56 protein-coding genes and 2 pseudogenes (2 of these 58 only partly in view) are annotated in these 57,086 nt (G+C 59.1%); 30 read left to right on the forward strand and 28 right to left on the reverse strand.

What is annotated here, in order from left to right:
• The 6 genes from EO087_RS05255 to prmB all read right to left on the reverse strand — a co-directional run.
• Positions 1-808 carry the start of a FimV/HubP family polar landmark protein gene (locus EO087_RS05255; RefSeq protein WP_128897952.1) on the reverse strand. It extends 1,481 nt beyond the left edge of the window, so the window shows 808 of its 2,289 coding nt (coding positions 1-808); the start codon lies at positions 806-808; its stop codon lies off the left edge, out of view.
• A gap of 168 nt (positions 809-976) precedes the next feature.
• Positions 977-1,240 (reverse strand): hypothetical protein, encoded by a 264-nt coding sequence (locus tag EO087_RS05260; protein WP_128897953.1) that lies wholly within the window; start codon positions 1,238-1,240, stop codon positions 977-979.
• Positions 1,240-2,268 carry an aspartate-semialdehyde dehydrogenase gene (locus EO087_RS05265; RefSeq protein ID WP_128897954.1) on the reverse strand — a complete coding sequence of 343 codons (1,029 nt, stop codon included), beginning with the start codon at positions 2,266-2,268 and terminating at the stop codon, positions 1,240-1,242. The genes EO087_RS05260 and EO087_RS05265 overlap by 1 nt, the downstream gene beginning before the upstream one ends.
• A gap of 131 nt (positions 2,269-2,399) precedes the next feature.
• Positions 2,400-3,488 (reverse strand): chorismate synthase, encoded by a 1,089-nt coding sequence (gene aroC, locus EO087_RS05270; RefSeq protein WP_128897955.1) that lies wholly within the window; start codon positions 3,486-3,488, stop codon positions 2,400-2,402.
• 93 nt (positions 3,489-3,581) lie between these two features.
• Positions 3,582-4,130: a GNAT family protein gene (locus EO087_RS05275; protein WP_128897956.1), complete on the reverse strand. Its 549-nt coding sequence runs from the start codon at positions 4,128-4,130 to the stop codon at positions 3,582-3,584.
• A 27-nt stretch (positions 4,131-4,157) separates the two neighbouring features.
• Complete coding sequence (gene prmB / locus EO087_RS05280; protein WP_128897957.1) at positions 4,158-5,078, reverse strand: 50S ribosomal protein L3 N(5)-glutamine methyltransferase; 921 nt, start codon at positions 5,076-5,078, stop codon at positions 4,158-4,160.
• Positions 5,079-5,249: 171 nt separating this feature from the next.
• Here prmB and asd point away from each other — a divergent pair, with 171 nt between their 5' ends.
• Complete coding sequence (gene asd, locus EO087_RS05285; RefSeq protein ID WP_128897958.1) at positions 5,250-6,095, forward strand: archaetidylserine decarboxylase; 846 nt, start codon at positions 5,250-5,252, stop codon at positions 6,093-6,095.
• A 79-nt stretch (positions 6,096-6,174) separates the two neighbouring features.
• On the opposite strand, the gene EO087_RS05290 is transcribed toward asd, so the two are convergent.
• Entirely contained in the window at positions 6,175-7,674 is a 1,500-nt protein-coding gene (locus EO087_RS05290) for a transglycosylase SLT domain-containing protein (protein ID WP_128897959.1), read from the reverse strand.
• 182 nt (positions 7,675-7,856) lie between these two features.
• Here EO087_RS05290 and greB point away from each other — a divergent pair, with 182 nt between their 5' ends.
• Positions 7,857-8,360: a transcription elongation factor GreB gene (gene greB / locus EO087_RS05295; RefSeq protein WP_128897960.1), complete on the forward strand. Its 504-nt coding sequence runs from the start codon at positions 7,857-7,859 to the stop codon at positions 8,358-8,360.
• 110 nt (positions 8,361-8,470) lie between these two features.
• On the opposite strand, the gene EO087_RS05300 is transcribed toward greB, so the two are convergent.
• Entirely contained in the window at positions 8,471-9,280 is an 810-nt protein-coding gene (locus EO087_RS05300) for a DUF3025 domain-containing protein (RefSeq protein ID WP_128897961.1), read from the reverse strand.
• A 13-nt stretch (positions 9,281-9,293) separates the two neighbouring features.
• The gene (gene rimO / locus EO087_RS05305; RefSeq protein ID WP_128897962.1) at positions 9,294-10,610 is read right to left on the reverse strand and encodes a 30S ribosomal protein S12 methylthiotransferase RimO; all 1,317 of its coding nucleotides are present in this window, start codon (positions 10,608-10,610) and stop codon (positions 9,294-9,296) included.
• A gap of 268 nt (positions 10,611-10,878) precedes the next feature.
• Here rimO and EO087_RS16665 point away from each other — a divergent pair, with 268 nt between their 5' ends.
• On the forward strand, positions 10,879-12,213 hold the full coding sequence (locus EO087_RS16665) for a recombinase family protein (RefSeq protein ID WP_240669133.1): 1,335 nt from the start codon (positions 10,879-10,881) through the stop codon (positions 12,211-12,213).
• A 28-nt stretch (positions 12,214-12,241) separates the two neighbouring features.
• Here the strand turns inward: EO087_RS16665 and EO087_RS05320 are convergent, their stop codons facing one another.
• Positions 12,242-12,796, reverse strand: coding sequence for a baseplate J/gp47 family protein (locus EO087_RS05320; protein ID WP_343133206.1), 555 nt, complete (start codon positions 12,794-12,796; stop codon positions 12,242-12,244).
• On the opposite strand from EO087_RS05320, the pseudogene EO087_RS05325 reads away from it, so the two are divergent.
• Positions 12,702-13,296: pseudogene (locus EO087_RS05325) on the forward strand (transposase); the annotation flags it as partial. The gene EO087_RS05320 and the pseudogene EO087_RS05325 overlap by 95 nt on opposite strands.
• A gap of 417 nt (positions 13,297-13,713) precedes the next feature.
• Here the strand turns inward: EO087_RS05325 and EO087_RS05335 are convergent.
• Complete coding sequence (locus tag EO087_RS05335) at positions 13,714-14,088, reverse strand: cupin domain-containing protein (protein ID WP_164931774.1); 375 nt, start codon at positions 14,086-14,088, stop codon at positions 13,714-13,716.
• Positions 14,089-14,341: 253 nt separating this feature from the next.
• On the opposite strand from EO087_RS05335, the gene EO087_RS05340 reads away from it, so the two are divergent.
• The 3 genes and pseudogenes from EO087_RS05340 (at position 14,342) to EO087_RS05350 (ending at position 16,924) form a co-directional block, all read left to right on the forward strand.
• Positions 14,342-15,040, forward strand: coding sequence for an ISAs1 family transposase (locus EO087_RS05340; protein WP_164931775.1), 699 nt, complete (start codon positions 14,342-14,344; stop codon positions 15,038-15,040).
• A 377-nt stretch (positions 15,041-15,417) separates the two neighbouring features.
• A pseudogene (locus EO087_RS05345) lies at positions 15,418-16,383 on the forward strand (IS1595 family transposase).
• Positions 16,384-16,723: 340 nt separating this feature from the next.
• A complete protein-coding gene (locus tag EO087_RS05350) occupies positions 16,724-16,924 on the forward strand; it encodes a hypothetical protein (RefSeq protein WP_128897966.1) in 201 nt (66 codons plus the stop codon).
• A gap of 31 nt (positions 16,925-16,955) precedes the next feature.
• Here the strand turns inward: EO087_RS05350 and EO087_RS05355 are convergent, their stop codons facing one another.
• From EO087_RS05355 to EO087_RS05380, 6 genes are all read right to left on the reverse strand, one after another.
• Entirely contained in the window at positions 16,956-17,450 is a 495-nt protein-coding gene (locus EO087_RS05355; protein WP_128897967.1) for a hypothetical protein, read from the reverse strand.
• Between the two features lie 117 nt (positions 17,451-17,567).
• A complete protein-coding gene (gene tnpA, locus EO087_RS05360; RefSeq protein WP_128897488.1) occupies positions 17,568-17,999 on the reverse strand; it encodes an IS200/IS605 family transposase in 432 nt (143 codons plus the stop codon).
• Between the two features lie 254 nt (positions 18,000-18,253).
• A complete protein-coding gene (locus EO087_RS05365; RefSeq protein WP_128897968.1) occupies positions 18,254-18,742 on the reverse strand; it encodes a CesT family type III secretion system chaperone in 489 nt (162 codons plus the stop codon).
• A 223-nt stretch (positions 18,743-18,965) separates the two neighbouring features.
• A complete protein-coding gene (locus EO087_RS05370; RefSeq protein ID WP_205744442.1) occupies positions 18,966-20,039 on the reverse strand; it encodes a DNA circularization N-terminal domain-containing protein in 1,074 nt (357 codons plus the stop codon).
• Positions 20,036-20,479 (reverse strand): hypothetical protein, encoded by a 444-nt coding sequence (locus EO087_RS05375; RefSeq protein WP_128897970.1) that lies wholly within the window; start codon positions 20,477-20,479, stop codon positions 20,036-20,038. Before EO087_RS05375 ends, EO087_RS05370 begins: the two co-directional genes overlap by 4 nt.
• Before the next feature lie 271 nt (positions 20,480-20,750).
• Complete coding sequence (locus EO087_RS05380) at positions 20,751-21,428, reverse strand: group II intron maturase-specific domain-containing protein (RefSeq protein WP_205744443.1); 678 nt, start codon at positions 21,426-21,428, stop codon at positions 20,751-20,753.
• Positions 21,429-21,780: 352 nt separating this feature from the next.
• Between EO087_RS05380 and EO087_RS05385 the strand changes: the two genes are divergently transcribed.
• Positions 21,781-22,539 (forward strand): recombinase family protein, encoded by a 759-nt coding sequence (locus EO087_RS05385; RefSeq protein WP_205744444.1) that lies wholly within the window; start codon positions 21,781-21,783, stop codon positions 22,537-22,539.
• A 467-nt stretch (positions 22,540-23,006) separates the two neighbouring features.
• Here the strand turns inward: EO087_RS05385 and EO087_RS05395 are convergent, their stop codons facing one another.
• Positions 23,007-23,636 (reverse strand): reverse transcriptase domain-containing protein, encoded by a 630-nt coding sequence (locus EO087_RS05395; protein ID WP_240669134.1) that lies wholly within the window; start codon positions 23,634-23,636, stop codon positions 23,007-23,009.
• Positions 23,637-24,608: 972 nt separating this feature from the next.
• Between EO087_RS05395 and EO087_RS05405 the strand changes: the two genes are divergently transcribed.
• The 6 genes from EO087_RS05405 (at position 24,609) to EO087_RS05430 (ending at position 28,753) form a co-directional block, all read left to right on the forward strand.
• Positions 24,609-25,088: a hypothetical protein gene (locus EO087_RS05405; protein ID WP_128897974.1), complete on the forward strand. Its 480-nt coding sequence runs from the start codon at positions 24,609-24,611 to the stop codon at positions 25,086-25,088.
• A gap of 152 nt (positions 25,089-25,240) precedes the next feature.
• Positions 25,241-26,080 carry an alpha/beta fold hydrolase gene (locus EO087_RS05410; protein ID WP_128897975.1) on the forward strand — a complete coding sequence of 280 codons (840 nt, stop codon included), beginning with the start codon at positions 25,241-25,243 and terminating at the stop codon, positions 26,078-26,080.
• 7 nt (positions 26,081-26,087) lie between these two features.
• On the forward strand, positions 26,088-26,447 hold the full coding sequence (locus tag EO087_RS05415) for an EamA family transporter (RefSeq protein WP_205744445.1): 360 nt from the start codon (positions 26,088-26,090) through the stop codon (positions 26,445-26,447).
• Positions 26,444-26,893 (forward strand): EamA family transporter, encoded by a 450-nt coding sequence (locus tag EO087_RS05420; protein ID WP_128897977.1) that lies wholly within the window; start codon positions 26,444-26,446, stop codon positions 26,891-26,893. Before EO087_RS05415 ends, EO087_RS05420 begins: the two co-directional genes overlap by 4 nt.
• Positions 26,894-27,114: 221 nt before the next feature.
• Positions 27,115-27,366, forward strand: coding sequence for a phosphopantetheine-binding protein (locus EO087_RS05425; protein ID WP_128897978.1), 252 nt, complete (start codon positions 27,115-27,117; stop codon positions 27,364-27,366).
• A 169-nt stretch (positions 27,367-27,535) separates the two neighbouring features.
• Positions 27,536-28,753 (forward strand): beta-ketoacyl-[acyl-carrier-protein] synthase family protein, encoded by a 1,218-nt coding sequence (locus EO087_RS05430; protein ID WP_128897979.1) that lies wholly within the window; start codon positions 27,536-27,538, stop codon positions 28,751-28,753.
• Between the two features lie 36 nt (positions 28,754-28,789).
• Here EO087_RS05430 and EO087_RS05435 read toward each other — a convergent pair whose 3' ends face one another.
• Positions 28,790-29,278, reverse strand: coding sequence for an 8-oxo-dGTP diphosphatase (locus tag EO087_RS05435; RefSeq protein ID WP_128897980.1), 489 nt, complete (start codon positions 29,276-29,278; stop codon positions 28,790-28,792).
• A 194-nt stretch (positions 29,279-29,472) separates the two neighbouring features.
• Between EO087_RS05435 and EO087_RS05440 the strand changes: the two genes are divergently transcribed.
• The gene (locus EO087_RS05440) at positions 29,473-30,174 is read left to right on the forward strand and encodes a phosphodiester glycosidase family protein (protein ID WP_240669178.1); all 702 of its coding nucleotides are present in this window, start codon (positions 29,473-29,475) and stop codon (positions 30,172-30,174) included.
• Positions 30,171-32,579 (forward strand): penicillin acylase family protein, encoded by a 2,409-nt coding sequence (locus EO087_RS05445; protein ID WP_128897982.1) that lies wholly within the window; start codon positions 30,171-30,173, stop codon positions 32,577-32,579. Before EO087_RS05440 ends, EO087_RS05445 begins: the two co-directional genes overlap by 4 nt.
• Positions 32,580-32,619: 40 nt before the next feature.
• On the opposite strand, the gene dapE is transcribed toward EO087_RS05445, so the two are convergent.
• From dapE to map, 8 genes are all read right to left on the reverse strand, one after another.
• Complete coding sequence (gene dapE / locus EO087_RS05450) at positions 32,620-33,771, reverse strand: succinyl-diaminopimelate desuccinylase (RefSeq protein WP_128897983.1); 1,152 nt, start codon at positions 33,769-33,771, stop codon at positions 32,620-32,622.
• A gap of 5 nt (positions 33,772-33,776) precedes the next feature.
• Positions 33,777-34,136, reverse strand: coding sequence for a Spx/MgsR family RNA polymerase-binding regulatory protein (locus tag EO087_RS05455; protein WP_128897984.1), 360 nt, complete (start codon positions 34,134-34,136; stop codon positions 33,777-33,779).
• Between the two features lie 58 nt (positions 34,137-34,194).
• Entirely contained in the window at positions 34,195-35,022 is an 828-nt protein-coding gene (gene dapD / locus EO087_RS05460; protein WP_128897985.1) for a 2,3,4,5-tetrahydropyridine-2,6-dicarboxylate N-succinyltransferase, read from the reverse strand.
• A gap of 35 nt (positions 35,023-35,057) precedes the next feature.
• Entirely contained in the window at positions 35,058-35,543 is a 486-nt protein-coding gene (locus tag EO087_RS05465; protein ID WP_128897986.1) for a PepSY domain-containing protein, read from the reverse strand.
• A gap of 171 nt (positions 35,544-35,714) precedes the next feature.
• Positions 35,715-36,341, reverse strand: coding sequence for a hypothetical protein (locus tag EO087_RS05470; RefSeq protein WP_128897987.1), 627 nt, complete (start codon positions 36,339-36,341; stop codon positions 35,715-35,717).
• 11 nt (positions 36,342-36,352) lie between these two features.
• The gene (locus tag EO087_RS05475) at positions 36,353-38,422 is read right to left on the reverse strand and encodes a hypothetical protein (RefSeq protein WP_128897988.1); all 2,070 of its coding nucleotides are present in this window, start codon (positions 38,420-38,422) and stop codon (positions 36,353-36,355) included.
• 103 nt (positions 38,423-38,525) lie between these two features.
• Positions 38,526-41,174, reverse strand: coding sequence for a [protein-PII] uridylyltransferase (gene glnD, locus EO087_RS05480; RefSeq protein WP_128897989.1), 2,649 nt, complete (start codon positions 41,172-41,174; stop codon positions 38,526-38,528).
• Between the two features lie 54 nt (positions 41,175-41,228).
• Positions 41,229-41,993, reverse strand: coding sequence for a type I methionyl aminopeptidase (map, locus tag EO087_RS05485; protein WP_128897990.1), 765 nt, complete (start codon positions 41,991-41,993; stop codon positions 41,229-41,231).
• Between the two features lie 301 nt (positions 41,994-42,294).
• Here map and rpsB point away from each other — a divergent pair, with 301 nt between their 5' ends.
• Both rpsB and tsf read left to right on the forward strand, forming a co-directional pair.
• Positions 42,295-43,179, forward strand: coding sequence for a 30S ribosomal protein S2 (gene rpsB / locus EO087_RS05490; protein ID WP_128897991.1), 885 nt, complete (start codon positions 42,295-42,297; stop codon positions 43,177-43,179).
• A 64-nt stretch (positions 43,180-43,243) separates the two neighbouring features.
• Positions 43,244-44,122, forward strand: coding sequence for a translation elongation factor Ts (gene tsf / locus EO087_RS05495; RefSeq protein ID WP_128897992.1), 879 nt, complete (start codon positions 43,244-43,246; stop codon positions 44,120-44,122).
• Between the two features lie 89 nt (positions 44,123-44,211).
• Here the strand turns inward: tsf and EO087_RS05500 are convergent, their stop codons facing one another.
• Positions 44,212-44,604, reverse strand: coding sequence for a VOC family protein (locus tag EO087_RS05500; protein ID WP_128897993.1), 393 nt, complete (start codon positions 44,602-44,604; stop codon positions 44,212-44,214).
• A gap of 153 nt (positions 44,605-44,757) precedes the next feature.
• Here EO087_RS05500 and pyrH point away from each other — a divergent pair, with 153 nt between their 5' ends.
• The 12 genes from pyrH to dnaE form a co-directional block, all read left to right on the forward strand.
• Positions 44,758-45,477, forward strand: a complete 720-nt coding sequence (pyrH, locus tag EO087_RS05505) for a UMP kinase (RefSeq protein ID WP_128897994.1) — start codon at positions 44,758-44,760, stop codon at positions 45,475-45,477.
• A gap of 145 nt (positions 45,478-45,622) precedes the next feature.
• Positions 45,623-46,180 carry a ribosome recycling factor gene (gene frr, locus EO087_RS05510; protein WP_128897995.1) on the forward strand — a complete coding sequence of 186 codons (558 nt, stop codon included), beginning with the start codon at positions 45,623-45,625 and terminating at the stop codon, positions 46,178-46,180.
• 292 nt (positions 46,181-46,472) lie between these two features.
• A complete protein-coding gene (uppS, locus tag EO087_RS05515) occupies positions 46,473-47,210 on the forward strand; it encodes a polyprenyl diphosphate synthase (protein ID WP_128897996.1) in 738 nt (245 codons plus the stop codon).
• A gap of 16 nt (positions 47,211-47,226) precedes the next feature.
• Positions 47,227-48,048, forward strand: a complete 822-nt coding sequence (locus EO087_RS05520) for a phosphatidate cytidylyltransferase (RefSeq protein ID WP_128897997.1) — start codon at positions 47,227-47,229, stop codon at positions 48,046-48,048.
• A gap of 243 nt (positions 48,049-48,291) precedes the next feature.
• Entirely contained in the window at positions 48,292-49,641 is a 1,350-nt protein-coding gene (gene rseP, locus EO087_RS05525; RefSeq protein WP_128897998.1) for an RIP metalloprotease RseP, read from the forward strand.
• A 221-nt stretch (positions 49,642-49,862) separates the two neighbouring features.
• Positions 49,863-52,298, forward strand: coding sequence for an outer membrane protein assembly factor BamA (gene bamA / locus EO087_RS05530; RefSeq protein ID WP_128897999.1), 2,436 nt, complete (start codon positions 49,863-49,865; stop codon positions 52,296-52,298).
• 138 nt (positions 52,299-52,436) lie between these two features.
• Positions 52,437-53,465: a UDP-3-O-(3-hydroxymyristoyl)glucosamine N-acyltransferase gene (gene lpxD, locus EO087_RS05535; RefSeq protein ID WP_128898000.1), complete on the forward strand. Its 1,029-nt coding sequence runs from the start codon at positions 52,437-52,439 to the stop codon at positions 53,463-53,465.
• Positions 53,466-53,612: 147 nt separating this feature from the next.
• Positions 53,613-54,095 carry a 3-hydroxyacyl-ACP dehydratase FabZ gene (gene fabZ / locus EO087_RS05540; protein WP_128898001.1) on the forward strand — a complete coding sequence of 161 codons (483 nt, stop codon included), beginning with the start codon at positions 53,613-53,615 and terminating at the stop codon, positions 54,093-54,095.
• Positions 54,092-54,865, forward strand: a complete 774-nt coding sequence (lpxA, locus tag EO087_RS05545; RefSeq protein WP_128898002.1) for an acyl-ACP--UDP-N-acetylglucosamine O-acyltransferase — start codon at positions 54,092-54,094, stop codon at positions 54,863-54,865. The genes fabZ and lpxA overlap by 4 nt, the downstream gene beginning before the upstream one ends.
• A 54-nt stretch (positions 54,866-54,919) precedes the next feature.
• Complete coding sequence (gene lpxB / locus EO087_RS05550) at positions 54,920-56,116, forward strand: lipid-A-disaccharide synthase (protein ID WP_128898003.1); 1,197 nt, start codon at positions 54,920-54,922, stop codon at positions 56,114-56,116.
• A gap of 90 nt (positions 56,117-56,206) precedes the next feature.
• Complete coding sequence (rnhB, locus tag EO087_RS05555; RefSeq protein WP_128898004.1) at positions 56,207-56,791, forward strand: ribonuclease HII; 585 nt, start codon at positions 56,207-56,209, stop codon at positions 56,789-56,791.
• A gap of 183 nt (positions 56,792-56,974) precedes the next feature.
• Positions 56,975-57,086, forward strand: the 5' end (the start) of a protein-coding gene (dnaE, locus tag EO087_RS05560; protein WP_128898005.1) for a DNA polymerase III subunit alpha. It continues 3,506 nt past the right edge of the window; 112 of the gene's 3,618 nt are visible here — the first part of the coding sequence; the start codon lies at positions 56,975-56,977; its stop codon lies beyond the right edge, outside the window.

Genomic DNA, 57,086 nt, shown 5'->3' on the forward strand with positions numbered 1-57,086 from the left:
CCACTGGCGAACTGCCGACCGTGCCATTGCGCCAGTCGCTGTTCTGCTGGCGCACGGCCGCGAGAGCGGCCTCTGCGGTCATCGCCTGGGCATCCTGGCGTGACGGCACGCGCAGGACTGCGCCTGCCTTCAGAGCGTTGATGTTGTCGCGATAGAAGGCATCCGGATTGGCCGTTTTCAGCGCCAGCATCATCTGGTTGGTATCCACACCCACCGAGGAGGCAACTTCCGCGGCGACATGGGAGAGCGTGACGCCCTTTTTGACCGGTCCATACTGGCTGCTCCTCACTTCAACTACGTGATGCGTGGACGCTGCTGCCGCAGTCTGGCGCGGAGTCGATGCTGAAGTTTCGCTAGCCGATGCCGAGGCGCCGCTGGCCGAGATACGACGAAGGGTAGGCGCGCTGCTGGCGGCAGCCTGCATGTTAGGTGGATCAAGCAGAATGGCAAATTCGTGCACGGTACTGCCAGCGGTACTGTTCACTTCCACCAACAGGTCAAGATAGGGATCACTCACCGAAGCACTGCTGGTCACGCGGATCACCTTGTGACCGCCCTCATCCGCCACACTGAACTGCAGCGGGATGGTCGGGCGCTCGCCGCCGGCTTTGACGAAGGCATCATTCGAGGCCAGTTGGGCACTGAGGCTTTGCAGTTCGACCTGAGAGGCCTGGGTGACCGGAATGTCTACCAGCAGTGGTTGACCCAGCGCCGATTTCACGTGCGCTTGACCCAGTTCCACGGCTGCCGCCTGAGTACTGCCCAGCGCAAGCGCCATCCATATCGACAGCTTCAATGAACGATTCATCGCTTGCTCCCCCGAGACAACCCGAACGTTTTACTTAAAAATCACCGCAGGTTGCGATGACTTTCTTTTGGAAGTCGTCACTTTAGTTAGATAAACGTCAATCAACAATACCAGAATGGATTTCACCCCCCTCTGCACGAGGGATTTTTTTGCCCGGCGTGACGGCCGTCAATGCCAGACCGCCTCTTGGGCGGCCTTGAGCTGTTGACGCAGTTCCGCAATGGTACGGTCTTGTTGTTGCAGCCGTTGCGCAGCCTGCTGGCTGGCCGACTCTTGCCGGCCGACATCCTTCTGTAGATGATCCACCTCGGCTTGGTGCTGGGCGATGCGCTGGTTCAGGCAGGCAGCCATTGGCGAGGCGGCAGACGGGTTTGCCCACGCAGCCGACCAGCTCCACGAACAACCCACCAGGAGCCATGCGATGCGATGCATTACAGGTAATCCCCGATCAACAACTCGGCGATCTGCACGGCATTGAGCGCCGCGCCCTTGCGAATGTTATCCGCCACGATCCACATATCCAGGCCGCGGTCGTGCGAGATGTCCTCGCGGATGCGGCCCACGAAGACCGGATCCTGACCGGCCGCATCACCCACCGGCGTGGGATAGCCGCCCGGCTTGCGCTCATCTTGCACGACCACGCCTTCGGCGTTTTCCAGTAGCTCGCGCGCCTGCTCGGCGGTGATCTTGTCGCGCGTTTCAATATGCACGACTTCGGCATGGCCGTAAAACACCGGCACGCGCACGGCGGTCGGGTTCACCTGGATTGACTCGTCTTCCAGGATCTTGCGCGTCTCCCACACCATTTTCATTTCTTCCTTGGTGTAGCCATTGGCCTGGAAGTCGTCGATGTGCGGGATGACGTTGAAGGCAATCTGCTTGGGGAACTTGGTCTTTTCTACGTCCTGGAAATTGAGCAGCGCGGCAGTCTGCTTGCCCAGTTCTTCCATGCCCGAACGGCCAGCGCCGGAGACAGACTGATAGGTGGCGACGTTGATGCGCTCGATGCCCACGGCGCGATGAATCGGCGCCAGCGCCACTAGCATCTGCATGGTAGAGCAGTTGGGGTTGGCGATGATGCCGCGCGTGGTGTATTGCGCGATGGCGTGAGGGTTTACTTCGCTGACCACCAGCGGGATATCGTCCCGGTAACGGAATTCGGAGGTGTTGTCGATCACCACCGCACCCGCCTCGGCCGCACGCGGGGCATGCACACGGCTCACTGAACCACCGGCCGAGAAGAAGGCGATGTCCACGCCGCTGAAGTCGTAGTCGGCAAGATTTTTCACGGTGACCTGTTTGCCGGCAAATTCCACTTTGCCACCCGCCGAACGCTCGCTGGCCAGCGGCACCAGTTCGCTGATCGGGAATTCGCGCTGGACCAGGATACTAAGCAGCGTCTCGCCCACGGCGCCAGTCGCGCCTACCATGGCTACCTTGTAACTACTCTTCTTGCTCATCTCGGGTCACTTTTCATGGAATTTGGAAGGTCGCCGCAGCGGCGCCGAAACCCCAAACGGGAAATCTAGCTCGCCCAACACGCAAACGACACGGCACAGCAATGAAGTTTGCCAATAGAAAAACAATTCGATCAGGGAATACGCGGTATTATCTCACCCACATCGCCACACTGCGCACGATGGCGCAAGGCGTGATCCATCAACACCAACGCCATCATCGCTTCGGCAATGGGTGTGGCACGAATGCCGACGCAAGGGTCATGACGCCCCTTGGTGACCACCTCAACCCGCTCACCGGCCAGATTCACGCTATGACCGGGGATCAAGATGCTCGACGTGGGTTTGAGCGCGATCGAGGCACACACCACCTGACCCGTACTGATGCCCCCCAGAATGCCCCCCGCATGATTGGACGTAAAGCCGTCCATCTGCATTTCATCGCGATGCTGGCTGCCACGCTGGGTTACGGTAGCGAAACCATCGCCGACCTCCACGCCCTTGACTGCATTGATGGACATCAGCGCGGCGGCCAAGTCGCCATCCAGCTTGCCGTAGATCGGCTCACCCCAGCCCGGCGGCACGCCTTGCGCTTGGACATTCACGCGCGCACCGACTGAATCACCTGACTTGCGCAGCGCATCCATGTATTTCTCCAGCGCCGGCACTTGCGCCTCGTGCGGCCAGAAGAACGGATTTTGTTCGACTTCATTCCAGTCGAAACCTTCCGGCACTACCTCGCCGAGCTGAGCCAGATAACCGCGAACACGCACACCGTAGCGCTCGGCCAGCCATTTTTTGGCGATCACCGCCGCCGCCACGCGCATGGTGGTTTCACGCGCGGAAGAGCGGCCACCGCCACGCGGATCGCGAATGCCGTACTTCTGCCAATAGGTGTAGTCGGCATGGCCGGGGCGAAACGTTTCAACGATGTCGCCGTAATCCTTGCTACGCTGGTCGGTATTGCGAACCAGCAGGGCGATCGGCGTACCGGTGGTGAGCCCCTGGTACACACCCGAAAGAATTTCCACCTCATCCGCTTCGCGGCGCTGCGAGGTATGACGACTGCGGCCCGTTGCGCGACGCTCGAGATCGGGGCGAAATTCCTCGGCATCGATCGGCAAGCCCGGCGGACAACCATCGATCACGCAGCCAATGGCTGGACCATGGCTTTCGCCAAACGTGGTGACAGTGAAGAGCTTGCCGGTGGAGTTGCTGGACACGAAAAGAACCAGAGTGATAGGGAGAGTGATAGGACAACGCGACACGGATACCCCATATTGCCATGTCTGACCGGCCGACGCCCTAGTTGTGAGTCAACCGCGTGCGTCAGCCGTGGGCCATTCCCGCGCCAGCAATGCAAAGATCGCGTCGTCCACCCATTCGCCACGCACGTTCAAGCTCTCGCAAAAATGCGCTTCCTGGCGCATGCCCAGCGAACGCAGTAAGGCGGCGCTGGCGACATTGCGCGGATCGATCGATGCATGCACGCGACGGGCACCCAGGGTGTGGAACAGGAAATCGAGCAGCGCCTGCGCCGCTTCGCGTGCGTAGCCCTTGCCTTGATAGGCCGGTGCGACGGTGATGCCGAATTCGTACGAGCCTTGTACATCCGGTGGCAGATGCAGGCCGAGATCGCCGATCAGGGTTCCATCGGGGAGGCGAATGGCCAATTGCAGCCAGCTATCGGGGATATCCAGCGAGATCTGCTGTTGCGAACGGATGAAGTCGAGGGCTTCGTCACGAGAGTTTGGGCACCAGCCTTGATAGCGCGCGACGGAGGGATCGGAGCGGTAGTGGAAGAGTGCGTCAGCGTCAGTTTCGCAAAGGACGTCAAGACGCAGGCGGGTTGTGGTGAATTGCATAATTTTCCAGAACAACGGATTGAAACGTCAGCGCCGCGCAGCCGCCACAGCACGAATCGCCGCTGCATGCTCCATCAGTTCGCGCCGCTCCAGCGCAAACACGCCCATCGGCCCGACCTTGAATTCGATCCACACAAAAGGCACTTCTGGCAGCAGCGCGTTGAGTGCGTGCTCGCTCTCGCCCACTTCGACGATCAACAAGCCTTCTTCGGCCAGGTGATCGGCAGCCTCGTCGAGAATGCGCAGGCAGATATCCAGACCATCCTCGCCGGAGGTCAAACCAAGCTTGGGTTCATGGTCGTATTCGTCGGGCAGCGCCGCGTATTCGTCTTCGGTAACATAGGGCGGGTTGGAGACGATCAGATCGTATTTGCGACCCTGGAGTCCGCCGAACACATCGGACTTGATGATCGCCACGCGATCGCCCATGTGCTGAAAAGCCACGTTCTCGCGCGCCAGCGACAGAGCGTCGTCGCTGATATCGACAATATCGACATGCCAATGCGGGTTGTACTCCGCCATGGCGATGCCAATGCAACCCGAACCGGTGCACAGGTCAAGGGCATGCTCCACGTGCCGGTCATCCAGCCACGGCGTGAAGCCCGATTCGATCAATTCGGCGATCGGCGAGCGCGGCACCAGGGCGCGGCGGTCGCTCTTGAACTTCAGTCCGGCGAACCAGGTTTCGCCCACCAGATAAGCCACCGGCAGGCGTTCGTTGATACGGCGCTCGATCAGGTTGAGCACGCGCAGGCGTTCTTCAGCGGTGAGCTTGCCGACACCGTAGGCCGGAGGGATATCCGGCGGCAGATGCAGGCTGGCCAGCACCAGATGGGTCGCCTCATCGATCGGATTGTCGTGGCTGTGGCCGAAGGTCAGCCCGGCCGCGGAAAAACGGCTGGCACCGTAGCGGATAAAGTCGATGATCGAGGCGAGTTCGGTAGTCACGTAGGCACGGTCCGGCTTGAAGGCCGTGAAGTATAGCGACTGTGCATCATTGGACCCATGCAAATGCGTGGAAGTACCCTGGCCAGGGGCATGCGCTGCTGCATGTCGCCTCCAAGAAAGCGAAGGTCAACCCTCTTCTGAGATTCGCCTTCTTTTCCTTATACTTGCAGGATGACTTTCAAGGTATTCCTGCAATACATCCTTCCTCATCGGGCACTTTCGCGCGTGGTCTACTGGGCTACGCGCTGGACCTTTGCGCCCTGGAAGAACTTCCTGATCAGCCAGATCGTGCATCGCTACCAGGTCGACATGACCGAAGCCGCACAACCCGATCCACTGGCCTACCCTCACTTCAATGCGTTCTTCACGCGCAAGTTGCGTCCCGATGCCCGCCGTGCCGATGCGGCCGCAGCCGCCTTGATATCGCCTGTCGACGGACGCATCAGCCAGGCGGGCCCTATTGTCGACGGACACATTTTCCAAGCCAAAGGCCAGGATTACACCGCCGCCGAATTACTTGGTGACGAAGCCGCCGTGGCCCCCTACCGCAACGGACGCTTTGTCACCATCTACCTCTCGCCACGCGACTATCACCGTGTGCACATGCCGCTGCGCGGCGAGCTGAAAGAGACAGTGCATATACCAGGCCGAATCTTCAGCGTGGCCCCGTTCGTCGTGGAAGCCATCCCACGACTGTTCGCACGCAACGAACGGCTGGTCTGTCACTTCGACGGTGAGTGCGGCCCGTTCGCCGTGGTGATGGTGGGTGCGATCCTGGTGTCGTCGGTCGCCACCATGTGGGATGGCATGGTGATTCCACCCTATGCGCCCTCGATTCGCCGCAAGTCGTTTGCCGGCCAGAACATCTCGCTGGATCGTTTCAGCGAAATGGCACGCTTCAACATGGGCTCCACAGTGATCCTGCTGTTGCCAGAAGGCACCACTGAACTGGATGCACTGACGTCACAGCAAGCCATCAAGGTTGGTCAGCGATTGGGTGAACTGCGTCATCCTTAAGGCCAATGCCACTAACTCGCCAAAGAAGCGTTTTCGCCTGGCCTATGGGTCACGCTCATTCAACCTACGCATCCATGCATCAGCGGCAGCTAGGCAACCTCAACACCTGCCCAACCTTCACATGGTTGAACTTGAGATTATTCAAGCGAGCCACTTCATTCTCGCCGGAGCATCCCCCGTGCTTGCGCACAATGCTGGCAAGCGTGTCGCCACGACGCACGGTGTAACGCACTACTGGATCAGCGGCGGCAACCGCTGGTGGCGGATCCGGCAGCACCGGCACCACGGCGTTGTGCAGATCGCTGGCAAGAATCGGCCACGGACCATCCGTGCATCTCGCCGCATACACCTGCTTCAGCATCTTGGGCACCTGCAGTTGCGATCCGATCGGCTGCTCCTGCTGCGGATCGAGGCGCGGATTGAGATTGCGCAAAGTGCGGAACCAGCCGTCGGGCATGTCATTGGCCGAACCCAGGCACACGGTGAGTTCGGAAATCGACGCGGCGCGCTTGAGGGTCATGCTGCTGGTTAAGCCATCCACTTTTGGAAAGCGCAGGTTGTAGCTGTCCGGATGCAGGAACAGCCACGCCGCCGCCAGCACGGAGGGCACATAGTCGCGCGTTTCCTGCGAAACCTGACCGTAAATGCGCGGATCGTAGAAGCTCACCGTGGTGTTATCACCAACCAGACGCCTCATTCGCCCTTCGCCGCCGTTGTAGGCGGCCAGCGTCAATTCGAGGTTGTCATTGAATACCTTCAACTGCTCGTCCATGTATTCGGCGTTTGCACGCGCCGACTCGCCCGGATCAAAACGGGTATCGAAACCGTCCTGATCGCTGAGCCCAAAACGCAGGCCCGTGGCGTACATGAATTGCAACGGCCCCGCCGCGCCGGAGCGCGATACGGCGTGTACCTTGCCGCCCGACTCCTTAGCCAGGATGCCGAACAGCAAGGCTTCGGGTAGGCCTTCCTGCTGATACTGCGGCCACATTTCCTGACGCAGGTACTGATAGTTTACGTAGGCGTCCATAAGATTGCCGCGCCACTGGGTGAGCCACATTTCCAGTGCAGCTTTCACCGGGCCGTTCATGGCAATCAGTTCGGAAAGCTGGTGACCACGCAACAAGGTGACGGCACGCTGCGCCTCCGGCAGGCTGCCGGCCGCGCCGGCCTGTCCGGGCCCAGGCACCGCCGTGGTGGCTTCACCCTTGTCCTCGCCTTCGCCTGGGGTTTCGTCGCCGATAAAGCTGCCGTCCTTCAGACGCAGCAGGTGATCGAAAACGGAGAAGAAACGCTGTGGATCGCAGCCCGGCGTAGCGCCACAGTGCGCAGAAGCCTCCTTGAGCTGATCGAGTGCGCCATCCAGAGTTTTCTGCGCAGCCTGCGCATCACCTGCACGTGTCTGCTGCAAGGCCGTTTCGTAACCCTGGCTGGCCTGATCGAGCTGGGTATATAGCGCATTGACGGATGCCGATGGCAGCTTGGCCGCTTTGCCACCCGAAGCACACGCTGCCAGTTGGGTGAGCCCCGCAACCAATAAAACCAGACGAAGGGAACGGGTAGCGGGACGGTTCGGCATGTTGGCAATACACCTGCAAAGATGGCGCAACCATAACGGTCTCAGCGCACAGACTCAAACAACTTCTTTCGATATGGCTAAAATGCCACATGCCAGACCGACCCTCGCTGGGCAGGCCGACAGGCTCACATCCCGCTGAATTCCACATTGCTTGCACTGCATACGGTAATCATCGTCCTGCCATGACTCGTTGGCGTCCTCCTGCCCCGCGTTCCACTGCGATCATCACACGCGAAGGTTTTGAAAAGCTCAAGAGCGAGCTCGATCACCTTTGGCATAGCCTTCGCCCCGAAGTGGTGAAAGCCCTAGCCGCCGCAGCAGCGGAAGGCGACCGCTCGGAAAATGCCGAATACACCTACCGCAAGAAACAGCTCAGCGAGATCGATCGCCGTGTGCGCTATCTCAGCAAGCGCATTCCGTCATTGAAGGTGGCTGAAGGTGCGCCGGCCGATCGGAAAACGGTGTTTTTCGGCGCCGTGATCGAGTTGGAAAACGTCGCCAATGGTGACACCTTGCGCTACCGCATCGTGGGTCCGGACGAAACAGACGCCAAGCGTGGCTGGATCAGCATCGACTCCCCGCTGGCCCGCGCCGTGATGAAAAAGAAGCTGGACGACGAGTTCGAGGCCGAGCTGCCAAGCGGGCTAACTCGTTTTGTGGTCGTTGCAGTCGACTATTCTGCATAAACGCCCCAGCCTGCTCTTCACGCGTCAACCAACCCGATTTCGGCACGTTAAAACTGCCCTAAAGACGATCGTGTCGAATTTTCAACCCAAATCGTGAGCCTTGCGCACCGTCAGGACATCCGCAACGGTGCCGGGTAATGCCGGCCTTCGCGCAAAGGCTGATAGCAAGCGGTAGTCAGATGAAAGGTTTCGACGTTATTGCCGGCAGGCCAGCCCGGAATGCCTGACAAAGGCAACGGGCGCAGTTCCTGTGGATCACGCAGCACGCGCCCTTCTGCAATCCATTCGGCGCAATGCGCGATCGCGTGCTCCGGATCAGCGACGTTATCTGACAGAACAAGCGCCTTGCCAACCAACAGTTTACCTGGCGTGAGGGCGTGCTCCAGCAAGGCATGACCGAAGACTTCCAGCGCAATCGAGCCATCTTGCCACGCGTGGCGGCAACGCCAGAACAGACCATGCCAGTCATGTGCATCCCACAGCGTTAACAAGGCAGGATCGCGCACCATTACCACCACGCCCGCCTCATCGAAATGCGTTTGCGCACATTGCGGGCGTGAACGCTCGCGCCGACCCAACTTGGCAACCCCTATCGCCTGCTGCTTATTGAGCGCGCGCTTCAGTGACGGATAGCGCAACCAGATCATCGCGTTGAACAGGTCGTGCCAGTTTTCCTCACGTGTGGCGATCAGGCCGCGCTGGGCGATGCGTTCTTCGTAATGCAGGCCATCCTGCAGCAGTTCATACGTTTGAGCCACGAAGCGCTCACTCGCATGTTGCGGCCAGCGTGCGTTGAGTTCGTCCATCAAAGGCCAGCGTGCATTGCACAGCCAGCCGTTGTACTCGCCCCAATCGTGCAGAGGCGCGAAACCGAAAACGGACGGATCGACCGCCTCCCGCGCTGGTGCAATGTAACGCACGGCTTAGGCCGAATCAGTTGACCAGGCTGGCGTGCAAGTCGTGTTCGTCCGCCGCCTCGACCACGACGTCGACAAACTGACCCGGCTTCAGCGACTGGCCGTTGGCAATGCGCACCACGCCGTCAATCTCCGGCGCATCCGCAGCCGAACGCGCCACTGCACCCTCCGCATGGGCTTCATCCACTAGCACCTTTATCGTGCGACCGATTTTGCGCTGCAGTTTGGCGGCAGAAATTTCCGCCTGCACCGCCATGAACTGCTCAAGGCGATCTTCCTTCAACTCCTCGGACACCGGGTCCGGCAATTCGTTGGCCTTGGCGCCATCTACTGGCGAGTAAGTAAACGCACCGACGCGATCCAGCTCGGCTTCGCGCAGGAAGTCGAGCAGCTCCTCGAACTCCGCATCCGTTTCGCCGGGGAAACCAACGATAAAGGTGCTGCGCAAAGTGAGTTCAGGCACCTGTTTTCGCCAGTTTTGGATGCGCTCCAGCGTCTTGTCGATATTGCCCGGACGTTTCATCAATTTGAGGATACGCGGGCTGGCGTGCTGGAATGGAATGTCCAGATACGGGAGGCTCTTGCCTTCCGCCATCAACGGCATGATTTCGTCAACGTGCGGATACGGGTAGACGTAATGCAGACGTGTCCAGACGCCAAGTTCCGCAAGACCTTCGCACAGTTCGGTCATGCGCGTGCGATAACGCTTCTCGCGCCACGTGCGCTCGGCGTACTTGATATCGACGCCATAGGCACTGGTGTCCTGCGAGATCACCAGCAGCTCCTTCACACCGCCCTTCACCAGTTTTTCCGCTTCGACCAGCACCTCGTCCACTGGACGCGATACCAGATCCCCGCGCATCGACGGGATGATGCAGAAGCTGCAACGATGATTGCAGCCTTCGGATATCTTCAGATACGCATAGTGTTTCGGCGTGAGCTTGATACCCGTATCCGGAATGATATCCAGCAGCGGATTGCGCTTCGGCGGCAACGCGACATGCACCGCGCTCATTACGCTGGAGTAATCCTGCGGCCCGGTAATGGCGAGCACGTCTGGATACGCCTCGCGAATCAGCTCCGAGCGCTTGCCCAAACACCCGGTCACAATCACTTTGCCGTTCTCGTGCAAGGCCTCGCCGATCGCATCCAGCGACTCCTGCACGGCAGCATCGATAAAGCCGCAAGTATTCACCACCACCGCGTCAGCCGCGTCATAGGTGGTCACGATCTCATACCCCTCGACCTTGAGCTGGGTAAGGATGCGCTCGGAATCGACCAGCGCCTTGGGGCAACCGAGGGATACCATACCTATACGATAAGATGAACTCATGGAGGGTCGTGCCGAATGGGTAAAAACGCCAAAGTATACAGCTATTTACGGTTCAGTGATGCCAGACAGTCGGCGGGAAGTAGCGCTGATCGGCAGGCGCAGTATGCGGAAAGGTGGGCAAGGAAATGCGGTTTGCTGCTTGATTGAGTCCCTATCACTCCGCGATGAGGGATTGAGCGCCTATCACTAGCGGCACGTCAAACAGGGGGCTCTGGGCACTTTTCTGCGCGCCATCGATGAGGATCGCATTGCGCCGGGCTCGGTACTGGTGGTGGAGGGCCTGGATCGGCTGAGCCGCGCGGAACCCATCCAGGCGCAGACCCAACTCGCCCAGATCGTCAATGCCGGCATCACCGTAGTCATCGCCAGCGACGGCCGGGAATACAATCGGGAGCGCCTCAAGGCCAACCCGATGGATCTGGTCTACAGCCTGCTGGTGATGATCCGCGCGCACGAAGAGAGCGACACCAAGAGCAAGCGCGTCAAGGCGGCCATCAGGCGCCAGTGCGAACAATGGCTCGCCGGCACCTACCACGGGATCATCAGGAACGGAAAAGACCCGAAATGGCTGGCTTGGGTCGATGGCGTTTGGCATCCGATCCCGGAGCGTGTCGAAGCAGTGCGCAGAGCGATCACGCTGTTCCGTGAGGGGCATGGTTCGCTGGCAATCGTGGATCGCCTGAATGCAGCCGGCTTGTCCGTCACCGATTACGCCAACACCGCATCCTATTTCTACAAGCTGTTCCGGCTACCTGCGCTGATTGGCGTCAAGACCCTGTCGGTCGACGATTCGCAATACCAGTGCCCTGGCTACTACCCGGCGATACTCAGCCAGGCCGAATACGACGAGCTACAGACGCTAGTCCAGCAGCGCAGCCGACGCAAGGGAAAGGGGGAAATCCCAGGCATCATAACCGGGCTGAGGCTCACCTATTGCGGATATTGCGGATCAGCGATGATCGCGCAGAATCTGATGACCAGGCGACGAGACAACACCGGACGTGTGCAAGATGGGCATCGCCGACTTGCTTGCTGCTCGGACCAGTCAAACCGCAAGTGCTCCGTTTCAGGCAGCACCAGCATCGCGCCAATTGAGCGCGCGCTACTGACCTACTGCTCTGACCAGATCAAGCTCAATAACCTGCTGGACAATAGCGACGCTGACCGACCGATCAAGCAAAGGCTCAGCGCAGCGCGCAGTCGTTGCGCGGAACTCGAAACGCAGATCGAAAAACTGACAAACGCCCTCCTTCAGGACGATGGCGCGGTGCCGTTGGTTATTTTGCGCAAGACACGCGAGCTTGAAACCGCCCTCGAACAAGCCAAGCGTGAAATGTCAAATGCGGAATCAGCGATGTGCTGTCGCTGCTGGACCATCGTCGGCGCCGGGCCCGTGCAGGGATCGGGCAACCCCAACGACGCCTGCCACTCCGGAATCATGTCGATCGCGGTGGCGGGAAACGCATCGGCGATGAGCTCCAGAGCGGCCGTTGCAGTGCGCTCAAAGGACAGTGCGAATGCAGCAAGGACCTGGTCTTGCACAGAACCCGGATCGCGGTTCCACGCCCTACCTCGGGGCATTAACGCCCATAGTGCGGACTGAAAGTCCGCACGGCTGAAGGTCGGCGCGCTCATGGGTGGTAGGTGATCGTGCCAAGCGTCGGCAGTTCACCGGTGACATTGACGATGTTGCCGGTCGGCACGTTGATAACGAAGCCCGCCGTACCGGAAATGCCGGCGATCGCTGTTTCGATGTCGGAGAGATCGACCGAGCTGCCGGCGATCGGTTCGCCCTGCGTCAGAAACTCATAGTGGATGGCCGCTTGGATGGCGAGCTGCACAACGGCGGAAGGCGTACCCATACCGCTGAAGGTGAAATCGATGGCGTTCGGGGATGGCCCACAGACATAGACCAGTGCAGTGACCGGCTGAACGGGAAAGATCTGGTTGGCGATAGTGAGCTGATCGCCAGTGGCTGCGATGCCGCGCAACGAGCCGTTCGGAAACGTGTCGTATTGCGAGATGCCGTGAGTGCCGACGGGGAAACCGTGGTGGCCGGCCAAAACCGAACCGAAGCCGGCCCCGGCGCCGCGCAAACGCGGTCGTCCGCGTAAAGATGAAGTGCGTGAACCCGCCCCGGAAAAACGCCTGAAACAGCAAGCCGCCGGCATGAGCCTGGAAGCCATGTTGGCGGATCTGCCCGCGTTCTGTGATGTCGGCACCAAGCGCAACAGCCAAGGATATAAAACCACCTGGATGGGCTACCAACTGCATTTGGACGTTGCCGACGGCATGGTGCCGATCTCGGCCATCGTGACCTCAGCCAGCATCCACGACTCGCAACTAGCCATTCCATTGGCAACGATGAGCGCACAACGCGTGACTCACCTGTATGACCTGATGGATGCCGGCTATTGCAGCTCAATCCTGCGCGAGCACAGTCGGAGCATGCGGCATGTGCCACTCATCGAGCATAACCCGCGTGGCGGCGAAAAGAAGCGGTTCGACCCCAGTAGAGGCCGAGCGCTACAAAGAGCGCACCACGGTAGAGCGCGCCAACACACAGCTGAAGGATGATTTTGGCCTTCATCGCATCCATGTGCGAGGTCATGCAAAGGTCACGACACACATCCTGTTTGCCGTGTTGGCGCTCACGGCCGATCAACGACTGCGATGGATCACTTAGCATCTATTCCTCGCCGTAATGAACCCAGTTCCACCGTGGCGGCACAAGTGATGTCCTGACCGTGAAAAAAAGCACCAGCCACATGGCCCTCGCCGTCGTATAACGGCCACTTGGTGGTCAGATAGGCTCGCCATTGGCCGTCGGCAAAGGGATCGATTCCAGGATTCGCAGTGCTTTCCTGCTCGCCATGACCTCCCTGTCTTGCTCGCGAAACGTGTCACGTTCGGCAGGGCATGTCGAAGTCTGTACGGCCTTCTACGTCCCTGTGATGTTTCACGCCGATAATGTTGCCGTACTCTTCACTGGCGTACAGGAATACGGAGTCCCTGTCTTTGCAACCCCAGAAACTGCGGATGTCTCCAAAGGCCCGGCGAAGTTTTTGCTCGAGGTTCTGGCGACCATCGCCATCCCATGACTTCATGCAAGTACCCGGTCGCTGCCTAGATGATCGGGGTGGCAGGAGAAGACCAGCACCAGGGATCCGGTCGAATCGTTTTCCAACTGATGTACCGTGCCCGCCGGAATGTTGAAGACGGAGCCGCGTCGGACCCGATGCGATGTTCTGGTTTGCTCGCCGGGTTTCCACATGTGGATCAAGCCACTACCTTGGAGGATCAGATACAGCTCCTCGCCATGGCGGTGGTAATGCGGATTGATCTTGGCGCCGGGCGGTAACTCGGTTGCGTAGTGACCGAGCTGATGACTATCCGCCAGTTTGGCAATGTTGATACCTGCCGCCTTGTCTGCTTCGGCTTTGCTACCAAGCGCATCGAATACGTTTGTGATGGACACGAAAGCCCTCCCTTCTCGTTGTTTCCGTCGCCTGACCGTGTTGGCGAAGCAGGTCACAAACGCTGCCAAAGCAGCTCATGCAAGGAAAGGCTTAATGACACCTGATTCCGTGACCCCTCCTCGGCACGATTCCATTTGGCCGTCCAAGGAAGCGATTGGTGTGATGATGCCACACCCGGTGATCCGATGCCAGGCAAAGAGAGCCCAAACGCAGGGCAATCGCGCTATCTCCCCAGGTAGGCGGTGGTGGAGTGTGGCGACAATCGGCGAAAGTATGGGGATGCTGCCAAATCCCATGCCCTTTTTCAGCAACCTGGCCGATCCACGTCGGCAGACCCGCAATAAGCTGCACAAGCTCAGCGACATACTGATGATTACCCTATGCGCAGTCGTGTGCGGGGTGGAAGACTGGGTGGGGATAGAGGATTTTGGCTGCGAGAACGAGGCTTGGCTGTGCCAGTTTCTGGAGTTGCCCCACGGCATTCCCTCTCACGACACATTGAGCGACGTGATCGGTCGCCTAGACCGGCGAGCCTTTGCTGTGGCGTTTGCCGAATGGGTCAGTGCCGGCCTGCCAGCGCTCGCCGGCAAACAGGTGGCCATTGATGGGAAGACGTTACGGGGGAGCCGAGACGGCGAGCGGCCGCCAACGCACTTGATGAGTGCGTTTGCCACTCAAGCCCGGCTCGTGTTGGCGGTGCAGGATGTGCCAGATAAAAGCAACGAAATCAAAGCGATTCCTGCTTTGCTGCAACAGATCGAGCTGACGGGTGCGGTGGTCAGCATGGATGCGATTCGATTCGATGCGGGCTGTTGTTTGGGGGCGCAACATAGCACGATCGCCCTGAGCCCAAACGGGGTCACCATTTCGCCGCCGAATGCCCGGAATCATCTATCCCGTTTAATTCGTTTAACATTTTGGCGCGGTTGTTTAGGCGGATCTCTAGACTAATCTCCTCATCTCCATTTTCTAGTAGCGCTAGCTCCTTCGCCGTCTCTTCTGCCTTCCTCAAGATACGCTCATTTTCTGTCTCCCATTCCTTGGATTGCTCCGAAATAATCCGCCCCGAAATAATCGGTTGTGTACCACGTCGCGGATGCACATCGCCGCCACTCTTTGATGACACCGCTTCCTCTTTCTTGTCCAGCCTCGAAATGTGCCCTTCATTAATCGCCGGCCGCCCCGAAATTGCCGCCTTGGGTGTTCGCCCCGAAATTTCCGATCCGAATAACTTCTCCTGATTCGTTCCGAAGTTCAGCTCGCATCGCAGCTGTTGCAACGCGAGCGAGCGATGCTGAAGGCCACCCGCGCATATGGAGGCCACGGTCATGGCGATGAACGCGATTCAAATGCAGCCAGGCATGTCGCTGGCGGCGTTTCTGGAACAATTCGGCACGGAAGTGCGTTGTGCGCGAGCGTTGCGTAGGGCACGTTGGCCGAAGGGCTTTGTCTGTCCGCGCTGCGCCGGGCGAGGTTACAGTCGATGCACGAACCGGTATGGTGAACGACTCTGGCAATGTAGGGCCTGTCGTCATCAAGCCAGTCTGATCTCGGACACGATCTTTGCCAGTAGCAAGTTGCCGTTGACGACCTGGTTTCTGGCGTTGTACCTGCTCACCCAGACCAAGAACAACATCTCGGCACTGGAGTTAATGCGCCATCTGGGCGTCGGTTACAGCGCAGCCTGGCGCATGAAGCACAAACTGATGCAAGCGATGGCCGATCGTGAGGCGCCGCGCCGTTTGGGCGGGCTCGTGCAGATCGATGATGCGTATCTGGGCGGCGAACGTAACGGCGGCAAAGCCGGGCGTGGGTCGGAGAACAAAGTGCCGTTTGTCATCGCGCTTCAAACCAGCGACGAAGGCCATCCGTTGTATGTCGTCATCGAACCCCTGCCAGGCTTCACCAAGGCCGCCTTGGCGGATTGGGCGCAACGGCATCTACATCCAGGGACCGATATTTACAGCGATGGCTTGGGGGCGTTTCGTGCCCTGGAGGAGCAAGGGCATGCCCATACCGTGATCCAAAGCGCCGGAGGACGTGCCGCGACCGAAGCCGGACAGATGGGATGACTCAATACCATCCTGGGTAACGTCAAGCGCTCGCTCGATGGTACTTACCACGCCTTTGATTTTCTCAAGTATGCGCATCGTTATCTCGCCGAAGCGGCTTGGCGATTCAACCGGCGTTTCGACCTCGCCGCGCTTGTGCCACGACTACGGGTGGCTGCAGCACGCTGCAAGCCTTGGCCTGATGCACGTTTGCGCTACGCACCGATCGATGCAGCCAGCTGAACTTTGGAACAAATCAGGAAAGTTTATTCATCTGTTAATTCTTTGTGATTGTACGATCAGTGTGAGTGGGGTTTAGGAAAAGGGGGCTTTATTCCTAGACCGCATAGTGCCCCTTCACAATAACTTTACTAAGGTGAAGATTAATACCGCGTTAGCCACCCTTGATAAAACTTCCCCAAAGGAAAAGAAGGTAACTATGGCCGATTGCGCAAATGGTCATATTTTTCGCTAAGCCATGTTGACGACTGATCAGAACCTGCCATTTGCGTCTCGGAAAGGCAGCTTGCTTCGAGTCGCTGAGTCCATGCGATCTGCGATTCGATAAAAGAACGACTAATTCATGAGTGGCCCCGAAATTTCCGCGGCACAAGCGTTCGTCCACCACGTCGTCGACGCACGCCGGGAACAATCGAACCCAGCGTTCGGCCACTTCTTCATCGGACCAGGCCATGGCTGCACGTGGATCCACGTGCAGTACCGCGTGCACGTGGTTACTCATGACCGCATAGGCGTACAGCCCTACCGCAAAGCATTCCGCTAACGTCAGCAATCGCTGTGATTCAGGGGCAAGATCAGAGACCCTTTTTGTGACCGAGCGCAAGCCATCGCTGATTCCCTTTTAGCTCGTTGTTCTGGAGGTCCACTCGGAATTGGGCGCGTGCGAGATCGCCAGGTTTGATCTTCTCGTATAGATGCCCATCCTCATAGTACTCATGCTCTTGATGTGTCGCTAAGAGCTCGACGTCCCTGTCCTGCTCTGGTAGTTGGTTTCTCGCCAGGTGGTCCCTCTCCACCCCATTGATAAGGCTGGCGAGAACAGATGCGTTTTTCGGTTGGTCGGATGGACGTACAAAGAAATCTCTTATTCCTGTTCCCAATTTGCCGAGATTGTCGTCGGTCCGCCCTGCGGTCCATTTCCCGGATACGTCTTTGGTTAGCTTATATTCCCTTCCCTTATAACTACATTTGAAGGAATCTCCAACTATATCACCGAGGTTGTGTTTGTCTTTCCACGTGACGCCGGCTAATTCAGGCGCTGCCTTTAATAACGCGAAATTGATATTCATAATATTCCTGTGCTACTGGTGAGGTGTTTAGTAAGTATCCCCCGGCAAAGCCGGGGGCTTTATTGGGTGAGCCCCTCAAAGGGGCGATAACAGCGTGAGCCGCCTGAAGGCGGCGGGCTACACGCCCAGCTTCATCTCGTCGTAACGTTCATCCTCTTGCTCTTGGTTTCGGATGTATGCCCTCACCATCGCTTCGTCCAAGCCCACCGTCGAGACGAAATAGCCTCGTGCCCAAAACGACTCCCCAGTGAAGTTTCGATTCCGTCCTCCGAACTTGCGCGCAATGGTGATGGCACTCTTACCCTTGAGGTAACCCACCACGTTCGACACTGCATACTTCGGCGGAATGCTGATGCACATGTGAATGTGGTCGCTCATCAGGTGGCCTTCCACAATCTGCGATTCCTTGTGCGAAGCCAACTCGTGGAAGACCTCGCCCAAGTGCTTGCGTAACTCTCCAAACACCTGCTTCTTTCTCCGCTTGGGAATGAACACCACGCGGTACTTACAGTCCCAACGGGCATGACTCAAGCTTTGATACTCTTTCATCGTGAACCTCGTCTCTTGGTCGAGATTTCAGGTTCACTACGACCGCCGTATAGGTCAAACCTTGGTGAGTCCCCCGGCAAAGCCGGGGGCTTACCTCATTCTGAGTTACTAGACCTTAGAAAAACCTATGATGCAAGGTATCCAGCTTCATTATGTGACATTACTAATGCTAGATTAGTAAAAGGATGATCTAAAGTTTCCAGTGGAATTTTAGGCCCCACTGATAAGGCCTTTTTCAAAGGGAAATAAGATAGTTATGCTTGATTGCGCAAATGGCCATATTTTTCGCTAAGCCATGTCGACGACTGATTAAGGCTTGGCGCTTGCGGCTCGGAAAGGCGGCTGGCTTCGAGTCGCTGAGCCCATACCATTTGCAAGTCGATAAATGAAAAGAAGGTATCCACCAATTGAGCGACATGAAGCTCAGCAAGCGGCAGACTTTGATGGATCAACACCTGGCCTGAGTCCAGGTCCGCGCCCATGCCTGGCTCACCGTTGCGAAGCGGCTTCAAGCCCATGGCAAGCATATCCGACCAAAGTGTTGCATCCGTGTGCGTGGGCAGTGTGTCGGCCACTTGACCAAGGAGCACAAGACAGCCGCGCGCATCATCGCGACGAAAAATGATGGGATGGTTATCATCCACCGTGAGATAGGCCATGCCGTCCTCATCAAACGACAATTCAGGCAGCCCAATCGTTGAACTAAATTCTGAGAGAAGTCGCTCAAAACTATCTTTATTCATAAGCTTTGTTACCACGATTTGCGTTAGTAAAGTGCGTGAGTAAAGGACCCGCCCTTTTGAAGAACGCCATCCATCGCTTCATAGTCAGTGACAAACCGAAGCGCCTTCGCTCCTTCGAGTTATTCAGAATTATCTTCTCGCCAAACAACGGTGACGATCGGGTATTTACCTGAGGTTGGTTGCATCCAAAGCATGGATTCAACCTCATCTTTTTAGGTTAATTCTATGATGCGAGCACTCGGAACTTCCTTGGCATAAATGCCGGATGTATCGGATCAGCCTCTGAGACAAGCTGATCGGCTCGTGACGCGTCCTGATAGAGACGCTGAGCCAGAACAAGCGCTGGCAAGGGAGCATGAAAGGTAACCGTCTGCAGCGGCGCCCGCGTGGCGCCGACGGCAGAAAGCGTACTGACCACACCCTGCCGTAGCGCTCTCAATGCGGCATAGCTTCCGTCGTCGCCTGCGTCACCTGCTACTAGAATTTCATTGTCGATGCACGCTGTCACAGCCGCCCGCACGTTTGCCGCATCGTCGTACGAGGTCGGGACATACACCGCCACGGCCCTCGCCAATGCGCCTATCGCTGCGCGTCGCAGCAATGCACCCGTGGCCGCTTCAGCGATCACCTGGGCTGATGGGGTCTGCCCGGTTCCGGCCACGATCGTGCTGGGCTGATAGGCACCCAGCAATTCAAAGAGTCGAACCGCATCCCCCGGATGGGACATGGCGCCAGAAAGCGCCACGGTGACAGCCTGCGCCGTAGACGGAAACGAGGCAACCGTTGCGGCGTCGAGGCGCGACGCCGCTTTGGCCATGGCGGCGCAAGCCGTTGCAACCCTTGCACGGTCCTCGGCACCCAGAGCCATGAGCGTCGCGATAGTCGGTGTCGAAGCGCTGGTATGAGCCATGCCCGCCTCGATGAACGTGAAGTTCAATTCGAAGTATCGACCCTCGTCCCAGCGCTCAATGATGCCCAGACCACCATCCGGAATGCTCACCGTGAGTGGCCCGAGCGATGGGTGGATCAGCGTGCCAGGGCCAGCCGTTTCTGCCGCAGCGATCATTTGCTCGCGCTGGGCGATCACGCTCCCGCCGCCGTAAACCAAGCTGTCTTCGATCAGAAAGCCGGCCAACATGATCCGTCGCGTTGACCGCCCAAGATCCTCGATATAGGGCACATCGCGGAACGGGTATGCGTGTGACACCACACGGCGGCCAAACCGACCTTCACCGCCAAGCACGCCGAATGGCACGCCGCGAAACGAGGCCTGCTGCAACTCATCCCACCAACTCACGCCATGGCTCCGACCTGGGAATATCCGATGCGCACCGATGCCGTCGTGTTGCCGGTGGTGGACGTTTTAGCCTTGGTTCCAGCAGGAGCATTCGGCATAGATATCTCGACGTGCACGCTTCCATCCGTAGGTTTCGAACCTCCGGTGCTGTAAGGGCCCGGTGGCGCGCCTAAGCCAGCCGCAACGGATGATCGCTCCATGTTATAGGCGTATGGATCGTATCCATTTTCATGTGCGGTGATTGCGCGAACCAAAGGCTCGACAACACTCACGTTATTGAGATCAAGAACCTGATAGGGCGCATAGCCGGTGCGTTGGCTTAAGTCCGCGATATAGGAGCCAACGTCATTATTCCTATCGCTCGCTGGGGCATATCGATGGACGATGCCTTCCAGAGTGTTTGTTCCGCGACTTCCATAGAGCTGAAGCTGGTGGGCCAACGCTGTAATGCCAGCCCAGGTAGGCCGTCTGCATCACCACGTACACCGCCGTCACGGCATACATCCACTGCTGTGGCCCCCACCCTGCCATGCCTGCCCAGATAACCGCCGCAGGCGGCGTCATTTTCGCCGCCGCCATCCCCATTTCGGAGGAAAGACTCATTCCATGGCCCCTGTGACGTGGGTGAATGGGTGGTGGGAATCGGGTAGGGAGCCGGGATACCCCGGCCCCCTCCCACACCACCGTACGTGCGGTTCCGCATACGGCGGTTCATGCCAGACGCTGGAGATAGCGAGCCGTGCTGGCCAAACTGACCAAGCCCAGCCTATCGAAGAAGGCTTTTGGAAAAGCGTGGTTCATATGACTGGCTCCGGCGTTCCACCACGGACCATGCCCGTTTCGGGCCGAGTGCCACGCCCGCTCTTCCGTCAAGCCTCCTTTGCGTAACAACTCCGTGCGTCGTCGGCGCGTCTTGGCTTGTCGCCAGATCAAACCACGCAACCGACGCCGTATCCAGCCGTCCAGCTCCTCCCACGCTTGCTTGCTCTCGCCGAGGCCGAAGTAGTTCGCCCAACCACGAAGCATCGGATTTAAGGTTTCGATGGTTCGCTTCAAACTTCGACCTCGTCCCTGACGCAACTGCTCACGCACACGGTTGCGCAGACGCGCTGCGCTTTCCTCGGCAAAGCGTAACCGTAACCGGCCTCCGCTGTGCGTCAGCGTGTAGCCAAGGAACTTACGTTCACTTGGCCGCGCGCACGCGCTTTTGGCGCTGTTAACCCGCCGTTTCAGCCGTTTCTCAAGAAACGATGTCATGCTGGCCAGTACGCGCTGTCCTGCCTTTTCGCTGCGGACATAAATATTGCCGTCGTCCGCGTAGCGGCAGAACGCGTGACCTCGCCGCTCTAGTTCGCGATCCCCATCCGTGAGCAGGATGTTCAATAACAAGGGCGACAGAACGCCACCAACAACAGAGCAAACTGTCGCTTAAAATGGGGCCTGCGCATTTCAAGGGGGTGTTTGGCGCCGTGGTCCAGAAGCTGCTCCAAGGTTGATGTGAACCTCGTCCTTGAGACGGTCACTCCCATTGACAGGAAGGTGCGGTGATGCGCCGAGGACGTAAACAATGGCGGGTACATCTGGCCTTCGAGCCGAACCGCCACGCCCAGGAACAGCTGCAAAAGGCGTACGAGCAAATCAATCCCATCGAAGCACGGTCCACGGCAAAGCCGTCCGCGAAGCCGTCTGCAGTGACCAGGCAAGCGACCACCAAGCGAGGTAGACGATGAGCAAAGATACGATGGTCGCGCTCTATGCGCGGGTATCCTCCGAGCAGCAAAACAAACGCGGCACCATTGAAAGCCAGCTGGCTGCACTGAAGGAGCGTATTTCAGCTGATGGCGCGCAGATCGCCGATGACATGTGTTTCGTTGACGCTGGCGTGAGTGGTGCGACGCTCATCAGGCCACAGCTAGAGCGACTCAGGGACTGTGCTGCGCTCAGCACGATCGACCAGCTCTACATCCTGTCACCGGACCGGCTGGCGCGCAAATATGCGCACCAGGCATTGCTGATGGAAGAGTTCACAGCTTGTGGCATGCAGGTCGTGTTCCTCAATCACGCCATCGGTGCGTCACCGGAAGAATCACTGCTACTGCAGATGCAGGGCATGATCGCGGAATACGAGCGGGCGAAGATCACCGAACGTCACCGCCGTGGCAAGCTTCACGGCGCAAAACGTGGCAGCGTCAATGTCCTGTCCGGGGCACCCTACGGCTACCGTTACATTATCCTGCGTACATGGGGCGGGCTGCGTTCGGCAAGACGAAGTCGTGCGATCACCTGCAGGTGCGCGTGCGTGCCCAGCGTCATAGTGCTGACGTGCCAAAAAAACCGCATTCAACAACACGTACCGACCCACAAGACTGGATCGAGATTCCGGTGCCAGCCATCATCAGCGCGGCGCTGTTTGAATCGGCGCAAGAACAACTCGTCGAGAACCGCAAGCTGGCACGCCAGAGGCGCGAGAGTGCGCCGCTGCGTCTGCTGCAAGGACTGACAGTCTGCGGTCAATGTCACTACGCTTACTATGCGAAAAAGGTGAGCAAGGCCGCGTCCAAGAGCCATCCGCGAGACTATGCCTATTATCGCTGTGTTGGAACCGACGCCTATCGTTTCGGCGGTCAACGCATCTGTGACAATCTGCAGGTTCGAACGGACAAACTCGATGATCTGGTATGGCAGCAGGTAGTGGAATTACTTAGACATCCGGAGCGATTGAAGAACGAATATCAGCGTCGACTGGATATGATGGAGCGCAATGAAAGAAATAGCTTCGATACGAGCAGCCTTGAAAAGCAGCGGTTGCAACTGGAAAAAGGCAAGTCCAGGCTGATCGATAGCTATGCAGATGGGATCATTGATAAGACCGACTTTGAGCCGAAGATGCAGCAACTGAAGGGCCGGCTTGAGCAGATTGACCAGCAGATCCTTGAGTCAAGGCAACAAGGGGCCGTACAACGCGAACTATTTCTGGTCATCAATCGGCTTGAGGAATTTGCAGGTGCCCTTAGCAAGAAACTTGGCACGCTTGACCTGGAAACGAAGCGCAGGATCGTATTGGGCCTGGTCAAGCGCGTCGAAATCCACAAGGACGACATCGTCGTTGTGTTCAGGGTTGATCCGCAGCCGGGAGCGCTCACCAGCGAGGATTCGAATGATTCGGGCGACGGAATGAAAAGTATGCAACATTGTTCGAGGCGTCAGCACACCCCTTTGCGGGGTACCGCGATCTCGCACAAGCTGAGTTCCGTCGCTCATCTCGAACGGCGCATGTAGCCACCGTTCGATATACAGCACCATCCAGTCCTCTTTGATGTGCTTGCGCACTGCCTTCAGAAGCAACGCATGGTCGATCTGATCGAACGCCGCTTTGATGTCAAATTCCACCACCCAGTCATATCGCCAGCAGCGCTTTCGCGTGACAGCAATGGCCTGCCTTGCCGATTTTCCCGGCCGATATCCATAGGAATCAGGATGGAATATCCGCTCCAGAATCGGCTCGATGTGAAGCTTGACGATAGTTTGCGCAATGCGGTCGGCGACCGTCGGAATGCCCAGCTTGCGCGTGCCCCCGGTTGCCTTGGGAATCTCCATCTGCTTGACCGGTGGCGGAAAGTACGAACCCGACGACATCCGGTTCCACACTGGTTGGCCTTCACCCGCTGGTAGGCTTCCCATACAGTCCTTTTGGCAATGTCATACGATTTTGCTGAGGTCATGCCTCTCATCCCCGGAGCTTGGCGACTTTCGTCAGCGGGGTAACGCTGTCCCTTCGCTCCACCTTCATTACAAAGGCTTCCTTACTACTACGAACAGCTCCGTCCCTCGTTCCGGCATCGGTATTCGTCCTCATGGTGTTGGCCATTTGTTCTTTCCCTTTACATCCGAAACAAGGTTCTCACGTTCCATACCAAAGCCTGTGTTGAGCTCATGCCGCCTCTACGCCGGTTGCCATCGGGTCCGTAAACAGGTTTCGCCCCGATTGATCCTGGAGTGGCTCTGTGACTCCAGTTTTGACAGCATTTTGACCCCTAATGACGCATCGTCGGACGGTTTGCTCTCGCTCATCTTCCCAACACGTACCTGCCACTTTTACAGCGACTTTTCCCGATTGCTCACTAACGCGCCTTTTGAACGCCGCAGCATCGGGCGGTTTGAAGCCTGCTCCTGTAAGCCGACTTCGGGAGGCCCTCTCCCATCTTTGATACAGCTTCACGAGCTTGCGCTCGTGTTCGTGACACACCAGAGCCGGGGGATCTCCCTTTATTGGTTTAGCGGATGCCTTCGCTTGATCACCGACGGCGGTAGGTGCAATGCCTGTAGCGTTAGCCAGATACCCCACGGCAACACTCTCTTCACCATTGCCAATCGCACCAGCGCCAATGGCCAGCGTAGCGGATGAAGCGGCAGCATTGTTCCCCGCAAGAACCTTGATATAGGTATCGTAGGGATGGCAAGCGACCGCCCCCCTTGATGGGAACTTCACCCGTCCACAAGTCATCCAATAAGCCTGTACACGGCGAGGCATCGCCGTGCGTTATACCAGTGATGCATCCCGGAGCACCTATGAACAGACGAGCCATCACTGCCCTGGCGACAAGCCTGTTGATTTCCACGGCATGGGCGCAAACCGCCAGTCAGCCGCTGAACCTGAAGCTGCCGGTGAACAACAGCCATACCGCAACCACCAGTGCGCCAACGACCCAACCGGCGCAAGCCGCCAGTACCCAACCCAATCCCAGCGCCATCACCATCAACGGCGCCCGCCCCACCCCAGCGCCCGGCGTCTATTACGGCGATCACAGCGGTGCACGTGACAATGATGCAACAGCCGGCGTGCCAGTCTGCGACGACTCCACCTACAACCAAGCCCAAGTCCATGGTGACGTAGGTATGGGCGTGGTCAGCGCCAGCCACCTGGGTACTGGCAGCTACCAATCCGGCAATGTCAGCGTGACCCAGAACACGGGGAGCTGCGACCATCCCACCGGCAGCATGGGCATTTCCATTGGCGTGAGCCGGTTTGGCGGGTTTAACGGGCATTGATTCTTGCGGAAATCAGGAATGGAGCGTCGGGAACCGCAAAAGCGATAGCCATCCGCGGGCTTTTCACGATTACGCCCCCCGAAAGCAGATGGAAAGCCATTCCCGACAGACTGCAAGGATATGCCATCCACCTGTCGCAGAGACCCAAACTAGTGATCCAAGATGTCGAGTTCCGCTTCGAAGGCGGCCGTTCCGGTGTCCTGCTTATTCATGGACTGACCGGCACCCCCACCGAGATGCGTCTGGTCGGCAAGGGTCTGAACCGCGCCGGTTTTAGCGTCTACGGCATGCAGCTCGCCGGGCATTGCGGCGATGTGCCGGACTTGCTCGCTACCGGCTGGAAAGACTGGTATGCCAGCGTGGTGGCCGCGGCAGAACGTTTCCGCAAGGAAGTCGATCACCTGTTCGTCGCTGGCCTGTCGATGGGTGCCGTGCTGGCACTGAAGCTGGCTGCAGATTACCCCGATTGGGTGCGCGGCGTGGGCGTCTACGGCGCCACCTTCCGCTATGACGGCTGGGCGATTCCATGGTACGGCCGACTCTCCTTCCTGTTGCCCATGATCGGTCGCCTGGGGATCGGCAAGAGCCTCATGGTGCATGAGAACGAACCTTATGGTTTGCGTGACGAACGCTTGCGTGCGCAGATCAGCGGCTTGATGCTGGGCGGCGACAGCGCCGCAGCAGGCTTGCCTGGCAACCCGTGGCCCTCGCTGGCGCAGATGTACGACATGGCCGCCGTCGTGCGCCGCGAACTGCCCAGGGTGTGCGCTCCCTGCTTTATCGCACATGCCACCGAAGACGATGTGGCCAGCCTGGAAAACGCGTATCTGGTCGCGCGTTCGGTGTCCGGCCCGGTGGAAATGCTGTTGCTCGAAGACAGCTACCACATGATCACCATCGACCGCGAACGCCGCACACTGAGCCAACACTCCGCGGATTTCTTCGCCCATATCGCCGCAAGCTGCACGCTCAGCGCGCGCGCTGTCGCCTGAGCACGCTGTGTCGCCGCTCGTAGCCACCCTGTGGCTGGTCAATGTCACGCTCGATACCTGCGGCCAGCTTGCCTTCAAGGCGGCCGCCAGCGATCCGCGCGCCGGTGACGGCGTGGCGCGCTGGCGCTACATGGCGAGCCGTCCGTGGATCTGGCTGGGCATCCTGGCCTATGTCACGCATTTGCTGTCGTGGATCGCTTTCCTGTCGTGGGTGGATCTGTCGCAGGGCGTGCTGCTGGCATCGATCAACATCGTGGTGATCATGATCGCTGGCCGCTTCTTGTTCCGCGAAAAACTCACGCCACTGCGTGTAGGCGGCATTCTGCTGGTCAGTGCGGGCGTCGCCATCGTGGGAATGAGCGGATGAAGACCTGGCGTTTCTACCTGGCCGGCTTCGTCTTGTTGCTGGCGTTCGACACGGTGGTGCAACTCAGCTTCAAGCTGACCGGCGAGCATGCCTTTCCGCCCGAAGCGAATGGAGCGTGGGTGATACGCGTTTTTAGCCACCCCTGGATTTACATCGCACTGATTGGCTACGTCGGCAACTTCTTCACCTGGATGAGCTTGCTCAAGCATGCGCCGATCGGCCCCGCTTTCGCCGCCACGCACCTGGATGTGGTGACGGTGATGCTGGCTTCGGCCTGGCTGTTCCACGAAGCCTTGACGCCTATGCGTTTGCTGGGCGCCAGTGTGATCATGCTGGGCATCCTCTGCCTTGCTCTCGCCGAAAAAGATGCACACCCCGCGAATGACGCGCCCACCGAGGCCAAAGGCGCTCTGGGCGGCGCTGCGGACAAAAGCTGCGCGGACTGACCATTCGCGAACTGTCAGGTTCACGTATCCCGGGCAAAACTTGCCTGGCATCCACATAACTCATCGTCCGCCAACAGGCTCGATCACAAGCTTCGCGAAAGATACCGTGCTGAGGATGGATGCAGGTAGTTGTGCAGAAGATCGGCATAGGTGACAAGGCTTATGGACAATAGGTGAACTCTTCGTCACGCTTGCGTGAGGATAAACTGGGGAATCGATGCATGAATACGCAACAGGAAGTCTTCGAGATCATCAGCAAACAGGCGAAGATCGATATCGACACCATCAAACCCGAATCCACACTCAAGGATCTTGGCGTCGCTTCGCTGGATGCCATCGAGGTGATCTTCGATATCGAAGAACACTTCAACATCAATTTGCCCAATGAAGATACCGATTTTGAAGCAGGCACCGTCGGCCATCTGGTAGAAGCCGTGAATCGCCAGCTCGCACTGAAACTAGGGACCCTCTGATTTATTTCTACGTACCCGTCACCGCACTGTATGCGCGCATGGTTGCGACCCAACGTCTCGACAGACAGCCAGTCTGCCTTCATCGTTGGGTCGCAACCATGCGCGCATACAGTGCGGTGACGGGTACGTAGAAATAAATCAGAGGGTCCTAGCCCCATAGTGGAAGCTTATGCACCGTATCGTGATAACCGGCATGGGCGGCATCTGCGCGCTCGGCCACCATGTTGCCGATATCTGGCGAGGCATGACCGAAGGCCGTAGCGGTATCGGTCCGATCCGGCGCGTCGATGCGAATCTGTTGCGCAATAACGCCTCCATCGCCGCGGAAATTTCCGACTTCGAGCCACGTGCTTTCATTGACGAGACACGCTTGCCGTTGCTCGATCCGATCAGCCAATACGCGTTGGTGGCAGCCAACGAAGCCATCCGCCAATCCGGTCTGAGCTTTCGCAATGAGCGCGCCTCGCGCACGGCGGTCGTCGTTGGCATTGGCGTGGCCGGCGAGGAAACCCGCGAAGGGCTTTACAAGAAGCTCTACGGCGAAAAATCCGACCGCTTTCACCCGCTCGGCATCGTGCGCATCATGAGCAATGCGCCCCCCAGCCAGATCAGCATGGCACATGGCATTACCGGCCCGACTTTCACGGTCGCCAGCGCGTGTGCCTCGACCAACCATGCCATCTCGCAAGCGGCGTTGATGATGCGTGCGGGCCTGGTCGATGCCGCCATCGTGGGTGGCGCGGAAGCCTGCATCACACTGGGTCTGTTGCGCGCGTGGGAAGCTATGCGTGTGCTTGCGCCGGATACGTGCCGCCCTTTCAGTATTCATCGCCGTGGCCTGGTGCTGGGTGAAGGTGCGGCCATGTTCGTGCTGGAAACACTGGAAAGCGCACAGGCGCGTGGTGCGACGATCCTCGCGGAGCTGGCCGGCGTCGGCATGAGCGCGGATGCCGGCGATATCGCCGCGCCATCGGATGTCGGTGCCGCCGCAGCGATGAATGCCGCGCTGCAGGATGCGGGCATGCAGTCTCATGAGATCGACTACATCAATGCGCATGGCACCGGCACGGCGGCGAACGATTGCACGGAAACTCGTGCCATCCATAAAGTTTTCGGCGATCACGCACGCCGCTTGGCTATCTCATCCACCAAGCCCATGCACGGTCATGCGCTCGGTGCAAGTGGCGCACTGGAATTGATTGCAACCATCGGCGCATTGCGCTACGGCATCGTGGCACCGACGCTCAATTATCTCGGCCCCGATCCAGCTTGCGACCTGGATTATGTGCCGCACGAGGCACGCGCGATGACTGTGCGTGCAGCCTTGAGCAATTCGTTTGCGTTCGGTGGGCTCAATGCCGTTGTAGCGGTGCGCCAAGCGCCGTAATCTGCATCTCTATTTTCCGCAGCGGTGCGACGACATTCATAGCCGCGTGAACGCCCAGGACTGCATGCGTCCATCCTTGTAAGGCATCACACCATGGAAAGGCCGCGGGTCGCGATCAAATACCAGCGGCAGGAAGTGGCGGTCGCCCTCCCACATCGGCAGTTCCATGATGCGATCGATATCCACCCATTCCAGGGTGCCTTCCGGATTTTCCGTCAACGGCTCACCGCTGAAAGTGTCAATGACGAAAATAAAGCCCAGCCAGTCTTCTCCCTGCTTGCCGAAACCCGGCCAATTGAGCGTGCCGCGCAGATGCATGGTTTCGCATTCGATGCCGGCTTCCTCCCGAATCTCGCGGCGCATGCACTCGGCTATATCCTCGATAGGCTCCATCTTGCCGCCAAGGCCATTGTATTTACCCAAATGCTGGTCGTCGGGCCTTGCATTGCGGTGGATCATTAGCACCTTGCGACGATCCGGCGAAAGCACGTAGCCGAGCGTGGCAACAATGGGGGTGTAGGGCATCGGGTCGTATCCCAGCGCAAAACTGAAGTGTAAACGCGCCGGTGCTCTTGCATCCATCACGGTCGGGCGGCGACCATGCGGAAATGCTCCCGTCCACGCCGCCCAAACGGTTGCGCCGCAGCCTGACTCGCCATCTGCTTGCCCTGCTTGGGGCTTGTCCCCTGCTGGTGAGTTGCAACTATCAGGTGCAACCGATGGAAAGCCGTACCGTGAACTTCCAGGGACAGGATTTCACCGTGGTCCGCCTGGATTTGCATCGCGAATCACTCAGCTTGCACTGGAAGAACCCCGACAACAGCCAGCCCTTCGGCGATATCCAGACCTTGCGCGAATGGGGGGCAGCCAACGGCAAGCGGCTGATGTTCGCAGCCAATGCCGGCATCTACGACGCCGCGTTCTCCCCGCTGGGCCTGTATGTGGAAAACGGCAAGACCCTGGTGCCGTTGAACCTTTTCCGCGGCAATCCGGCGGCGGGCAATTTTTCGATCCAGCCCAATGGCGTGTTCGCTATCTACCAGGACGGCCATGCCGCGGTCCGCACCAGCACGCAGTTCAAGACCGACGGCAAGCCGGTGGACTGGGCGACCCAGTCCGGCCCGATGCTGGTCATTGACGGACAGATCAATCACCAGTTTGTCGGTGATTCCAACAGCAACAAATGGCGCAGCGGCGTATGCGCACATGGCCCCTATCAGGTAGTGTTCGCGGTAAGCGAATCGCCGGTCAACTTCCATACCTTTGCTTCGCTGTTCCGTGACAAACTCGGTTGCCGCGATGCACTTTACCTGGACGGCACCATCTCGCAGTTCTACATTGACGGCACCGGCTATACCGGCGCGCCCACTTTCATGGTCAAGCCCTATGCGGGCATCTTTGCGGTGTTTGCCAACCAATGAAACCTCGCTTCCGCTGGTTCCGTGCCGTACTGATCCTGATCGTGCTTATCGTGGCCGCCATTCTCATGGCAGGATGGTGGTTGCTGGCAGGCAGCCGGGCGCAGCTTGACGGTAAACAATCCGTGGTCGGATTAGGGCATGCCGTCACCATCCACCGCGATGCACTCGGCACGGCAACCATGACCGGCCAATCGCGTGATGACATTGCGTATGCGCTTGGCTACGTGCACGCGCAGGAGCGCTTCTTCCCGATGGACCTGATGCGCCGGATGGCTGCCGGCGAACTGTCCGAACTGGTGGGCCCCGTTGCACTGGATACCGACATCGGGCATCGTCGTCAGCGCCTGCGTGCGGTCGCCGAAACTGCCTATGCCGCGTTGCCGGCGAGCGAGAAGCATGCGCTCGACATGTATCGCGATGGCGTCAACGCGGGCCTCGCTCATCTGCGCGAAAGGCCATGGGAATACCTGCTGCTGCGTACCCAGCCGCAGCCCTGGCGCTCGGAAGACACGATGCTAGTCATCGGCGCGATGTATCTGGACCTCAACGGTGATGGCCGCAATAGGCGCAAACTGCAGATCACGCAGATGCATGCCGTCATGCCAGGTTCCATGGTGAATTTCCTGCTCTCCCCCGATCCGAATTGGGAAGCACCCCTGAAAGGCGACGTTTCACCCTCGCCCACCATCCCCGGCGCTGACGTCTATGATTTGCGGCATCTCGGTGCGCAGACCGACGCATCGAAATTGGTCTATACCGCTGCATCAGCCGTGGATGTCGGCTATCCGGGCAGCAACAGCTTTGCTGTCGCCGGCAATCTCACCCATTCGGGTTCGGCCATGCTGGCGAACGACATGCACCTGGGACTGCGCGTGCCAGACATCTGGTTCCGCGCACGCCTGCGCTATCCCGATCCCACCGCACCCAACGGTCAGCGCGATGTGGTCGGCGTAACGTTGCCAGGTACGCCGGCACTCGTGGTGGGATCGAACGGGCAGATCGCCTGGGGCTTCACCAACACCTACGGCGACTGGATGGATTGGGTACGCGTTTTGCGCGATCCACATGACACCAGCCGCTACAAAGTGCCGGAAGGCTGGGCACGTATCGAGAAACACGACGAAGTCATCCACATCAAAGGCGCTCCGCCCCATCACCTGGAAGTGGAAGACACACGCTGGGGGCCCATCCTGGCGAACGATACGGACGGCACGCCACTCGCCTTGTCGTGGATTGGCAATCAACCTCATGGCTATAACCTTGCCATGATGCAACTGGAGCACACCACCAACGTGTCAGCCGCGCTGGACCTTGCGCCAACCCTGGGCATGCCGCCGCAGAACCTGCTCGTTGCCGACAGCACCGGACACATCGGATGGACTGTCGCCACTAACAGTATTCCGTTGCGCAGCGGCTTTGATCCGCAAGCACCCGCCGATGGGTCGCAACCCCATACCGGCTGGACTGGCTGGGCCACGCCTTCACAATACCCCCGTATCGAAAATCCCACGGACGGGCGCTTGTGGACCGCCAACAATCGCGCGGTCGGCGGGGACGATCTCGCCTTGCTGGGCAATGGTGGCCAGGATTTGGGGGCACGTGCGCAGCAGATTCGCGATGACCTGCACGCACGTGCCGACTTTGGTCCCGGCAATATGCTCGATATCCAGCTCGATGATCACGCGCTGTTTCTTACCCGTTGGCAGCAACTCTTGCAGCAGACCTTGTCAGGTGTAAGTGATCCAGCGCTGGATCAACTGCGCCAGCTCACGGCTGCCTGGCGTAACGAAGCGGCACCGGACAGCGTGGATTACCGCCTCGTCCATGCCTTCCGCGAAGAAGTGCACAAGCGGGTGCTGGCACCGTTTGCGGCGCAGATCCGGCGGCGTTTCCCCGATTTCGAATGGCCGGGTCCCGGCAATCAGGAGGCTGCCGTGTGGGTGATGATCCAGCAACAACCCGTCAACCTGCTCGATCCCGCCTATCACGATTGGCATGCTTTGCTGCTGCAAGCCGCACACAACGTTGCCGACACACTTGGCCAGCAACCGGACGGACTGGCCGCACGCACCTGGGGCGAGGTGAATCACGCCGACATCGATCATCCGCTCTCGCGTGCCTTGCCTGCATTCGTTGGCCGAATGCTCAACATGCCGGATGACGAACTTCACGGCGATCACAACATGCCACGCGTCGCAGCACCTGGTTTTGGCGCATCCGAGCGCCTCGACGTCGCCCCCGGCCACGAAGACGAGGGCATTCTGGAAATGCCCGGCGGCCAAAGCGATAACCCGCTATCCCCGTTCTACGGCGCCGGTCACGAAGACTGGGTCAATGGACGGCCTACGCCGCTGCGGCCAGGAAACGATCAACATACCCTGACCCTGGAACCGGCATCGGGTTGATGTCGGCACCATGTGGCGCTCGACGTGCCACGGGTCTGGGTTATGCCTGTAGCATCCGTTCGCAAATGGCCTGATACAAATCTGGCAAGCGCTCCAGCTCAGCCACACGCACGCACTCATCCACCTTGTGGATGGTGGCATTCACAGGCCCAAGCTCAACGACTTCGGCACCCAGCGGAGCAATGAAGCGACCATCCGAGGTGCCACCGCCCGTGCTCTGGTCCGGATCGTGTCCGCACAAATCGCGGCAAACCGACACAACTACTTCACGCAAATGGCCGCCTGCCTGGGTCAGGAACGGTTCGCCGGAAAGATTCCACTCCAGCGTGTAATCCAGACCATGCTTGGCAAGGATCGCCTCGGTGCGCGCGCGCAGGTCTATCGCGGTGCTGGCGGTGCTGTAACGGAAATTGATCAGCGCGGTGAGCGAGCCAGGAATCACGTTGCTCGCACCAGTGCCGGCATTGAGATTGGAAACCTGGAACGACGTCGGCGGAAAATCTACATTGCCATCGTCCCAACGTTCAACCGCCAGCTCTGCCAGAGCCGGTGCAAAAGCGTGGATGGGATTGAGTGCTTTCTCCGGATAGGCCACGTGTCCTTGTACCCCACGCACGGCAAGCGAAGCAGAGAGCGAGCCACGGCGTCCTACACGAATCAAATCACCCAGTTTTTCTTTCGCGGAAGGCTCGCCGACCACGCACCAATCGATGCGCTCACCCGTTGCGCGAAAGTGATCCGTCACACGCCGCACGCCATCGAGATTGGCGGGACCTTCTTCATCGCTGGTCAATAAAAGGCCCACACGGCCGGGATGATCCGGATGCGCGGCTACAAACCGCTCAAGCGCCACCACCATCGCGGCTACCGAACCTTTCATATCCGCTGCGCCACGGCCATACAAATACCCGTCGCGAACGATCGGTTCGAAGGGAGGGCTTTGCCATTTTTCTTCAGGACCACTTGGCACGACATCGGTATGGCCAAGAAAAATCAGCAATGGCCCCTGGCCAGGCGTGTTATGCGCACCATGCGTTGCCCATAGGTTGTCCACTTCGCCGTAGCGCAAGTGCTCGATGCGAAAACCAAGGCACGCAAGGCGCTCACCGATGAGCGGCAAGCACCCTGCATCTTCCGGTGTGACAGAGCGGCGGCTGATAAGGTTGGTCGTGAGATCGAAGACGTCAGACATAAAGCTCAGCATCCGAACATTTTCTTGAAACTATGGTCAGTGAAGCCCGCGCTCACCGCACCATCCGGCTGCACCACCACGGGGCGGCGAACCAGTGCCGGGTATTCCTTCAACAACAGCGTCCACTCCGGATCACTGCCCGGGTTCTTGCGTTGCGGCAGCAAAGTGCGCCACGTGGTACTGGACTTGTTGATCAGCCTTTCCCAGCCACCTAAGTGTTCTGCCCAGCTTTTCAATGTGACCGGTGGCAGCGGATGGGCGCGGTAGTCGACAAACTCATGCGCGATCTCGAAACGCGCGAGCCAGTTGCGCGCTTTCTTGCATGTATCGCAATTCGGGAGGCCGTAAAGCGTGGGGACTGTCATCGATCCGGATCCGTCTTAGGTTTTGTTGCCGCAGCATCCGCCGTATGAAATAGAATGCTTACTCGCCGCTGCGCAACAGTTCGTTGATGCCGGTTTTGCTGCGCGTCTTCTCGTCGACCTGCTTGACGATGATCGCCGCATACAGGCTATGCGTACCATCCTTGGCCGGCAGGTTACCTGCCACCACCACGCTACCCGCAGGCACGCGGCCGTAACTGACCTCGCCGGTGGCACGGTTATAGATGCGGGTGGACTGGCCTAGGAACACACCCATGCCGATCACGCTGCCCCTCTCCACCACGACACCTTCCACCACTTCCGAGCGCGCGCCGATGAAGCAGTTGTCCTCGATGATGGTGGGATGGGCTTGCAACGGTTCCAGTACGCCGCCGATGCCAACACCACCGGAAAGATGTACGCCCACACCGATCTGCGCGCAGGAACCCACTGTGGCCCAGGTATCCACCATGGTGCCAGCACCCACGTAAGCACCGATGTTCACATAGCTCGGCATCAGCACGGCGTCTTTCGCCACATGCGCACCGCGACGCACCAGCGCTCCCGGCACCACACGTGCGCCAAGGTTTTGCAGTTCCGCATCATTGCCATGCGCAAAACGCAACGGCACCTTGTCGAAAGCCAGCGCCGGGCCGCCATCCACCACACGGTTGCCGTTGATACGGAAATACAGCAACACGGCTTTTTTCAGCCATTGATTAACCACCCAGCCACTCTTGTCGTCGGGCGCGGCGACACGTTGCTCGCCGGATTCGAGCAGATCCAGCACTTGGCCCAGCGCCGGACGCAGATGGGTTTCGATTTCGCTCTGGCTGAGTTCGTTGCGACGCTCAAACGCGTCGTTGATCAGTGTTTCGATGGACTGCATGAGGGGACTCGCGATCGGGTGGCGAAAAACGAAGATTACAACCAGGCCAGCAGGATGGGCAGCACGATGCCCGCCAGCAGCAGAACAGTCATCAGCGCCAGCTTGCGCGTATAGCGATATGCCATATAGATGCCGAGCAGAGTCGAGATGAACAAACCCAGCGCAACCAGCGCCGAGAATATCTTCAACGGCAGCGAATGTTTCACGTCTATGCCTGGCCTGTCCAGCTTGACGGGCATCGGCACGGGATTGATCGCAGGCATGGAAGCTTGTGTTGCAGCGGATCGAGTCTCGGCATCCACGGGGCGCTTGCGCACGGCCGTGGTTTGCTTCTTGTGCAGTTGCGCCATCACCACCAGCCACTCCGGTGGTTTGTAATCACTGCTCCGGCTGGTTTCGTGCAGGCTGAAGACCTGCAAGCCACCGGTTAGCGCGAAGAACAACAAGGCAGAAGCGATAAAGACGCCGAGATACAGATGGATTTGGCGGGATAGCTTGAGAATCTTGTGAGACGCAGACACGGGCACACAGCCTTCTTGGCGAGTCCGCCAAAATGAGAGAAAACGACCTGATTCGTGCCGGACCCGAATGGCACTTACTTAGCTAACTATCATCGTGAAATCAAAGCATTAGCGTGCCGATGAAGTTGTTGCTTAGCCTCAGATCGTACGCCTTCGGACCGAAAAATTGATTTATCCAATAACGCCTCCCTTCAGTATCCGACAACCGCTGACTAGGTCGTCGAGCTCCTGCAGCATAACGTTCTTCATGCCAGCAGACGCATTCCAGGGGGGCGTCGCAGCATTATTATCCTGGGCGGCATCGAGCCAGCGCCAGCCGGCGTGCCCGAAGCGGCTCGCGGCAACTTGCAATCTCACATGGTCTGGAATCTTGTGCATAGCCTTGGCCTGCTGCAGCTTCGACTGCAGCTTTTCAGCCCAGTCGAACATATCGGCGATGTCGGCACGTGCCGGCTCGGGATCCATGTAAACGCCGCCCCACGGCAGTTGAATAAACAACGCGAGCGACTTGTCGACATAGTAGTAATGTGCGGCCCAGCTGTTGATGCCGTGGCCGTCGAAGCCGACAACGGCGTAGTCCGACACGTCTGGCTGCGTCTGTACCTCGGTCAAGAAATGTTCAAAGTCGTACGGTGTCCACTGCACCGGGCGTGTCGCATACCAGTTGCCGTCTTGTTTTTGCAACGACACCAACAGATGCGCTGGCACCGGCGGAAAGGATAAGCCCTCCGCCTCAAACAGGGCCCGAGCCGCGGAGGCGGCTGCGCCATCGGCGGGATCATTCACGGTGGTAGTCATAAGAGCGATCCTTACCATTTTGTGTTCAGTTTCGTCGCGGCGTACGCCTTATCGCGACCCACGTAGCTATTGTCTTCAGTGAGAAGCTGCTGCACGCGGGGATTACTCCACTGCCTCGAATCAATCACCTTACCCTGGGCCTTCAGCTGGGCGATGTGCTGCTTGACACCATCAAGGCGTTTGATAGCGGCCTGCACTTCGGCCTCGCTGAGCTTGTCCCCGAGTATCCCCCTGATGTCATCGGGCGTGAGTGCGTTAATCTTAGTGGCCATGTCGGTATCCACCACAGGAGGCATCGACGTCCCTCTGAACCCGTATTGCTTCGCGTTGTTGACAAACTTGATACCGTTCGGGTCGGTGAGCTTTTCTCCAAAACACACGTCGTTGTCAATGCCCCTGACCTTGGCTTGATCGTTCTCGATGCTGATGAAATAGTTCCTGTCGTGGCGGTCACACTGCCCCGTCAGGTGATCCAGTAACTGGAGCTTGGTTACCTCTGCGCACACGTCCGCGCGCGTGAGGGTGCCAAGGTTTGTATTGGCGGCTGATGTACCACGGGCTCGCTCCATGACCAAGCCCTGTTTGTAGCCCCCACCCGGTCCGGGGCCGAAATCAAATACCCCGACGCTAGTGTCCACCACTACATCAAAACCGAGCTTCTTCGCGTAGGAAACTGTCGCGAGGTTACGCATCGCGGTTTGCGGGTTGTCCCGTGGAATGCCTGTTATTCCTGCCCCCCAGTCGCGCATCTTCCTACTGAGTGGCTTAAAGACACACTCGAATGTACTGCCATCGGGCTTCTTCAGTTGCACTGCGAACACAGTATTGGTCGCGCCCGAGCCAAGCCTCACAGGTCGGCCTATCAGATCGGCAGTGGTATAGGCAGGCTTGGCTTGGGCTAATAACTTCACGTCTGCCAAGAACCAGCGAAGACATGGGACACCGTGCGCACCGCTTGCTTCAAGCAGCACAGCGGCGGGCTGGACTCGGGCTCCCTCGGGTAATTGCGCGAGTAACTTCATGCATGTTTGGAACGTCTTAGCACCACGGTGTGCCAAGGCCCATGAAAGCCACGGGACATCCTGCGCATCTTTTGCTTTAAGCAGTGCAGTGACGTAGTGGGCCCGATCCCCTTCGGGTAAGAGGTTAAATAATGACCCGTATGCTTGGATCTCCTTAAAACCACCGAGTACCAAGACCCGATGAAAATACGGGACACCCTGCGCATCTTTTGCTTCAAGTAGCACAGCGGCGGGCTGGGCTCGGGCTCCCTTGGGTAATTGCGCGAGTAACTTCATGCATGCTTGGAACGTCTTAGCACCACTGTGTGCCAAGGCCCCTGAAAGCCGCGAGACACCGTGCTCATCTTTTTCTTTAAGCAGTGTCGTGAGGCACTGGGCCCGATCACTTTCGGGTAAGAGGTTAAATACTCGCCCGCATGCTCGAATCTCCTCAACACAACCACTTTCCAAGGCCCGATAAAACCCCAGTACACCCAATATACCGTTCTCATTTTCTCCTTCAAGCCGCAAGGCGAGGCCGTGATTAACGTCAACCGAACCTAATTCAACAATCACTGTCGGTCCAATTGCATGCAAGCGTGCATCATCGGCGGTGACCATCAACTCAACACCTTCACCTAATTTCACCACTGCCCCTTTGTGCGCAACAAGCTGCGCACCGTCTTCGAGCACGGCGGTAGCACCCGAGTGCACGGTAACATCTGCTCCCGGATACACGATAACGGTGGACTCGCCCTCCGCGTTAACCGTCGCACCGCGATGCGCGTATACAGTGGCTTTGTCGAAGGCGCTCACCGTTGAGCCCGGATCGGCGTGTACGGTTGCGTTGTCTAGGGCCCATACCTCAGCACCTTGCCCGGCGGATACAAAGACCCTATCGTGCGCCGTGACCTTGGCACCTTGCTGGGCCGTAATCATAGCGTCGTCCTTGGCAAGAGTTGGACCACGGACTGTGATCTGATCATTCCCCGTTGCCACCACTACGGACACATTGCTCTGCGGCTTCGACGAAGCTGCGGGTAACCGGGTGGTGGGTACTTTTGCGTTGATATTCATCATGATTTTTCAGCTTGTTGAAAAGGTAAACGCCTAACTCGTACGACCAGAAAGATGACAGACTGCCAACGCAGCCCCACGGGAAATCACCCCTTTGCACAGTCCGTCACAACGATGGGACTATTGCGGACAAACTCTGTGGTCCGATCCGCTCCACCAAAGCCTGCCACAAACGTTGCTGCTGTATCTCGCCCAGCGGCGCATTCTTACGGTCGGTCAGCTGGAAGAAGTCCTCCACCCGCTCGCCGAAGGTGGCGATGCGGGCGTCATGCACGCGCACTTCGCAAGACATCATCACCTGCGTGACCGCAGCCAGCAGACCGGGGCGGTCGGTACATACCAGGGCCATCTGGGTACGACCGTCGGACTGATTGAAATCGATGCGCGGCGTCATCTGGAAATGCTTCAGATGGCGCGACATGTTGCGACGTGGCGGCATGATCGGCGCCGATTGCGTGAGTGCGCGTTGCAGACGCTGATGCAATTCCTCCGCACGCTCGGGTGAGGCCGGCTTCTGCGTTTCTGCTTCCAACAGCAAAAAGGTATCCATGGCCTTTCCATCGGGCGAGCTGAGCACACGCGCTTCCATCACCGAAAAATGCAGGCGGTCGAGCATCGCCGTCACATTGGCGAACAGACCATCGCGATCCGGTGCATAGACAAACAGCTCGGTACTGCCACGCACGGACAGCGGATTGACAGCGATCAAGGGCCATTTGCCTTCGCCCTCCAAAATCGCGGACGTTTGCCAGGCAATCTGTTCCGGATGGTGGCGCAGAAAGCTCAGCATGGGAAAGCCGTCCCAGATGTGTGCCACCGTGTCCGCGTCGTGGCCGGAAGCAACTAGCAAGGCCAACGCCTGCTCGCGGCACTGGTTTGCACGCGCGGCGGCGCCGACGGCCGGCTCAGCCTCGCGGTGCAAGGCGTAGCGCGTGGAGGTATACAGATCGGCCAGCAGGCGATCTTTCCATGCATTCCACAGACGCGGGCTGGTGCCAATGATGTCGGCAATGGTCAACAGATACAGCTGTCCCAGCCGCTCGCGTCCGCCCACCCGTTCGGCAAAACGATGCACGACATCCGGATCGGTGATGTCCTGACGCTGCGCAGTCGTGCTCATCAACAAATGCCAACGCACCAGCCAAGCGATGCGCTCGATATCTTCTTCCGGCAAGCCGATTTTGTGGCCGAATGCGCGCGCATCTTCTTCACCCAGCACGGAATGATCGCCGCCGCGTCCTTTGGCGATGTCATGGAACAAGGCAGCCAGCAGCAAGACTTCCGGCCTGGGCAGGCTGGGCCAGATTTCGCAGGCGAGCGGAAATTCGGGCTGCGCGGCGGGATCGGCGAAGCGCGCGACGTTGCGTAACACGCGCAAAGTATGTTCGTCCACCGTGTAGACGTGGAACAGATCGTACTGCATGCGTCCGAACACTTTGCCGAAGGCAGGCAGAATCGCTGCGAGCAGACCGTGACGATTCATGCGCCACAGGGCATCCACCGCCGGCGCACCACGCCGCAGTAGGCGCAGCAGGGCGGCCAGCACGTCCGGATCATCGGCTAGCTTGCCATCGAGCACGGCGGTGGCCTGGTGAATACGGCGCATGGTGTCGGCGGTGAAACCCATCACGCCTTTTTGATCCAGGCGCGCGATGAATGCCTCAACCAAGGCAGCCGGGCGCAGCATGAATAAATCCGGATTGCGCACCGCCAGGCGTGATCCGTAGCGAATGAAATCCTCGCCAACCGGTTGCGCGGCGGCAGGAGGCTCGAGCAATTCCTCGAAGCGCTCGGCGATCTGAATACCCAGCCGCTCGACCTGGCTTGCCGCACGGTAATAGCCCTGCATGAATTGTTCGACGCCGAGATTTTTTTCATGCTCGTCTTCGAAACCGAGTCGCGCCGCCATGGCGCGCTGGTAGTCGAACAGCAGTCGCTCTTCCGGCCGGCCTGCTTCCAGATGCAAGGCGAAACGGAAACGCCGCAACGTAGCCTCGGCATGTAACAGCTGGTCGCATTCAGCCGGATCGAGCAGCCCTTCGCTGACCATTTCGGCAAAATCGCCGGCATGCGCCAAACGTTTGCCTAACCAACGCAGCGAATCGAGCGTGCGCAATCCACCCGGACCATCTTTGAGATTGGGTTCGAGGTTATAGGCGGTATCGTCATAGCGCGCATGCCGCGCATCGCGCTCGGCCAGGCGTGCCAGCAAATAGTCGTGCGGCGGCCAGATGCCCGGCACATCGACAATCGCACGCAAGCGCGTATCGAGCGCCGCATCGCCGGCCAGGCGCCGTGCATCGAGCAGACTGGTGAATACCGACACTTCGGCCGCGGCCAGTGTCTGACATTGCGCGGGGTCACGCACGGCATGCCCAACCTTCAGGCCGATATCCCAAAAGGTGGCGAAGCATTGTTCCAAGGCGCGCAGACGCGATGCATCGGCATGCTCGACCAACGCCAGCAGATCGATGTCCGAATGCGGAAACAACAAACCGCGCCCGAATCCGCCGATCGCGAACAAAGCAGCATCAGTGACCTCACCCAGGCACGCCGTCCACACATGCGCGACGATGCGCGTTACCGCGTCGCTACGATGGCGCGCCAGCTCGCTGGCGTCGGCGCCATCGCGAAAAGCCACCGCAATCGAACGGTTCAGGTCATCCAGTAGTTGCCGCAGCGCACGCCTTGCCTCGCTCGATACGCCGGAGCGCGGGATAGCAAGCGGAAGACGGGGAAGCGGAGGCGTCGGCATGAGCGTCGGTTGGGGTGTGAACCCCAACATCTTATGCGTTATGCAATAGGCAACCTACGCATCCGGCCAGGGCGTAAGGATCTCGAAGCCATCATCCGTCACCGCAATGGTGTGCTCCCATTGCGCCGACAGCGAGTGATCCTTGGTCACCACGGTCCAGCCGTCCGGCAATTGCTTGGTCTGCGGCTTGCCGGCGTTGACCATCGGCTCCACCGTGAAGGTCATGCCTTTTTGCAGGATCACACCGGTGCCGGGCTTGCCGTAATGCAATACCTGCGGCTCGTCGTGATACACCTTGCCGATGCCGTGACCGCAATATTCGCGCACGATGGAAAAGCCCGCCGCCTCGGCGTGCTTCTGGATCGCGTGGCCGACGTCGCCCAGGGTGGCGCCGGGGCGCACCGACTGGATACCGCGCATCATCGCTTCAAAGGTGGTGTCCACCAGGCGCTTGGCCAGCACCCCGGGGGTGCCGACGAAGTACATGCGGCTGGTGTCGCCATGCCAGCCGTCCTTGATGACGGTGACGTCCAGATTGATGATGTCGCCTTCCTTGAGTTGCTTGCCCGGGCTGGGAATGCCGTGGCAGATCACGTGGTTGACCGAGGTGCATAGGGTCTTGGGAAAGCCGTGGTAACCGACGTTGGCGGGAATTGCCTTCTGCACATTCACGATGTGCTCGTAGGCCAGTCGGTCCAGGTCTTCGGTGGTGACGCCCGGCTTCACATGCTCCTTGAGCATGGCCAGGACTTCGGCCGCCAGCTGACCGGCGACACGCATGCCTTCAAGGTCTTGGGCGGATTTGAGAATGATTGCCATAAGTAGTTGTCATAGTGCGGCAAATTCCCCAAAAACAGTAACTTGCCGCGAAGCGGTGGCCCCGGCTATACTTTCCGGGTTTTGCAGACCGCTTGCAGCCGTATCCACGGCCCACACGGTGCAAAGCGAAGCGGGATTGTAACCGTGCTGCGGTACAAGCCCAACCAACGCCACACACGTATCGGCACCGTCTTCGGGGTGCTGCGTCTGTCCATATTAGGACAACGCGGTCGAAGCCGGGGATACGTGGAGGTCCAAACCCCCGGGCCACACAAAAAAGGCCCACGTAAGGAGTATTACCATGGCTCAAGTCACCATGCGTCAGATGCTGGAAGCTGGCGTGCATTTCGGTCACCAGACCCGCTATTGGAACCCGAAGATGGCCCCGTACATCTTTGGCGCCCGCGGCAAGATCCACATCATCAACCTCGAAAAGACCCTGCCGCTGTTCACCGACGCGATGAATTTCTTGTCGGCGATCGCCCAGAAGCGCGGCACGGTGCTGTTCGTGGGCACCAAGCGTTCCGCCCGCGAAGCCCTGGCTGAAGAAGCCGGCCGCGCCGGGATGCCATTCGTCACTGCCCGCTGGCTGGGCGGCATGCTGACCAACTTCCGCACCGTGAAACAGTCGGTCGGCCGCCTGAAAGAGCTGGAAGCCGCTGAAACCGACGGCAGCTTCGACAAGCTGGTCAAGCACGAAGTACTAGCCTTGCGCCGCGAACGTGCCAAGTTGGAAAACTCACTCGGCGGCATCAAGAACATGAACCGCCTGCCCGACGCGCTGTTCGTGGTCGATATCGGCCATGAAAACATTGCCGTGCAGGAAGCCAAGAAGCTCGGCATCCCGGTGATCGCCGTGGTCGACACCAACTACAACCCGGAACTGGTGGACTACGCCATCCCGGGCAATGACGACGCTATCCGCGCGATCCAGCTCTACGCTCGCGCCGCTGCCGACTCGATCCTCGAAGGCAAGGCTGCTGCCCCGGCTGCTGCCCAGGGTGATGCCAACGAATTCGTCGAACTGGACGAAGAAGGCAACCCGGTTGCCAAGGAAGAGGAACGCCGCGCCGCTGCCCCGCGCCGCAATCCGCCGGCCAAAAAGGGCAGCCCGCGCGGTGGCGATCGCAACGACCGCCGCGGTGGCCGTGGCAGCCGTTCGCAGGATCTCGGCGACACCGATTAAGCCTTCCCGCTGCCGTGGCGACGCCACCGCCACGGCACACCCAAGATCCCCGAGGAACTCTGCAATGGCTGACATTTCCGCCCAATTGGTCAAGGAACTCCGTGAGCGCTCCGGCGCCGGCATGATGGAGTGCAAGAAAGCACTAGTCGAAAACCATGGCGACATCGAAATCGCCATGGAATGGTTGCGCAAGTCGGGCCTGGCCAAGGCCGACAAGAAGGCCGGTCGTGTGGCCGCCGAAGGCCGTATTTTCGCTGCCCAGGGCAACGGCAGCGCGGTGCTGGTCGAAGTGAACAGCGAAACCGACTTCGTTGCCAAGAACCCCGATTTCGTAACGTTCGGCAACAACGTTGCCGACGTGGCACTGAAGTCCAACACTAACGATGTCGATACTCTGAAAGCTGCCGCCTACCCAGCCGGCGGCACTGTCGAAGAGGCCACCAAGGGCCTGATCGCCACCATCGGAGAGAAGATCGAGGTCCGCCGCATGGCGCGCGCCTTGAATGATGGCGTGATTGCCCATTACATCCACAGTGGCCGCATCGGCGTGCTGGTGGCGCTCAAGGGCGGCTCGGAAGAGCTGGCCAAAGGCATCGCCATGCACGTGGCTGCGATGAATCCTGCTTATGTGCGCGCCGAAGATGTCCCGGCTGACTTCCTGACCAAGGAAAAGGACATCGCGCTGAGCCAGATGTCCGAGAAGGAAAAGGCCAAACCGGCCGAGATTCTGGAAAAAATCGTTGGTGGCAAGGTCAGCAAGATCATTTCCGAAGTCACCCTGCTCGGCCAACCCTATGTGCTGGACACCAACACCACCGTTGGCGAGGCCCTGAAGAAAGAAGGCGCCGATGTCATCTCGGTGGCTCGCCTTGCCGTAGGCGAGGGTATCGAGAAGGTGCAAGAAGACTATCTTGCCGAAGTGCAGAAGGCCATGCAGGTCTGATTCTTCCGTTTTGTTGAACGTGAAAAGCCGCGAGCCATCGCGGCTTTTTTTGCTTTTATAAGCACCCTCTCCCCGAAGGGGACAGGGTGCTAAACACGCAACTGCAACAAATCCCACTTGTTGCCATATAAATCTTCGAACACCGCTACCGTGCCATACGGCTCTTCGCGCGGCCTTTCAAGAAAACGCACGCCGCGAATGAGCATCGTTTCATAGCGTGCGTAAAAATCATCCACGTGCAGAAACAGGAAAACGCGCCCACCCGCCTGCTCGCCCACGCAGGCATCCTGTTCGCCAGTACTAGCCTGCGCCAGCAACAAGCGCGTCTCCCGCGCACCCGGCGGGGACACCAGTACCCAGCGCTTGCCGCCAGCCATCGGCGTGTCTTCGATCAGCTCGAAATCTAGGCAACGAGTATAGAACGCGATCGCCTCGTCGTAATCGCGCACCAGCAGCGCAATGGCGGCGATGACATGCTGCATAACGAACTCCTGACGATAACTACACTGAAAAATGCCCCATCGTCTGGATGAATGACAGGCGCTGGCCCTAGATCATAAAACGGTGACGCGCTGACGTCTGCAACAGGCTCCGCTACAATGCGCCCGTTTTGCACCTGACAATCCGGAGCCTCCATGAGCGACCAGCTAAAGTATCGACGTATTCTGCTCAAGCTCTCCGGTGAGGCATTGATGGGTGATGCGGACTACGGTATCGACCCCAAGGTGATCGGCTGGCTGGCCGACGAAATCATTGAAATGCAGCGTGCCGGCGTGCAGATTGGTGTAGTGATCGGCGGTGGCAATATTTTCCGCGGCGCCGGACTGGCCGCTGCCGGCATGGACCGCGTCACCGGCGATCATATGGGCATGCTGGCCACGGTGATGAACGCCCTGGCCATGCAGGATGCGGTCGAAAAGCGCGGCGGCTTCGCCCGCGTGATGAGCGCCATCCAGATCCACGACGTGGCCGAAGACTTCATTCGCCGCCGCGCCATTCGCCATATCGAAAAAGGCCGCATCGTGCTGTTCGCCGCTGGCATCGGCAATCCCTTCTTCACCACCGACTCGGCTGCCGCGCTGCGTGCGATCGAAATCAGCGCCGACTTGCTGCTCAAGGCCACCAAGGTCGACGGCGTCTACAGCGCCGACCCGGCCAAGGTGAAGGACGCAGAACGCTTCGAGCAGCTCAACTACGACCAGGTGATCGAACGCAAGCTGGCCGTGATGGACACCGCCGCCATCGCACTCTGTCGTGACCATCGCATGCCGCTGCGCATCTATGACATGACGGTGCCCGGCAACCTGATGCGCATCATGCGTGGCGAGGCGGTAGGCACCCTGGTCGACGCCTGATCATCGTCGTACATCAGCACAGGGGCGAACCCGCACACAGGACAACAGGGCGAACACGGGGTTCGCCCCTACCAACCTCGCCGCCTCTTGTTGGCCGGCACCCCTGCTATAATGAATGGTTAGCACGCCAACGGGTGATTTTCTCATGCTCAACGACATCAAGAACGATGCCCAGACCCGCATGGGCAAGAGCATCGATGCCCTCAAGTACGACTTGTCCCGCCTGCGCACCGGTCGCGCCAGCACCACACTGGTAGACCACATCAAAGTGCCGTACTACGGCTCGGACACCGCACTGAACCAGGTTGCATCGGTCTCGCTGGCTGATGGACGCTCCATCGTCATCACGCCGTTCGAAAAGAACATGGTCGGCCCGATCGAGAAGGCCCTGCTCGCTTCCGATATCGGCATTACACCGACCACGGCTGGCACAGTGATCCGCCTCAACATGCCGCCGCTCACTGAAGAGCGCCGCCGCGAGTTGGCCAAGCACGTATCGCACGAAGGTGAGAACGCCAAAATCGCGATCCGCAACGTGCGCCGCGATGCCCTGCAACACGTCAAGGACCTGCTGAAGGAAAAGCAGATCACCGAAGATGAAGAGCGCAAGGCCGATGAAGAGATCCAGAAAATCACCGATCGATTCGTCAAGGAAGTCGACGCGGTAGCAAAGGCAAAGGAAGAAGAATTAATGGCGATGTAAATGCATCGCTATCGACCAGACTCGCCGCTCGGGCTACCACTTCGTGGCATCGACAACACGCGCGGCACAACGCACGCTCTCGAACAGGGAGAGGGCAACGGGTGAGACTCCACACGAGATCATCGCGAAGTCCAGATAAGCGACAAGCTTGCACCCACCCCGGTTTTCATCCGAGGCGGGCACTGCTTTCAATGAGGCCAAACAGCAATCACAAGTGGCCATTTTCTGACGAACGCACTCACGGTGTCTGCCTTGGCGAGGCAAACATCGCCGGTACCGCTACTCTCCATCCATGACCACGACTACGCAAAAATACGTACCCCGCCATATCGGCATCGTGATGGATGGCAATGGACGCTGGGCGAAAGCGCGTCATCGTCCGCGCAGTTTCGGCCACAATGCTGGCCGCAAGGCGGTGCGTGAAGTGGTGGAAGGTTGCCTGCGCCAGGGTGTGGAAGCACTGACCTTGTTCGCATTCTCCAGCGAGAACTGGCAACGCCCGGCGGAAGAAGTGGGTGCGCTGCTGGATCTGTTTGTGCGCGCGCTGGACAAAGAAGTGGACGAGCTGCATGCCAATGGCGTGCGCCTGCGCTTCATCGGCGACCTCAACGCCTTCGAAAAACCGCTACGGCAACGCATGCTGGCTGCCGTGAGGCGCACGGTGGGGAACGAGAAGCTGCACATGAATATTGCAGTCAATTACGGCGGCCGTTGGGACATCATGCAGGCTGCCCGCAAGCTAGCCATGGCGGTCGCACGCGGTGATCTGCCGCTGGACGCCATCGACGAAGCTGAGTTCGACCGCTGGACCAGCCTGGCCGAACTGCCTCCGCTGGACCTCTTCATCCGTACCGGTGGTGACCGTCGCGTCAGCAATTTTCTGCTGTGGCAGCTAGCCTATGCGGAGCTCTATTTCACCGATACCCTGTGGCCAGATTTCAATCAGATCTCGCTGCAGCACGCCATCAATGACTTTGCCCGCCGCGAGCGCCGTTTTGGACGCACCGGCGATCAGGTCGCCCAAGCCTGATCACCAAGGACTTCCCATGCTGCGACAGCGCGTCCTAACCGCCCTGCTCCTTGCTCCATTCGTCATCCTGCTGATCCTGCTGCTGCCAACCAGCCTATTCGCATGGCTGCTGGCGGGTGCGTTTTTGGCGGCAAGCTGGGAATGGACACGGCTGGCTGGTATGAAAAACCGGACCCACCGCGGCGTGGCGATGGGAATTGTTACGGCGCTATTCGTGGTGTTGTGGCTGCTGCGTACATCAGCCTGGCTGTGGCCTGCGCTGATGATTGCCGGTATCGCCTGGTGGCTGCTGGTGTGTGTCTGGCTACGCCACTTCGCATTTGGCGCCGCCCCTACGCGCGAGAACCGCAATCTGAAACTGTTGGCTGGCGTGTTCGTGATCTTTCCCGCGTGGGTGGCCGCCTTGAGCATCCATGGTAGTGCGCCGCACGGTCACGTCTGGACCTTTCTCGCCATGCTGTTGGTGTGGGCTGCTGATACCGGCGCCTATTTCGCCGGCCGCTTCTTCGGCAATCGCAAACTCGCCCCACAGATCAGCCCTGGCAAAACTTGGGCTGGCGTGTACGGGGCGTTCGTAACGAGCACGCTGGTGCTGACTATCGGCGGCTGGCTGCTTGGTGTGCGGGATGCGCGGTTGATCGGGCTAATCATCGTGACGGTGGTGACGGTTGCCAGCTCCATCGTCGGTGACCTGCTGGAAAGCTTGATGAAACGCCAGGCGAACGTGAAGGACTCCGGAGCCCTCTTCCCGGGCCACGGCGGCCTGCTCGACCGCCTTGACAGCGTGTTCGCGGCCCTACCAGTGTTCGCTTTTGGCAAGCTGTTGCTGGGTTTCTAACCCTCCAACTGTCATGCCGGCGGCACTCGATGAAATCTGGCCAAATATTCATGACAACGGCAAAAGCAGCCCCCCGTGCCTGCCCTGAGCAGCCACAGGAAGCTGCCCCTACGAAGCCACGGAACTGCGCCCCACCGCTGCGGTCGATAATCGACCGGCAGCAAAACCATCGAGCCCTCGCACGGCAGGTACTGCACGGCACTTACTGATAAGCTTTGAGTTCCTAAGAGACGTACCTGCCTGATGAATCCCTTTTTCGGCTCAGTATTCTGGTTGGCGGTCACGCTTGGCGTGCTGGTGACCTTTCACGAATTCGGACATTACTGGGTCGCACGACGTTGCGGCGTGAAGGTGCTACGCTTCTCGATCGGCTTTGGCAACGCGATCTGGAAACACATCGGCCGTGATGGCACGGAATATCAGATTGCCGCAATTCCACTCGGCGGTTACGTGAAAATGCTCGACGCGCGAGAGGGCGAGGTAGATCTCGCGCTGCGCGATCAGGAATTCACGACGCAACCGATCTGGAAACGCATTGCCATTGTCGCCGCCGGCCCCGGATTCAACATCATCTTCACCGTGGTGGCGTTCTGGCTGATGTTTGTGCTGGGACGCGCCGATTACGCCCCAGTGGTAACTGCCGCGCCACAAAGCATGGCGGCTGAAGCCGGTATTCAACCAGGCGATCGCCTGCTTACTGTCGGCGGCGAACCGGTCACGTCCTGGAGCGGGTCAATCGATGCGATCGCCAACGCATTGCTGAGCCGCACGCCATTGGCGATTACCGTGAGTGACCGCAACGGCGCGCAACGATCACTAGTTCTGCCACTCAATCGTTTGCCGGCAGGCGAGGACATCGGCCACTACATGGGCAAGCTTGGCTTGCAACTCGCTCCGCCACCAGCGATCGTCGACTCGGTATCGCCCAGCGATCCGGCATCGCTCGCCGGGCTGCGGGCTGGCGACAAGATCCTTAGCGTCGATGGCATCGCCGTGAAGGATTCCAGCGACTTGGGCAAGCAGATCGGGATCGCTGCCGCCAAGTCGCCCCAGCTCACGCTGGAGGTGGAGCGCCATGGCAAACCTATGCCATTCAGCATGACCGCACGCATGGAATCCCCGGATGGCGGCGCCCCGCGCTGGGTGATTGGCGTAACGCAGGTCGCACCGGAAGCCGCCACCCAGCATTACGGCCCGCTCAAGGCGCTGATCGAATCGTTCAACCTTACCTGGCAACGCACGACAGACACCTTCAGCATGGTGGGTAAGATGCTGACTGGTCAGGCATCCACCAAGAACATGATCGGTGTCATCGGCATCGCCCAAGCTGCCAACATGTCGGCCCAGGCGGGGTTGGACCGCTTCCTGGAATTCCTCGGGCTGGTATCGCTCAGCTTGGCTATTATCAACCTGCTACCCATTCCAATCTTGGACGGCGGCCACTTGCTGTATTACCTTATTGAGCTGATCAAAGGCAGCCCGGTCAGCGAACGGACCATGATCGCGGGCCAGTATGTGGGCATCGCTCTGTTGTTCACGCTGATGGGGTTGGCGTTCTACAACGACATCCATCGCATCATCTTGCCATCGTGAGAAGGATGCGTGCCGCTGACAACCTGCGGCTGGATGCTGATCGCGGCCTCCTTGTTGCATGACAAATCATCCGCAACGCACGGCACCCGGAGGTCTTCTGCCGGTCCCTCCCAGCGCGGGTGCAGTAGAAAAAAGAAGGCTGGGGTAACTCCTGGCCTTGGAAAAAATACAGCGAGGCGGTCGCAATACCGCCTCGTCCGAATAACACAATGGAATCGACGATGAAGCGTATCGCCGCCCTGATCCTGCTCGCCTCCCTTTCTACGAGCGTACTCGCTCTCGAACCTTTCATCGTTTCCGATATCCGCATCGAAGGCCTTAGCCGCATCTCTGCCGGCACGGTCTTCAACTACTTGCAGATCAACAAGGGCGATCGCTTCACCAACGAGGAAGCCCAGCAGGCCATCCGTGCACTGTATGGCACCAAGTTCTTCAGCGATGTGGAGCTGGAGCGCGATGGCAACATCCTGGTAGTGAAGGTGGTCGAACGCCCATCCATCGCCAAGCTGACCATCCGTGGCAACAGCGACATCAAGACGGACGACCTGAAGAAGGGTCTGAAGGACATCGGCCTGTTCGAGGGCGAAACCTTCGATCGCCTGGCGCTGGACCGTGTGCAGCAGGAGCTGATTCGCCAGTACTACAACCGCGGCAAGTACAACGTGTCGGTGTCCCCGCACGTAACCCAACTTGATCGCAACCGCGTCGCCATCGACATCGAAATCCGCGAAGGCAAAGTCGCCAAGCTCAAGGAAGTGAACATCGTCGGCAACACGACATTCACCACCGCCGAGATCGAGAAAGATTTCGAATCGGGCACCACCAACTGGTTGTCCTGGTATTCGAAGAACGATCAGTATTCGCAGGACAAACTCTCGGGCGACCTGAAGAAACTGCAGTCTTACTACATGGATCGCGGCTACGCCGACTTCGGCATCGATTCCACCCAGGTGACCATTGCGCCGGACAAGCGCGCGATGTACGTCGCAGCCGACGTCACCCAGGGCGACATCTACCATATCTCTGGCACGCACCTGCTCGGCCAGCTCATCCTGCCGGAAGACACGCTGCGCAAGCTGGTGTTCGTCAAGAATGGCGACCTATTCAACCGTCGTGCCATCGAAGCCACCTCGGATTCGATCAAGGCGCTGCTGGCCAACATCGGCTATGCCTTCGCCAAGGTGAACCCGGTTCCCAAGCTCGACAAAGACAAGAGGACCGTCGATGTGACCTGGTACATCCAGCCGGGTCCGCGCGTGTATGTGCGCCGAGTTATTTTCCAGGGCAATACCCGCACGGAAGACGACGTGCTGCGCCGTGAAATGCGTCAGCTCGAAGGCTCCTGGTATTCGCAGGCAGCCATCGATCGTTCGAAGATCCGCTTGCAACAGTTGGGCTTTTTCAAGACCGTCACCATCGACAAACAGACGGTGCCAGGTAGCGATGACGAAGTCGACCTGACCGTGAAGGTGGAAGAGCAATCCGCCGGCAGCCTCACGTTCGGCGTGGGCTATTCGCAGTACTCGGGCATCATCCTGTCAAGCTCGGTGTCACAAAACAACTTCCTCGGCACCGGCGACCGCTTCACCATCGGTGCGCAACGCAGCGACTACCTCACGCAGATCAATGCGGGCTACTACAACCCGTACCTGACCGACAACAACATCGGCATCGGTTATAACGCGACCTTCTCCAAGGCGGACTACAGCGACCTGGGCAGCCAGTACGCCAGCTACTCCAACAGCACCAAGTCGTTCTCCACCACGCTCGGCTTCCCGGTGACCGACTTCGACCGCCTGAGCGGCAGCCTTGGCATCGGCAGCACCAAGATCAATACCTACGCGGGCTATACCCCGCAACTCCTGATCGACTACATCAACGCATTGGGCAAGGACACCATCCATAGCTGGACCGGTTCGCTAAGCTGGATGCACGACACGCGCAACTCATACTGGGCGCCCACGCATGGTGGCCAGCTCACGGCGACCGTAACGGCCGCGCTGCCCGGCTCGACCGTGCAGTACTGGACCTTCAACGGCGAAGCCAATCACTACTGGCCGATCGGCGGCGGCTTCGTGCTGTACCTGGATGGCAAAGTCGGCTATGGCTCCACCTACGGTGGCAAGACCTTCGCCAACACCACGGACGACTACACCACCACCGATGGCCAGTACGGCTACAAGGCCGGCCAGCAAGTCACCTTCCCGTTCTGGATGAACTTCTACTCGGGCGGCGTGACCGATGTGCGCGGCTGGCAGGACAACACCCTCGGTCCGCGCGCTTGCGCAGGTACCGCTGCGAATGGCGGTCCGATCATCCCTACCGCGAACGGCTCCTGTTCCGGTAGCAGCTACGCTTACGCCCAGCCAATCGGTGGTGCATTCAAGGTGCTGGGTACGGCGGAAGTCTATCTACCGCTGCCGTTCCTGAAGGACGTCAACACAGCACGCGTTTCGCTATTCATGGACGTCGGCCAGGCCTACCAGAACCTGTCGAGCTTCAGCGCCAAGCAGCTCGATGCTTCGGCCGGTGTCTCGCTGCACTGGCAGGCACCGATCGGCCCGCTGATCATCAGCCTGGGCTTCCCGCTCCGTTCGCAGCCAGGTGACAGCCAATACCAGGAACGCATCCAGTTCACCTTCGGCAGCCAGTTCTAATACGGGTTGTCCCGACCAGAACCGCAAGGATCTGACCTGAAGAAAGCGCGGCCATGCCGCGCTTTCTTTTGGAACCGCAAAATAATGCGCGCAGCAAGGGCACGCCCCTACAATGCGACGCATGCCGTGGAGGCCTGCATGAGTAAAATCCAATACAGCGTGGCCGAAATTGCCAAGCGCTTCGCCCTCGAATTCAAAGGCGATGGCTCACGCATCATCGACGGCGTTGGCACGCTTTCCAGCGCGGGCCCGAACCAGCTCAGCTTCCTGTCCAATAGCAAATACGCTGCACAACTGAGTACGACGCGCGCCGGTGTCGTGGTGCTGCACAGCGATGATGCGGAAAACTGTCCCGCCGCTGCGCTGATTGCACACGACCCCTACGTTGCCTACGCCCGTATCGCCACATTGTTCGAACGTCTGCCCGCGGCTCCACATGGCATTCATCCAAGTGCGGTCGTCGCAACGGGGGCACATGTAAGTCCCACGGCCAGCGTTGGTCCCTGCTGCGTCATCGAAGATGATGCCGTCGTCGAAGAAGGAGTGGTACTAGGGCCGCATTGCATCGTCGGCTCCGAATGCGTGGTAGGTGCGCAATCGCGGTTGGTCGCACGGGTCACCCTGGTTACGCGCGTAACCTTGGGCAAGCGCGTACTGGTGCACCCTGGCGCAGTGATCGGCTCCGACGGGTTTGGTCTTGCCTTCGATCGCGACCACTGGGTGAAGTTGCCGCAACTAGGCGGCGTACGGATTGGCGATGATTGCGAGATCGGCACCAATACCACCATTGACCGCGGGGCGCTGGACGATACCGTGCTGGAAGAAGACGTGCGGCTGGACAACCAGATCCAGATCGCCCATAACGTTTATGTTGGCGCACACACCGCGATGGCAGGATGTGCGGCTGTGGCCGGGAGTGCGAAAATCGGCCGCTATTGCATGATCGGCGGCAATGCCGGGGTGCTAGGCCATCTGGAAGTGGCCGACCGAGTTACCATTACCGCCAAGAGCCTGGTGACGCATTCCATTCGGGAAGCTGGTGAGTATTCCTCCGGAGTGCCTCTGCAAGAAAACCGTCAGTGGCGCCGCAATGCTGCACGATTCAAGCACCTGGATGAGTACGCGCGCCGCGTGTCGGCGCTGGAAAAGGATAAGAACGATGATTAATAGCCTGTGTTCGTATTCCAAGTGCCTCGCATTGCACCGGAGTAGCCGCCATGCAGCCACGTGCGGCTTGACCAGACAACCAGTCTGGCGCTGCGCCACGCACGACTACCTGACAACCACTCCGGCGCAATGCGAGGCACTTGGAATATGAACACAGGCCCTAACAACACTGCTCCGATCACATTACCGGTGAACGTGGAGCAGATTCAACAATTGCTGCCACATCGCTACCCATTTCTGCTGGTCGATCGCGTGATCGAGATCGTGCAGGACCAGAGCGTGGTGACGCTGAAGAACGTCACCATCAACGAACCTTTCTTCAACGGCCATTTCCCTGGTCACCCGGTGATGCCGGGCGTGCTGATCGTGGAAGCGATGGCCCAGTCAGCCGGCTTGCTCACGCAGCTCAGTGCACGCATGAAGGGCGGCTCACCCAGCTCGTTGTTCTACCTGGCCAAGGTCGACAACGCCCGTTTCAACGCCCCCGTGGTGCCGGGTGACCAACTGCGCATGGAAGTACACCTCAAGCGCCTGTTGCGCAGCATGGGTCTGTTTGAAGCCCACACTCTGGTCAACGGCAAGGAAGTGGCTAGCTGCGAGCTGATGTGCGCCGCGAGGTCCGAGAAATGATCCATCCGACCGCGCAGATCGATCCCACTGCCGTCATCGGCAAAGATGTACGCATGGGTGCCTACACCGTGATTGGCGCCGATGTACATATTGGCGACCGCACGGTGATCGGCCCGCATGTTGTGATCCAGGGCCCGACGCACATTGGTTGCGATAATCGCATCGCACAATTTGCTTCGCTCGGCGGCGATCCGCAAGACATGAAGTTCGCGGGCGAGCGCACCGAGCTGATCATCGGCGACCGCAACATGATCCGCGAATTCGTCACCATCAATCGCGGCACCGGCGATGGTGGCGGCGCTACGCGCGTAGGCAATGACAACCTACTGCTTGCCTACGTGCATATTGCGCACGACTGCACCGTCGGCAACAACACCATCTTCTCCAACTATTCGGCGCTAGCCGGCCATGTTGAAGTCGGCGACTGGACGGTGTTTGCTGGTTATTCCGGCGCGCACCAATTCTGCAAGGTCGGCGAGCACGCCTTTATCGCCATGGGTTGCCTGCTCGGTGCCGACGTGCCCCCATTTCTGATGATGGCCAATGACCAGGCTGGACGTCCGCGCGGACTTAACACTACCGGGCTGAAGCGTCGCGGCTTCGAGCCAGAGCGCATCACCGCCATCAAGCGTGCGTATCGCACGCTCTACACCTCCGGTCTGCCATTGACCGAAGCTCGCGATCAACTGGCGGAACAAGCCAAGGAAAGCGAAGACGTGCGCCACATGCTTGAGTTTCTCGATCGTAGCGAGCGAGGGTTGGCACGTTGATACGCGTCCCGCGTATCAACAAATCAAACACGGGCTTTTGCTCTAGATGCAGCCATGTCCGCTGATGCCAACGAACTAACGATCGCCATCATCGCCGGCGAAGACTCCGGCGACCAGCTCGGCGCCGATCTTATTGTGGCACTGCGCCGGCAATACCCCGATGCGCGTTTCATCGGCATCGGCGACCGCCGCATGCAGGAACACGGTTTCGAATCCTGGTACGACATCCGCGAACTGTCATTATTCGGCTTCACCGAGGTGATCAGCCACCTGCCGCGCCTGCTCAAGCTGCGCAAGGAACTCATCGCGCGCCTGCTTAGAGAAAAGCCAGCCATCGTCGTCGGCATCGATGCGCCCGATTTCAATCTTGGCCTCGAACGCCGCCTGAAACAGGCGGGCCTGCGCACCGTGCACTACGTCAGCCCATCGATCTGGGCATGGCGTGAAAAGCGTGCCGACAAGATGGGGCAGAGCGCCAGCCGTGTCCTGTGTCTGTTTCCGATGGAGCCACCGATCTATGCCAGACATGGCATTGATGCGCGCTTCGTGGGTCATCCGCTGGCTGACCGCTTCCCGCTCGTCTCCGATCGCATCCCGTCACGGCGTGCCTTGCAACTGCCGCTGGATGTCCCGGTGCTTGCTGTACTGCCTGGCAGTCGGCACGCGGAGATCGAGCGACTGGCTGCGCCGTTTCTGGATGCCGCGCGACGCGTCGCCGCCATCTTGCCTGGTCTGCGCATCGTTATTCCTGCTGCCAACTCCCGCGCACTCGCAACGTTGAAAACCCTGCTTGCACGCGGACCGCACGATGAGATGATGCCAGTGTTGCTGGAGGGCCGCGCGCACGATGCCATGCTGGCCGCGGACGTGGTGATGCTCGCGTCTGGCACCGCCACGCTGGAAGCCATGCTAGCCAAACGCCCGATGGTGGTGGGCTATCGCGTCTCCCCCATCAGTTACCGCATCGCACGCATGTTCAACATGCTCAAGACCGATGTCTATGCATTGCCGAATATTCTTGCCCGCACCTGTGGCATGGGCAAAAGCGCCATGCTCGTTCCCGAATTGATGCAGAACAATTGCACCGCGGCAAAACTGGCCGACGCCACGTTGTCGTTGTTCCAAGACAGTGAGCGGCGTGGCGCGATCGTCAACGCGTTCGAACAATTGCACGAAGCGTTGCGCGGCGATCTGCACGGCCATGCCGGCGATCACGCGGCGACGGCGATTGCTGAGTTGATCGAGCGATGAAAGCGTGCTTCGCTCGTAGCTCCACGCAAGCCTTTACCCCTCACCTCAATCCTCTCCCCAAAGGGGAGAGGAAGCGAACGCGAAAAACACATGATTGAATTTAGAGCGGGGGTCGATGAAGCAGGCCGAGGCCCACTGGCAGGACCTGTAGTAGTCGCAGCCGTAGTACTCGACCCGCGCAAGCCCATCGATGGACTGAACGACTCCAAGAAGCTGAGCGAAGCGCGCCGCGAAACGCTTTACCCGCTGATCATCGAACGTGCCTGGGCCTATTCCGTCGTGCTGATCGAGGCGGAAGAAATCGATCGACTGAACATCTTCCAGGCCACCATGGCCGGCATGAGCCGCGCCGTCGCCGGTCTGGCACCGGCCGCCACACTAGCGCTGATCGACGGCAACAAGCTACCCAAGAATCTACCCTGCCCTGGCCGCGCCATCGTCGGTGGCGATGCGCTGGAGCCGGCCATCAGCGCGGCCTCGATCCTGGCCAAGGTGAGCCGTGATCGGCTCATGATTGATCTGGACAAACAACACCCCGGCTATGGCTTTGCCGTGCACAAGGGCTACCCCACCCCAGCGCATCTTGCCGCCCTGCAACAGCTCGGCCCCTGCAGCGAACATCGGCGCAGCTTCGCACCAGTAAAACTCCTGTTGGATCAAGGCCAGCTTTTCTAAACCGACGCTGCTCAAAAGAAAAAGAAGTCACGGCATCAGACCCTACAAAACACGCGTACGCTTTCAGGAAGGATGGGCACGCCTAGCCTTAACGATTCGCGATTCCCTACTTACCGCCCTTGTCAATTCTTGCCCGCACCACATCACCCCGCTAGTCTGGGACATTGCGTTCGCGTGCGAGCCATGTCCCTTCGTTTCGCTCATCTGCATCTACACAGCGAGTATTCGCTGGTCGACTCCACCATCCGCATCAAGGCGCTGGTGGCGGCCAGTGTGCAGGCCGGTGCGCCCGCCG

It is taken from the genome of Dyella sp. M7H15-1 (genome assembly GCF_004114615.1).
In the GTDB taxonomy this organism is placed as follows: Bacteria; Pseudomonadota; Gammaproteobacteria; order Xanthomonadales; family Rhodanobacteraceae; genus Dyella_B.

What these genes read in the sequence shown, in the direction of transcription:
- EO087_RS05260 (WP_128897953.1), bottom strand. Translation starts at nt 1,240, where the DNA reads ATGCATCGCATCGCATGGCTCCTGGTGGGTTGTTCGTGGAGCTGGTCG.
- EO087_RS05265 (WP_128897954.1), bottom strand. Translation starts at nt 2,268, where the DNA reads ATGAGCAAGAAGAGTAGTTACAAGGTAGCCATGGTAGGCGCGACTGGC.
- EO087_RS05275 (WP_128897956.1), bottom strand. Translation starts at nt 4,130, where the DNA reads ATGCAATTCACCACAACCCGCCTGCGTCTTGACGTCCTTTGCGAAACT.
- asd (WP_128897958.1), top strand. Translation starts at nt 5,250, where the DNA reads ATGACTTTCAAGGTATTCCTGCAATACATCCTTCCTCATCGGGCACTT.
- EO087_RS05290 (WP_128897959.1), bottom strand. Translation starts at nt 7,674, where the DNA reads ATGCCGAACCGTCCCGCTACCCGTTCCCTTCGTCTGGTTTTATTGGTT.
- greB (WP_128897960.1), top strand. Translation starts at nt 7,857, where the DNA reads ATGACTCGTTGGCGTCCTCCTGCCCCGCGTTCCACTGCGATCATCACA.
- rimO (WP_128897962.1), bottom strand. Translation starts at nt 10,610, where the DNA reads ATGAGTTCATCTTATCGTATAGGTATGGTATCCCTCGGTTGCCCCAAG.
- EO087_RS05320 (WP_343133206.1), bottom strand. Translation starts at nt 12,796, where the DNA reads ATGGCTTCCAGGCTCATGCCGGCGGCTTGCTGTTTCAGGCGTTTTTCC.
- EO087_RS05350 (WP_128897966.1), top strand. Translation starts at nt 16,724, where the DNA reads ATGAGTGGCCCCGAAATTTCCGCGGCACAAGCGTTCGTCCACCACGTC.
- EO087_RS05355 (WP_128897967.1), bottom strand. Translation starts at nt 17,450, where the DNA reads ATGAATATCAATTTCGCGTTATTAAAGGCAGCGCCTGAATTAGCCGGC.
- tnpA (WP_128897488.1), bottom strand. Translation starts at nt 17,999, where the DNA reads ATGAAAGAGTATCAAAGCTTGAGTCATGCCCGTTGGGACTGTAAGTAC.
- EO087_RS05365 (WP_128897968.1), bottom strand. Translation starts at nt 18,742, where the DNA reads ATGAATAAAGATAGTTTTGAGCGACTTCTCTCAGAATTTAGTTCAACG.
- EO087_RS05385 (WP_205744444.1), top strand. Translation starts at nt 21,781, where the DNA reads ATGGTCGCGCTCTATGCGCGGGTATCCTCCGAGCAGCAAAACAAACGC.
- EO087_RS05395 (WP_240669134.1), bottom strand. Translation starts at nt 23,636, where the DNA reads ATGGAGATTCCCAAGGCAACCGGGGGCACGCGCAAGCTGGGCATTCCG.
- EO087_RS05405 (WP_128897974.1), top strand. Translation starts at nt 24,609, where the DNA reads ATGAACAGACGAGCCATCACTGCCCTGGCGACAAGCCTGTTGATTTCC.
- EO087_RS05420 (WP_128897977.1), top strand. Translation starts at nt 26,444, where the DNA reads ATGAAGACCTGGCGTTTCTACCTGGCCGGCTTCGTCTTGTTGCTGGCG.
- EO087_RS05425 (WP_128897978.1), top strand. Translation starts at nt 27,115, where the DNA reads ATGAATACGCAACAGGAAGTCTTCGAGATCATCAGCAAACAGGCGAAG.
- EO087_RS05430 (WP_128897979.1), top strand. Translation starts at nt 27,536, where the DNA reads ATGCACCGTATCGTGATAACCGGCATGGGCGGCATCTGCGCGCTCGGC.
- EO087_RS05435 (WP_128897980.1), bottom strand. Translation starts at nt 29,278, where the DNA reads ATGCCCTACACCCCCATTGTTGCCACGCTCGGCTACGTGCTTTCGCCG.
- EO087_RS05440 (WP_240669178.1), top strand. Translation starts at nt 29,473, where the DNA reads ATGGAAAGCCGTACCGTGAACTTCCAGGGACAGGATTTCACCGTGGTC.
- EO087_RS05445 (WP_128897982.1), top strand. Translation starts at nt 30,171, where the DNA reads ATGAAACCTCGCTTCCGCTGGTTCCGTGCCGTACTGATCCTGATCGTG.
- dapE (WP_128897983.1), bottom strand. Translation starts at nt 33,771, where the DNA reads ATGTCTGACGTCTTCGATCTCACGACCAACCTTATCAGCCGCCGCTCT.
- EO087_RS05455 (WP_128897984.1), bottom strand. Translation starts at nt 34,136, where the DNA reads ATGACAGTCCCCACGCTTTACGGCCTCCCGAATTGCGATACATGCAAG.
- dapD (WP_128897985.1), bottom strand. Translation starts at nt 35,022, where the DNA reads ATGCAGTCCATCGAAACACTGATCAACGACGCGTTTGAGCGTCGCAAC.
- EO087_RS05470 (WP_128897987.1), bottom strand. Translation starts at nt 36,341, where the DNA reads ATGACTACCACCGTGAATGATCCCGCCGATGGCGCAGCCGCCTCCGCG.
- EO087_RS05475 (WP_128897988.1), bottom strand. Translation starts at nt 38,422, where the DNA reads ATGATGAATATCAACGCAAAAGTACCCACCACCCGGTTACCCGCAGCT.
- glnD (WP_128897989.1), bottom strand. Translation starts at nt 41,174, where the DNA reads ATGCCGACGCCTCCGCTTCCCCGTCTTCCGCTTGCTATCCCGCGCTCC.
- map (WP_128897990.1), bottom strand. Translation starts at nt 41,993, where the DNA reads ATGGCAATCATTCTCAAATCCGCCCAAGACCTTGAAGGCATGCGTGTC.
- rpsB (WP_128897991.1), top strand. Translation starts at nt 42,295, where the DNA reads ATGGCTCAAGTCACCATGCGTCAGATGCTGGAAGCTGGCGTGCATTTC.
- tsf (WP_128897992.1), top strand. Translation starts at nt 43,244, where the DNA reads ATGGCTGACATTTCCGCCCAATTGGTCAAGGAACTCCGTGAGCGCTCC.
- EO087_RS05500 (WP_128897993.1), bottom strand. Translation starts at nt 44,604, where the DNA reads ATGCAGCATGTCATCGCCGCCATTGCGCTGCTGGTGCGCGATTACGAC.
- pyrH (WP_128897994.1), top strand. Translation starts at nt 44,758, where the DNA reads ATGAGCGACCAGCTAAAGTATCGACGTATTCTGCTCAAGCTCTCCGGT.
- frr (WP_128897995.1), top strand. Translation starts at nt 45,623, where the DNA reads ATGCTCAACGACATCAAGAACGATGCCCAGACCCGCATGGGCAAGAGC.
- uppS (WP_128897996.1), top strand. Translation starts at nt 46,473, where the DNA reads ATGACCACGACTACGCAAAAATACGTACCCCGCCATATCGGCATCGTG.
- EO087_RS05520 (WP_128897997.1), top strand. Translation starts at nt 47,227, where the DNA reads ATGCTGCGACAGCGCGTCCTAACCGCCCTGCTCCTTGCTCCATTCGTC.
- rseP (WP_128897998.1), top strand. Translation starts at nt 48,292, where the DNA reads ATGAATCCCTTTTTCGGCTCAGTATTCTGGTTGGCGGTCACGCTTGGC.
- bamA (WP_128897999.1), top strand. Translation starts at nt 49,863, where the DNA reads ATGAAGCGTATCGCCGCCCTGATCCTGCTCGCCTCCCTTTCTACGAGC.
- lpxD (WP_128898000.1), top strand. Translation starts at nt 52,437, where the DNA reads ATGAGTAAAATCCAATACAGCGTGGCCGAAATTGCCAAGCGCTTCGCC.
- fabZ (WP_128898001.1), top strand. Translation starts at nt 53,613, where the DNA reads ATGAACACAGGCCCTAACAACACTGCTCCGATCACATTACCGGTGAAC.
- lpxA (WP_128898002.1), top strand. Translation starts at nt 54,092, where the DNA reads ATGATCCATCCGACCGCGCAGATCGATCCCACTGCCGTCATCGGCAAA.
- lpxB (WP_128898003.1), top strand. Translation starts at nt 54,920, where the DNA reads ATGTCCGCTGATGCCAACGAACTAACGATCGCCATCATCGCCGGCGAA.
- rnhB (WP_128898004.1), top strand. Translation starts at nt 56,207, where the DNA reads ATGATTGAATTTAGAGCGGGGGTCGATGAAGCAGGCCGAGGCCCACTG.